The organism is Nocardia farcinica, assembly GCF_001182745.1.
GTDB classification, from domain to species: domain Bacteria; phylum Actinomycetota; class Actinomycetes; order Mycobacteriales; family Mycobacteriaceae; genus Nocardia; species Nocardia farcinica.
Map to the genome: position 1 here is coordinate 783,915 of NZ_LN868938.1, position 54,389 is coordinate 838,303.

Genomic DNA, 54,389 nt, shown 5'->3' on the forward strand with positions numbered 1-54,389 from the left:
GGGTGGAGGTGATCACCATCGTCGGCGCCGAACTCGGCCGCGGCCGGGGCGGCGGGCACTGCATGACCTGCCCGCTGGCGCGCGACCCGATCGACTGACTCATTCGCCGGGCGTCGTGCCGCGCAGGATCGCGGTGAGGCCGAATTCGAAACGCTCGTCGAAGGATTCGGCGTCGAGGTGGGGCAGGACCCGGTGCAGCGCGGGATGGGTGGTCGCGGAGACGGCCGCGGCGAGGCGGCCGGGCAGCGCGCCCGTGACGGCCTGCTCCTCCTGGGTGAGGCCGAGGGTGAAGTAGATGATCGTCCAGGTGGTCCACGCGGCGCCGCGTTCGGTGCGGCCGTCGTCGAGCAGGGCGGCGACCACGGCATCGGCGAAGCGCAGGGTGTTCGCCTCCGCGGCGTAGGTGCCGACGACGAGGGCGGCCCCGTCGCGGTGGGCGAGCATCGCCGCGCGCAAGCGGCGCGCCAGTTCGCGCACCCGCTCGGGTGCCGCGGTGGGCAGGTCGTCGTAGCCGATCTCGCCGACGATCGCGTCGGCCATGAGTTCGAGCAGCCCGGTCTTGGTCTTCACATGCCACAGCACGGTGTTCATGCGCACGCCGAGCCGCTCCGCGATCGCCCGGGTGGACACGGCCGCCAGGCCGCGCTCGTCGAGCACCGCGAGGCCGGTGGCGACCACGCGGTCGACGTCGAGGCGGTCGGCGCCGCGGCCATCCCCTTGCTTCTTGGTCACCGACCTAGTTTACTCGGATCCGCACTCTTGGTCACTGACCAAACAATCGAGAGAACAGGTGAACGATGGACAGGACAGGCGTTGTCATCGCCGGTGGGGGACCGGTGGGGTTGTGGTTGGCCGCGGAACTGCGGCTCGGCGGGGTGCCGGTCACGGTCGTGGAGGCGCGCGATCGGCGTGACGAGCGCTCCAAGGCGCTCACCGTGCACCCGCGCACCATCGAGATCCTGGCCTCGCGCGGCGTGCACGGACCGTTCCTGGCCGAGGGCGTCCCGATCCGGGGCGGCCATTTCGGCGTGCTGGACACCCGGCTGGATTTCGGGGTGCTGGACAGCCCGTTCCCCTACACCCTGGCGCTGCCGCAGGCGCGCACGGAGGAACTGCTCGAGGAGCGCGCCCGCGCGCTCGGCGCGCGGATCCTGCGCGGGCACCGGGTGGTCGGGTTCACCGAGGAGGCGGACCGGGTGACCGTGGCGATCGAAGGACCCGCCGGACCCGCCCGCATCGAGGCCGCGTACCTCGCCGGATGCGACGGCACCCGCAGTACGGTCCGCGCCGCGGCCGGGATCGGCTTCCCCGGCACGCCCGCGACGTTGGCCGGCTGGCTCGGCGACGTCGTGCTGGACAACCCGCCCGAGGGCGGCTTCGGCCACTTCGGCCCGGAGGGCACGCTGCTCGTCGTCGCGTTGCCCGGCGGGCTGCACCGCATCGTCGGCCTCACCCCGCAGGACGTGACGACCGAATGGCCGGGCGAGTTCACCCTGGCGGAATTGCGGGCCAAGACGGTGACGCTGGCGGGTCACGACTTCGGCATGCGCGCGCCGGTGTGGTTGTCCCGCTACGGCAATGCCACCCACCTGGCCGACCACTACCGCCGGGGCCGGGTCGTGCTCGCCGGTGATGCCGCGCACCAGCACTTCCCGGCGGGTGGCGTCGGAATGAACGTCGGCATCCAGGACGCGCACAACCTGGGCTGGAAACTGGCCGCGACGCTGACCGGCCGCGCCCGCCCGGAACTGCTGAACACCTACGAGACCGAGCGACGGCCGGTCGGCGCGGAACTGACCGACACCAGCCGCGCACAGGTCGCACTGATGTCGGCGTTCTCGCCGGAAGGACTGCGGTTGCGCGCGTTGCTCACCGAGATGCTGGCGAACAACCCGCAGCTGAACAAGGATCTGGCCGAACGCGTCAGCGGCCTGGCCGTGCGGTACCGGCCCGCGCCGGACGCGCACCCACTGACCGGTACGCGGGCGCCGGATCTGCGGTTCGGTGCCACCGGGCTGTTCGAGCTGCTGCACGGCGGCGAGCACGTCCTGCTCGACCTCACCGGCGCCGGCGACCCGGGCTCCCGCCCGGGGCTGCTCGCACACACCGCCCGGCCCGAACACCTGCCCGGGGACTGGTCCGGCGTCGGAGCCGCGCTGATCCGCCCCGACGGCCACATCGCCTGGGCCGCAGCCACTCTCGACCACCGATCCATCGACGCCGTACTCACCGGCGCGCACCTGTGAAGGAGACCCCCATGACTCGCCGACACCTCAATCCGACCGGGCTGCACGCACTCCCGGAGCTGATCACCCAGGTGGTCGCCGTGACCGGCGGCACCCTGGTGCACCTGTCCGGCCAGGTCGCCTGGGACGAGCACGGGACGGTCGTGGGCGCGGGCGACCACGCCGCCCAGGCCGCGCGGATCGCCTCCAACATCGATACCGCCTTGGCAGCGGTCGGCGCGAGCCGCGCGGACATCGTCAAGGAGACGATCTACGTCGTCGACTACCGCCCCGAGATACTGCCCGCCATCCTGAGCGCCCTGCGCGGGGAGTCGGGCCGCCCGCCCGCGAGTACGCTCGTCGGCGTCGCGGCACTGGCGTTTCCGGAGCTCCTGCTCGAAGTGGAGGTCGTCGCCGCCCTCGACAACTGAGGCACGCCGGTGGCGGTCTCCTGATCGAAGGGTCGGCGATGTACGCGCCCGATTCCGAGCCGCCGCCGGGGTCGGGCAGCCGCCGATCTCGACGACCCCGGTGCCGCCGGGTGCACCTCTTGCGCATCGCCCCGGACCGGCGAACGATTGACTGTGCGGTAGCTGCGGTGGTGGGCCGGGCGTAATGCGTTCAGGTGGACCGTCACATGTCGGCGCCGACGACGACAAGGAGGACGCCATGTCCACCATCATCCGCAAGAATTTCGACGCACCCGAGGAGACCAGGCCCTTCGAGCAGGGCAAGGGCAAGCTCGATCTGGTGGATCTCGACAGCGGCCCGGTGGGGCGGGCGGTGTTCGAGCCCGGCTGGCAGTGGTCGCTGCACGTCAAGCCGATCGCCGGGACCGACAGCTGCCAGGCACCCCACATGGGCTACTGCCTGTCGGGTCGGCTGGCGGTGCGGATGGACGACGGTGAGCAGGAGGAATTCGGGCCGGGCGACCTGATGGTGGTACCGCCCGGCCATGACGCGTGGGTCGTCGGCGACGAGGCCTGCGTCATGCTCGACTGGCAGGGCGTCGCCGACTACGCCAAGCGTTAGCCACTACCCCGCCACACCGCGGCGACGACCCGCCGACGTTCGCCGCCATCGAAGCCGTGCTGGTCGAAGCCGACGACGCTGGTCTGTCGTGTTCACCGTCCGGCGACGCGCGCGGCGAACGCGCTGGGGGTGAGTCCGAACCGGCTCTTGAACGCGCGGGAGAAGTGGGTGGGGTCGGCGAAGCCGCAACGGGCCGCGACCACCGACACCAGGACGGCGGGGTTGGCGGCGATCTCCGCGCGCGCCCGGTCCAACCGCCTGGCCTGGATCCAGCGGCCCGGCGTGGTCTCGCGCTCGGCGAACAGCTTGAACAGGTAGCGCGGCGAGACGTGCAGGGCACGGGCGAGGGCGGCGGCGTTGAGCGCGGGGTCGGCGAGGTGTTCCTCGGCGTAGGTCCGGGCGCGCCGCAGCAGATCCTCCTGCGCGGGGGAGTGCGGCGTGCTCGTGCCGGCCACGGTCCGCAGCAGGGCGGTGCCCAGTGCCGCGGCCTGCCAGCACAGGCTCTGGTGGGTGTCCTCGGTCAGGGTGTCGCGCTGCTCGGCGACGCTGGTGACGAACGCGCCGAACACCGCGCCGATGCCGCCCGCGCCGGGCAGTGCGCGGGCGGTCAGGTCACCGATCGCCTGCTCCACTTCGCGCAAGTGGGTGCGCGGCAGCAGCAGCACGCGGGTGACGAAGGGCGTGGGGAAGCGCAGCGTGTACGGGCGGGCGGGGTCGTAGACGACCAGGTCGCCGGGCCCGACGGCGGCCACCCGGCCGTCCTGTTCGACGAACCCGCGGCCGCGCGTCTGTAATCCGATCATCACCGAGTCGGTCGGGTTGCGGCGCACCAGGCCCGGCGAGCGCGCCACATCCTGGGGCGCCGCGTCGACGGTGGTCAGATGGCAGAGTTCGCCGTGTCCGACCTGGACGAGGGCGCCGCGGAAGGATGCCGGGTCGGGCGTGCTGGCGCGCAGCGCGACGAACGCCTCGCTGATCGAGGTCTCCCAGTGATCGAAGTCGCCCATGTTCGACGATGCCATCTCGCTGACGTGCTGCTGTCCTGCCCCGGCAACGCTCGGGCAACCAGGGTGGATGTCACCGTACCCGCGTCCGTCCACGGTGTCGACGGATGCGGCGGGTTGCCCGAGCGTGGCCGTCACTCCCGCTCGCGCGCGGCCCAGTGCGACCGCAGGTCCCGCAGCAACCAGGTGAGTTCCTCGGCGGGAATGAGGAACCCGCCGACCCCGGTGGTGAACAGGATGTCGTAGATCCGGCCGGTCACCTCCGCGAGGCGGGCGGCCGGGTCCTCGTGTTCGGCCGGCGGCGCGGGCAGCAGGATGGTGATGGTGTCGCTGCGCTGCTCGACGACCTCGAGCCGGTAGTCGCCGTCGGGCAGATACCCGAAGTGGCGCAGCAGTTCGGCGCGCGGGTCGGCGAGCAGCCGGGCGCGGGCCGCCGCATCGGTGGACAGCACCCGGTAGTGGTCGGTGAACACGTCGTGGGTCACGATGCGTTGCCTTCCTGCTCGGCGGCCCAGCGACGATGTGCCTGCCGCATCGCCAGCAGCGCGACCTTGGCGTGCTGCGGCAGGATCCAGCAGAACTGGTCGCCGCTGCGCCACAGGTCCATCTGGTTGACGATCTCGTCGCCCGATCCGCCGTCGTCGGCGGCGGGCGGGACGACGTAGTACAGCGTGTCGCGGCGCTGCACGCGGACGTCGATCCGCAGCCCCGGCGGCACCTCGACGCCCAGCCGGGCCAGCGCGGCGGCCGGATCGGTGCGCAGTTCGTCGGCGAAAGCCGGGTCGCGCCAGGCCCGTTCGGTCAGCGCCCGTTCGAGATCCTCGCTCATCGCGGTGCCTCCTGGGCGAGCTCGAGCAGGGTGGCGCTCACCTCGCCGGCGTGGGTGAGCAACGCCATGTGCCCGGCGTCGAGGGTGACGACCGCCAGGCCGTCGTCGGCGGCCCGGCGCGCGACGTCGTCGAAGTAGGCCGGGGCCGCGGTGCAGTGGATGTAGGTACCGGGCAGTGCGCCCGGGGCGGGCGCGTCCGGCACCGGCTGTTCGTGGGTGGCGATCGGCATCGGGGTCGGGCGGTTGTCGTCGAAGCCCTCGCCCAGTTCGGGGAAGAAGGCCGCGGCGTCGACCGGCCGCACCAGCCAGGGCCGGTCCGGCAGGCGCAGCTGCTGGAAGGCCTCGCGCTGCCACGGCAGCAGGTCCCAGGCCGCCTCGCCCGCCCGGGGCAGGAACGCGTCGAGGTAGACCACGTGGGCGATCCGCTCGGGCACCCGCGCGGCGGCGCCGGTGATCACCATGCCGCCGTAGCTGTGCCCGACCAGGATCACGTCGGTCAGCCGCTCCCATTCCAGCAGCCGGGCCACGTCGTCGATGTGGGTGTGCAGGCCGACGTGTTCGCCGGCCAGATGGTGCCGGTCGGCCATGCCGGTCAAGCTGGGCGCGTGGACGCGGTGGCCCGCCTGCTCCAGACGGGCCCGGATGTCCGCCCAGTGCCAACCGCCTGCCCAGGAGCCGTGGACCAGGACGAAAGTGCTCACGGCGTCACCGCACCGCGGGTTCGGCGTCGTCGGCGCTCTCGGCCGGGCTCGCCACACTGAGCGCGACCTGCCGGACCACACTGCGCGGCCGCGGATCCCACAGCAGTTGCAGCACATCCGGGCGGCTGTAGTGGCCGACCGGGTCGGCCGCGCTCTTGGCCACCGCCACGGCCGAGGACTCGAGGTCGGCGTAGACCAGGCCCTCCTCGGTCTCCGGCAACGCCGTGCCCAGCTCCCGCCCGTCCGGGCCGTAGATCTGGGCGAAGCCGCCGCCGGGCAGCAACAGTTCGCGCTTGGCCGGTGTGTCGCAGAACAATTCGACACCGGCCTCGTCGATCACCGCGCACGGCGAGAGCACGAAGCACTGGCCCTCGACCGCGTACTGGCGGGCCGCGCCGGTGTTGACCTCGGGGCCGAGCGCGTACGCGGCGCCCCGGTAGACCGAGAAGCTCGGCCAGGCCGCCACGTGGATCTGCTCGTGCTGGGAGTACATCGCGTACTTGGTCAGCGGCTGCAGATGCTCCCAGCAGCACAGCGCGCCGAGGCGGCCCAGCTCGGTGTCCACCACCGTCAGGTTCGAGCCGTCGCTCTCACCGAAGACGGTGCGCTCGACGTGGGTCGGCTTGAGCTTGCGGCGGGCGGCGAGCACTTCGCCGTCGGCTCCGATGATCGCCTGGCCCATGTACAGCGAACCGCCGTCGCGCTCGCTGTGCCCGGTCACCACCGTGATCGCGCTGCGGCGGGCCGCCTCGCGCAACCGGGCGAACAGCGGGCCGTCCAGCGCGAGCGAGTTGTCGAAGTAGCGGGCCACGAACTGCATGCCCCACGCCGGCGAATCCAGCCACAGCCACCACGGGTAGCCGGGCACGAACGTCTCCGGGAAGGCGATCAGCGCCGCCCCGTTGTCGGCCGCCTCCTCGATCAACGCGACGCACTTGTCCACCGTCGCGGCGCCGTCCAGCCACACCGGTGCCGCCTGCACCGCCGCGGCGCGGAAACTGTCTCGCTGACTCATCGTCGACTCCTCACTGTCGTTTCGTGTTCGGCCAAACCTAGGAACCGGCGACCCGGCGGATCCGACTGCGAGTGCACCGGCGTCCGACTCCGAGTGCACGAACGCCCGGCGGCCCCTCACCACCGCCGGGCGTTCGCGCACCACCACACCGGAGCACGGCCACGGCGGGCGGCGTGTCCGGCGCGGTGGTCACCGGGCGGGCAGGCCGAGCAGCGTTTCGGCTTCCTCGACCCCGGCGATGCCGCGATCGAGGTCCTCGGCGAGCCGGACCGCGCGGCGCACCAGCGGGAGATTGCCGGGGCTGAGTTCGCCCTTGCGCAGGTGCAGGGTGTCCTCCAGGCCCGCCCGCGCGTTGCCGCCGAGCGCCAGCCCCATCGCGGTGAGGGGCAGGTTGTTGCGGCCGATCGCGATCACCTGCCAGATCGAGCCCTCGGGCAGGCGGCGCACCATGGTGAGCAGGTTGTCGGCGGTGGCGGCCATACCGCCCGCGACACCGAGCACGATGGAGAACTGCAGCGGGCCGTCGCCGAGCAGGCCCTGGTCCCGCAGCCGCAGGCACGCCTCCAGGTGGCCGGTGTCGTAGATCTCCAGTTCCGGTTTGACGCCGAGTTCGAGCATGCGGGCGGCGAGTTCGCGTACCTGCTCGGGCGGGTTGCGGAATTCGCCCGCACCGAAGCTCATACTGCACGGATTCAGCGTCGCCATGCGCGGGCGCAACTCCACCAGGGCCGCGCGCTCGGCGAACGGCACCTGCAATCCCACGCCGGTGGAGAGCTGGATCAGGATCGGGCAGCGTTGCGCGATCAGGTCCATGGTGCGGCGGGCGATCGCGGGATCGGCGGTGGGCCGCTGGTCGGCGTCGCGCAGGTGGATGTGCGCGACCGCCGCGCCCGCCTCGTAGGCGGCGGCGACCGCGTCGGCGATCTCCTCCGGCTGGGTGGGCAGGTGCGGGTTGTCGGTGGTGGACGCGATCGGCCCGGTCGGGGCGACGGTGATGACAGCACTCATCGGGTGACTCCAGCGTGGTCGGAACGGTCGTCGAAGACGGCCACGGCGCGGGTCCACCCCGCCGAGGCCGCGTGGATCTTCACCGGGAAGCAGCAGATCTCGAATCCGCTGGCGGGCAGGGCTTCCAGGTTGTGCAGTTTCTCCAGGTGGCAGTAGCCGATGTCACGGCCGACCCGGTGCCCTTCCCAGATGATCGCCGGATCGCGCTCGCGCGCATAGCGTTTCGCGGTGTGGGTGAAGGGCGCGTCCCAACTCCAGGCGTCGGTGCCGGTCAACCGCACGCCGTGGTCGAGGAGATAGCGGGTGGCCTCGCGGCCCATGCCGCAGCCGGAGTTCACGTAGTCCGGGTCACCGTAGCGGGTACCGGCGGCGGTGTTGATCACGACGATCTCGAGCGGGCGCAGCCGGTGGCCGATGCGGTCCAGTTCGGCGGCGACGTCGTCGGCGGTGACCACGTAGCCGTCGGGGAAGTGCCGGAAGTCGAGTTTGACCGCCGGTTGCAGACACCACTCCAGCGGGATCCGGTCGATCGTGGCAGCGGGGCGGCCGCCGTCCATGACCGCGGAATAGTGGTAGGGGGCGTCGAGATGGGTGCCGTTGTGGGTGGTCAGGTGCAGGCGTTCGATCGCCCAGCCCTCCCCGTCGGGCAGGTCCCGCGCGGTGGCGCCGGGGAAGAAGGCGAGCAGGTCGGCGGCGGTGTCGGCGTGGGTGTGGTATTCGATCTCGGGAAGCAGGCCGGGCGGGTCGGAGGCGATGCCGGCCCGCAGCGGTACCGAGAGGTCGACGAATCTGCGCATGGTGAGCCTTGTCGTGGTCAGCGGGCGAGGGCGGCGCGGCTGGTCTCGCGCGTGCGGGTCAGCACGAGCAGACCCAGCACGGCGCAGGCGGTTCCCCACAATCCCGGGGCGGCGTGCCAGCCGGTGGCGGTGATCAGTTGGCCGCAGACGTAGGGGCCGAAGCCCGCCGCGACGATGGTGCCGAGGTTGAAGCCCAGCGAGGTGCCCGTGTAGCGGGTGCGGCCGGGGAACAGTTCGGCGAAGGTGGTGTAGACCGATGCGGAGACGAACGGCTCGATCGCGGTGAACAGCAACAGGATCGGCGCGATCAGCCACAGGTTCGTCGTGGCGTCGACGACGAGGAACAACGGCAGTGACAGCAGCGCCGAGGCGGCGAACCCGGCGCGGGCGATGGGCCTGCGCCCGAGCCGGTCGCTGAGCTGGCCCATCACCGGGAACAGCGCGGCGGTCACCAGCAGCAGCACCCCGAGCAGGGTGTAGACGTGCACCGGGTCGAGGTCGCTGATCTGGACGAGATGGATGCCCAGATACAGCTTGGCCAGAAAGCCGGGGCCGAGGACCGCGATGGTGAGTCCCGCGACGCGCAGCACGTCGGGCAGGTGGCCGCGCAACACGTCCCGCACCGGGGTGCGGGTCACCTCGGCGCCCGCGACGATGGCGGCGAACTCCGGCGAGTCCTCCAGCCGCAACCGCAGGAACAGGCAGCCCACGGTCATCGGCAGGCAGAGCAGGAACGGCAGGCGCCACCCCCAGTCGCTCATCTGCGCGCCGTCGAGCGCGGCATTGGTGGTGGCCACGACCAGGGCCGCGACCGCGAACCCCAGGCCGATCCCGAGGGCGGGCAGCGAGCCGTAGACCCCGCGGCGGCGGCTCGGCGCCATCTCCACGATGTAGGTCTGCGCGCCGGTGAATTCCCCACCGGCCGACAGCCCCTGCACCAGTCGCAGCACCAGCAGCAGGGCGGGGGCGAGCAGCCCGGCGGTGGCGTAGGTGGGCAGCAGGCCGATCGCGATCGATGCCCCGCCCATCAGGAAGATGGTGGCCATCAGCACGCTGCGGCGGCCGACCCGGTCGCCCCAGGCGCCGAACAGGATGCCGCCCAGCGGCCGGGCCAGGTAGCCGCCGCCGAAGACCGCGAGCGCGGCGAGGGTGGAGGCGGTGGGGTCGTCGGCAGGGAAGAACTGCGGGGCGAACACCACCGCGAGGAAGCCGTAGATGGTGAACTCGTAGAACTCGACCGCGCTGCCCACCGTGCTGGCGACCGCGGCGCGGCGCAACATGGTGGGGTCGACGGCGGTTGTCTTCAGGGGAACGGTCATGTGCCGTCCTTCCGCGTTGAAGGGGGCCGATAGTGGTGGTGGAGTAGGGGTTTCGTGGTCAGGGTCGGCAGACGTCCTGCGCCGGGGACCAGCGCGGGATCGGCGTGGTGCCCGAGGGCAGCCGCAGGCTCTTGCTGTAGCCGAACTCGTGCAGGGTCTCGAGCGCGTGCTCACGGCCGTAGCCGCTGTGCCCGACCCCGCCGAACGGGGTGCCGGTGAACGCGCGGTGGTAGTGGTTGACGAACACCATGCCCGCGCGCACGGCGCGGCTGACCCGCAGCGCGCGTTCGGCGTCGGCGGTGAACACCCCGGCGACCAGGCCGAAGTCGGTGTCGTCGGCGATGGCGAGCGCCTGCTGTTCGTCGCGGAACGGCAGCAGGCAGGTGACCGGGCCGAAGATCTCCTCGCGCGCGATCCGCATGTCCGGGCGCACGTCGGTGAACAGGGTGGGTGCGACGAAGTGGCCGCGCGCAAGCCGCGGATCGGTGGGCAGGGCGGCGCGGGCGAGGACGGTGGCGCCCTCCCGCACGCCGAGTTCCAGGTACTCCTCGACGCGCGCCTTGTGCGCGGCGGTGACCAGCGGGCCGACGTGCGTGCCGGGATCGGCGCCGTTGCCGACGCGCAACCGGCGCACCGCCGCGGCCATCCGCTCGGCGACCTCGTCGAAGCGGTCGACGTGCACCAGGATGCGGGAGGCGGCGGTGCATGCCTCGCCCTGGTTGAAGAACGCCGCTTCGATCGCCCACGGGATCGCCGAATCCAGGTCGGCGTCGTCGAAGATCAGCAGCGGGTTCTTGCCGCCCAGTTCCATCAGTGTCGGCGTGAGATTCGTGGCGGCGGTGCGCAGGACGGCCGACCCGGTGGACGGTGCGCCGGTGAAGGAGATCTTGCCGATGCCGGGATGCCCGGCCAGCGCCGCGCCCACCGGGCCGCCGCCGAGGACGGCGTGCACGATGTCGTCGGGCAGGATCTGCTGCACGATCTCCACCATCCGCAACACCGACAGCGGTGCCTGTTCCGGCGGTTTGATCACCACGGCGTTGCCCGCGGCCAGCGCGGGCGCCAGCTTGCCCGCGGTGTGCAGCGGCGGCCAGTTGAACGGCACGATCGCCGCCACCACCCCGTACGGTTCCAGGGTGGTGATGTCCAGGGTCGGTCCGGCGTCGCGGACCGCGCCGGGCATCGCCTCGCACAGGCCGGCGAACAGGTCGAAGATGGCGACGGCGGCTTCGAGATCGAATCCGCGGGCCTGCGTGAACGGTTTGCCGTTGTCGCTGGTTTCGAGCCGGGCGATCTCGTCGGCGTTGTCCCGGATGGCGTCGGCGATGCGGCGCAGCCAGCGGCCGCGCTCGCGAGGGCTGCGGGCGCGCCAGGCGGGTTGGGCGGCGTGGGCGGCGCGCACCGCCGCGTCCACCTGGTCGGGTCCGGAGCCGTGCAGGGTGGTGATGACGGCGCCGGTGGCGGGGTTCTCGACGGCGAGCCGGTCGGCGTCGTCGGTGGACGACCAGCGCAGGCGTTCGACGGTGGGGGCGGAAGTGGTCATGGTGTCTGTCCTGTCCGGGGTCACGGGCGGGGGGTGGAGGCGAGGGGGCGCAGACCGAGCCGGTGCGCGTTGTCGACGGTGATCGCGTCGAACTCGGCGGGGTCGAGCACCGCGGCGAGCCGGGCGATCGCGTCGGAGTCGCCCATGTCGAACGGGAAGTCGGTGCCGAGCAGCACCCGGTCGGGGCCGGCCGCGGTGATCAGCGCCCGCAGGGCGACGGGGGAGTGCACGAGCGAGTCGAACCAGAGCCTGCGCAGGTAGCTGCTCGGCGGTGCGGCGCAGCCGCGGGCCTCCGGCCGGTGCTGCCAGGCGTGATCGGCGCGGCCGATGAACGCGGGCAGGTATCCGCCGCCGTGCGCGGCGATCACGGTCAGATCGGGGAAACGGTCGAGCACGCCGCCGAAGACGAGATGCGACAGGGCGACCGCGTGTTCCACCGGCTGGCCCACCGAGTTCGACAGGTACCAGCGGTCCAGCCGCGCGTCCAGCGTGCAGCCCCACGGGTGCAGCAGCACGACCGCGCCGAGTTCGCCGGCCCGCGCCCACAGCGGGTCCAGGCGCCGGTCGGACAGTTCGATGGTGTCGGCGCCGACGGGCGCGTGCGAGGACACCTCGATACCGCGCAGCCCGTGGCCGAGCACGGCGTCCTCCAGTGCCGCCACCGCCAGGTCCGGATGCTGGAGCGGAACGACGCCGAGGCCGGTGAGCCGGTCCGGGGCGAGCGCGCAGTGCGCGGCCACCCCGGCGTTGGTGGCTTCGGCGACCTCCCTGGCCAGGCCGCGGTCGGACCAGTGGTGGTACTGGGTGGGCACGACCGAGACCAGCTGCGCGCCGATGCGGGCGGCGTCCATGGCGGCCAGGCGGGCGTCGATGTCGGTGAGCAGGGCGCGCCGCAGCGCGGCCTGCTCGGCGTTGGTGGCCGCGGACTCCGGTCCCAGCCGCCGGGCCTCGAGGGCGGCCGCCGCGGCGTACCCGGGCCGGCCGGACACCAGCTCCTCGACGGTGTCGAGCCAGACGTGCGCGTGCACGTCCAGCGCGAGGGGTGGCAGGGCAGCAGACATCGCGGAACCTCCGAAGAACGCGGACGGACGGGCGGATCGGCCCGAGGTGTCTTCGATTCTTCGAGGGTCACCAGCGCAAAGGAAGACAATTCTTCCGATGCGCGCTATAGACCGCGTCTATGCCTGGAGGTCGAGGTCGGCGAGGATGCCGCGCAGCCACGCGTGGCCGGGATCGCCGTCGTGCATCGGATGCCACCAGAACGCCTCGACCAGCGGTACCGCGTCGAACGGGCAATCCAGCACCCGGAAGTCCGGTCCACTCGCCACCAGCTTCGCCACCCGCTCCTGGAGCAGCGCGATCGCCTCCGTCCCGCGAATCAACTGCGGCAGGGCCAGAAACGACTCGGTGACCGCGCAGACGCGCGGCACCACCCCGAGCAGTTCCATCTGCCGCCACGCCGGGGCCCGGCCGAGCGGGTCGACGAAGGTCGCGACCCACGGCAGCGCGCGCAGGTCGGCCATCGTCAACCGCTCACCCACCCGCGCGTTGTCGGCCGCCACGACACACACCCAGCGGTCGGTGTAGAGGTCGATCGCGCGCGGCAGGTCGAGGTACCCGTGCGGCATGAAGACCCCGTCGATCGTCCGGTAGAAATCGTCCTCCCGGCTGATCGCCTCGGTGGTCACCGGGATGAACCGCACCCGGGCGTGCGGCGCCGCGCGGGTGAGCCGGGCCATCAGCGGCCCGCCCGCCACGCTGATGCCGTGATCGGAGGACACGATGGAGAACTCCCGATGGGTCCGGGAGGGGTCGAACTCGGCTTCCGCGCCGAACACCCGCTCGACGGCCGCCACCGCCACCGCCGCCAGCGGGTGCAGTTGCTCGGCGAAGGGCGTCAGCACGTAGCGATTGCCCGACCGGGTGAGCAGTTCGTCACGGAAGTGCCTGCGCAGCCGGGCGAGCGCGCTGGACAGGGTCGGCTGGCTGCGCTGCAGGCGGGCGGCCGCGCCGGTGACACTGCGTTCGGTCAGCAAGGCGTGCAGGGCGTGCAGTTGCGGCAGATCCAGGTGCGCGAGCCGGGGATCGACCCCGGACCGCCCCGGCGTGTCGGGCTCGGCCATGCGCCGGTGCTACCGCTCGCCGCCACGCCACCGCCGGGCTGCCGCTCCGTCGGGTGGGTGCGGGAGGTGGGGCGAGCGCATGGCGTCACCGTAGCAACCCCTCGGCGGGGCATGTCCCGATCCGGGGTTTTCCCGGCCCGTCGCGAGGGGCGCGGCCGGGTGTCGACGGGAAGACTGGGGACGGCGCCCGGGCATCGGCCCGGTCGGCGCCTCCACCCGGCGAAAGGGACCGACATGGCAGGCAATCCGCACAACCTTCCGCTCGAGGCGGCCGCGCAGGAATTCGTCGACGCGACCTCGCAGCCGCCGTTCCTGTACCAGCTGCCGCCGGAGGAGGGCCGCAAGGCGGTGGACGCGGTACAGGATTCGCCGATCGAGAAGCCCGCGATCGACGAGCAATGGATCACCGTGCCGGGCGGGCCGACCGGTTCGGTGCGGGCCAGGATCGTCAAGCCCCCGGCCGTCGAGGGCCCGCTGCCGGTGATCGTCTACACGCACGGGGCGGGCTGGGTGTTCGGCAACGCGCACACCCACGACCGGCTGGTGCGCGACCTGGCGATCGGCGCCCGGGCCGCGGTGGTCTTCCCCGAGTACGACCGCTCGCCCGAGGTGCACTACCCGGTCGCGAACGAACAGTCCTACCGGGTGGCGCAGTGGGTGGCGGCCGAGGGCGCGAGCAAGGGGCTCGACAGCACGCGGATCGCGGTGGCCGGGGACTCGGTGGGCGGCAACATGGCCATCGCGCTGACGCTGATGGCCAAGGAGCGCGGCGACCTGTCCTTCGTGCAGCAGGTGCTGTTCTACCCGGTGACCGACGCGAACTTCGACACCGGCTCCTACGAGCAGTTCGCCGAGGGCTACTTCCTGAGCCGGGAGGGCATGCGGTGGTTCTGGGATCAGTACACCACCAGCGAGTCCGACCGGGCCCAGATCACCGCCTCCCCGTTGCGGGCGAGCATCGAGCAGCTGGCCGGTCTGCCGCCCGCCCTGGTCATCACCGCGGAGGCCGATGTGCTGCGCGACGAGGGCGAGGCCTTCGCCGGCAAGCTGCGCGCCGCGGGCGTGCCGGTGATCCAGACCCGCTACGGCGGAATCATCCACGACTTCGTCATGGTGAACTCGATGCACGGCACCGAAGCGGCCCAAGCCGCGGTCGCCCAAGCGGTCTCGGTGCTCCGTGCGGCGCTCCACGGCGCCTGACGGTGCTGCCGGGTGCCCCGTGCCTGCGGGCGGCGAGCGCGCGCGCCACCGCCGAGAACCGTTCGGGTGGCCAGCGTTTCGCGCCGTAGCGGCCGCCGGGGTGGACCAGCGTCGCGCCCGGGCGCGGCGACGGGACGGCGGGCTCGACGAGCCACACCTCCTCCGGGTCGGCGGGGATGCCGTGTGCGCGGACCATGCGGCACCAGCGGTGGCGTTCGGGCAGATCGTCGTGCCAGTCCGGGCCGGACCAGCCGCCGCCGGCGTGGCCGATGCGGCGGCGCGGGGTCAGCGCGTCGAGGATGGTGGTGCTGGGTGGGCCCGCGCCGTGCAGGTTCACCGCGACGTCGGGTGGGGTGTCGAGGGTGAACGGCACGAGACCGGTGAGCGGGACGAAATCGTCGACGGCGTCGAGCAGCGGCACCATCGGCGCCAGCCAGCCGGTGGCGGCGAGGCTGATCCGATGTTCGGGCAGTGCGCGCCGCAGCGCGTGCAGTGCCGGGACCGCGACGAGCAGGTCACCGAGTTTGAGCGCACGTAACGCGACGGCGCGGGGGCGGTCCGGCGATGCGGGCATGCGGTCCTCCGTCGGCGTGGCGTGGCCGGTGACGGCCTCGTGGGTGCGGGGATACCCGGGAGCCCGCCCGGCGAACCGGTGTCCCTATCTGGCCGTCGCCCTGTGGGGCACCGACGAGGAACGCGCCGCCTATCGGGCCGCGACCGACAGTTCGCACCGGCACGTCCGCTCGGGTCCGGACCGGTTCTTCACCACCGGCTTTCTGCCGCAGCGGTTCCGCGACGAACTCGACCTGTCGTGGGGGCCGCGCCGACAGCGTGCCTTCGAGGTGATCATGCGGGCCATCGGTGAGGTGCTGCGCCGCGGACCGCAGCGGCGGCGCCGATACCCGTTGAGCAAGCACCTGGCGGACATGCGGCGGCGGCGCGCACTCGGCAAACCGCTGGTCTGAGGCGCTAACGGGGCAGGGGAGTAGGCGCGAGATCATTGCCGGGGCCGACCTCGGCGCAGTTGGTGCCGGGCGGCCTCCCGGCGAACCGATCGGTGAGGAAGCGGGCGGCCTCGGCTTGGAAGGGCGCGAACGCGGCCCCGTGATCGAGCCCGGCGAAACGGGTGTAGGTGACCGCGACACCGCGCGTGCAGTACTCGTGCGCCAGGCCCGCCACATCGGCGGTGACCATCACCGAATCGCCGACCGCGTCGGCCTGGCCGACCGCGAGCAGCAGCGGGATCGCCGGGGTGCCCGCCGTGCCCATGATGTTGTCGTCCACCGCGGCCACCACCGACGGCACATCCAGCAGCGAGGTGTAGGGCGCGCGCACCATGTCGGCGTCGGTGAGTCCGGGGTAGGCGGCGGCGAATTGGCCGATACAACCGGTCTCCACCTGCGCGACAACCTCGGCGCCGCGCGCGGACAGGAACGCGGCGGGATCGAGGCCGTAGGCGCGGGTGTAGGCCACCACCAGCGCGGGGATGACGCCGGCCCACTGCGCGCTGCCGCTGATGTAGGGCAGATTGTGGGCCAGATCGACGGGCAGGCCGCCGGCCGCGGCGCCGACGAGGTTCAGTTCCGGCGCGTACCGGGGGGCGACCTCGGCGGCCCACTGGGTGGGCACCGAGCCACCGGAGTAGCCGATCATCGCCACGGGTGTGGAGGCAGGCAGCGCCAACACGCCGAGTGCCGCGCGGATTCCGTCGAGCGCGGCGTATCCGGACTGCCTGCCGACGGTCCATTCCAGCCGCGGCCCTTCGTAATCGGGCACCACCACGGTGTATCCGGCGGCGAGATACCCGGCGATCACGGCCTGTTCGGCCAGCGCCACGCCGCTGTCGCCGTGGCCGGTGAGCGTGTAGGACGGATCGCATTGCGAGCCGAGCGCGTCGTAGGCCATGTGGTAGGACATCAGCCGCACCGGACCGGGCAGCAACGGCCGCAGCACCGTGGCCACGGTGGTCACCGGGCGGTCGAACTGGTCGGTGGTGCGGTAGAGCGCCTGGGTGCTCGACACCGGCGTGGTGAGATTCGGCGCGGCGAAGGGCACGGGCCGGGTGCGTAGCACGGTGCCCGGTGCCACTCCGGTCAGCGGCGCATCGTAGCTGTAGAAGGGGTCGTCCGCGGGCGGGGGCTGGGCGAAGGCGGCACCCGCGGAGACCAGCGCGGAGACCAGCACGAGGGCCAGCGCCGCGGCCGCCGAGCCCAACAGACGCGCGATCGGTGCCATCGCCGATCCTCCCTCGGCTGCCGCTCGAAGAAACCGCACCTCGACGGGCATCCGTCGGTGTGACGGCGACCTCGCCGAGGCCGCCGGACGGAACTGATTCCTGCCGTACTACGCCGAGAGAACGATAGCCGACGCGTATCGTTTCCGACAGGCCCGCGACGGCCGGGGCCACCAGCCGAGGGGAGACCCGGATGACCACCTCCACCCCACCCGCGCCGGTGGACCTCGCCCGCACCCCGTACCTGAGCGGTGTCTTCGCCCCGCAGCGCCGCGAGGTCGAGGCGGTGGACCTGCCGGTCACCGGCACCATTCCGCCCGACCTGCACGGCACCTACTTCCGCAACGGCCCGAACCCGCGCTTCGACCCCATCGGTACCTTCGTCTACCCGCTCGACGGTGACGCGATGGTGCACCGCGTCCGGATCGAGGACGGACGCGCGAGCTACCTCAACCGCTTCGTCCGCACCCCGATGGTGGTGGCCGAGGAGCGTGTCGGACACGCGCTCTGGGCGGGGATCACCGACCCCTACACGCCCGGCGCCGATCTGGTCGGTCCCGAACTCGCGGGCACCAGCAGGCACCTGCCCGACATCAACGTCGTCGCGCATTCGGGCAAGCTGCTGGCGATGGCCGAGAGCGACCTGCCCTACCGGATCGACCCGGCCGACCTGGCCACGCTCGGCCGCGACGACTGCGGTGGCGCGATGGCGCTGGGCAGCACCGCGCACCCCAAGATCGACCCGGGCACCGGCGAGTTGGTGCTGTTCACCTACCGGCTCGAGTCGCCCTACCTGGCGTGGTCGGTGGTGAGCCGGGCGGGCGACGTGCTGCGCGCGCCCACCCCGGTCGACGGCGTCACCGAGCCGATCATGATCCACGACATGGCGCTGACCGAGCGGTATCTGGTGCTGGTGCTCGCCCCGCTCGTCTTCGACATCCCCGCCCTGTTGAACGGCGGCTCGCTGCTGGACTGGCGCCCCGCCGCGGGCACCAGGATCGCGATGATCCCGCGCGACGGCGGTCCGGTGCGGTGGGCCGAGACCGACACCTTCTGGGTCTGGCACTTCGCCAACGCCTTCGACGACGACCGGGGCCGGATCGTGCTCGACTACGTCCAGTGGAACTACCCGAGCGGCCTGGCCCGGGTGAGCACACCCCAGCGCGGCGGCGTGGTCCGTGCCGTCGTCGATCCCGCCTCGGGAGCGGTGGCCCGCGACGAGATCGCCATGCACCCGGTGGAATTCCCCCGGATCGACGACCGCCGCATCGGCCGCCCGCACGGGGTCGTCGCCACGGCGGGCAGGCGCGACGGCTCCGGCGACCGCACCGCGCTGTTGTTCGTCGACACCGAACGGGGCACCGAAACCTGGTGGGATGCCGGCGATCACGCCGTCGGTGAGCCGATCCATCTGCCCGGCGCCGAGCACGCCTACTGGGGAACCCTCGCCACCGACCGACGCGACATGTCCTCGTGGTTCCATATCCTCGCCGCCGCCGACCCGGCGGCCGGACCGGTGGCCTCGGTACGGATGCCGATCCGGGTGCCCGCCGGATTGCACGGCACCTGGGTGCCCGCGGCGGGGTAGCCCCGTCAGCGGCGGATCACCTCCAGGAGGCGACGGCGCAGCCAGCTCAGCGCGGTGGTCTCGTCACGGCCGACTCGGTAGTGCGGATAGCTCTGGTGCACACCGGAATTGAGGAAGTCGTCCACCTGCCTTCTGCGCTCCTCGTAGGCCGCGGCGTTGAGCTGGTCGGCGAGCAAGCCGAGCCCGCCCGCCGCGAGGGCGTCGGTGATCAACTGGTCGGCCTGCCGCTGGTAGCTGTCGATCTTCGCGGGATCCGGATTCGACAGCTGGACGACGAATCCGGCGATCCGCCCGGCGAAATCCCCGTCGGGCATGGCGCAGTACAGATCGCCCGGCGCGCAGAAGGTGTAGGTGGTGCGGCTGAGCCGGCCGAACCCGCCGATGCGGGGACCGACCGCGCCCGCCCCCGGCACCGGGGGACCGATGAGGTTGTCGGTGGGGGAGCGGCGCGGATCGGCGATCAGCCCGACCAGTTCGACCCGGTGGGGGGCGACCACACCGAGCCCGGTGCCGATCTCGGCGGCCAGATCCCCGGCCGCGTCGGCGCCCTGACTGTAGCCGAGCAGCGCGAAACGGGTGGCGTCGCACGACTGCGCGACCGCCGCCACCGCCTGCCGCGCCTTGACGAACGCCTCGTTCTTCGAGCGGCCGTAGACCTCGCCCTCCCAGGGGAACGCGGTGGCCGGATAGTGCACGAACTCGACCGCCACGTCACCGGGCAGGTCGTCCACCACCGCGGCGAGCATGCCGCGCCCCGGCTCGGTCACGGAGGTCTCCCAGGTCCCCGGGATCGCCACGACGAAGAGATCCGGGCAGCGCGGCGGTGCCGCGTGCACGGCCGGGGCCAGGGTGAGCGGGAGGCCGCCGATCAGGGCTGCGGCCGCGCAGGTCGCGGCGATCGTCTGCCGGCGTGTGACCATGATGCACCCCCGTATCCCGCTTACCGGAGCGCGTCGCGCGCCCGGCTGCCGACGGGGGTGCGGTCGGTTGCCGTCCGGAGAACGTCGAGTCCATCCATGTCGTCGCTCCTCGTCGAGCCCGACCATCGCGATGCCCGGAGTCCCGGCGTGAGAGACGATGGTCACTGAACAGAATCACTATTAACTTACCATTTGTATCGCCCCGTGGGGAGAGGCTGGAAGTAGGCGTTATCCCCTTGATATCGGAGTTCTGATACCTGCCGTACCCGGGCTTCCGCGGTCATCGCAGCAAGAATTGCGAGTCACCTGGACGGCCGGGCTCGTACCGTGCAGAAGACTGCTCGGCATGGGTCCGGGCACGTGCGCGGGCCCGCGCGCCGCCGGCAGGTGGGTCAGTCCACCTGCTCGCCCGCGGTGACCGGCTCGCCGGACGGGCTCGGTTCGGCGAGCGCGTGCGGCCCGGAATGTCGCTCGGTCACCTCACCGCGGCGGGTCGCGTCGGTGGTCGAGCGGATTCGCGCGCTCGCGCTGGCGCTCAGGCTGGTGCCGCACATCAGGGGCTCCTCGCGGTAGGGGCCGATATCGACTCCTGAAAAATACCCGCCTGAGCTGGGCGGAAATCCCATCCCATCGGTCGGTTTCGGCCTCTCCCGACGGCGGGGTGCGCCGACGCGCCGCCGGTGTCCCACCGGCAAACAAGGCCGATCGGTCGGTTCAAGTTATCCTGCCACCGTGCAGGTGGGTGATCTGGTGAGGGTGACCGAATCCGGCATCTCGGTGTTCCGGATCGTGCAGATCGACGGTGAGCAGGCGTTCATCGAGGCGTCCGAACTCCCCGAGGACGCCCCCGGCCGCTATCCGTTCCCGGTCCCGCTGAGCCGTCTGGTTCCGGCCGACGCGGCCGAGCGACCCGGCTCGGGAGAGTGAGCGGCGTCGCCGCTACGGGTCAGCAATCGCGGTGGTCGACGGCGCCCGGCGGGAATCAGCACGGCGTGTCGCGCCCGGGCCGCCTGTCGTGTCGCCCGCGTGACCTGCGTGGACGCGCCGATCGGCGGTCGCCACGGGATTTCGAATCCCGCTGAGGACAACCCTGCCCGCCGACGCGCGCGGCTGATTCCATCGGTGTCGATCGTGAGGTTCGAGCGAAAGGCACTGCCATGTCCGTCGTTTCCCAATCCGCCGTGCGGGCGGTCAAGCTCGGAGCGCACATCGGCGCGGTGGTCGAGGGGGTGCGGCTCGGCGGCGACCTCGACCCGGAAACGGTGACGGCCGTGCGCGCGGCGCTGCACGAGCACAAGGTGATCTTCTTCCGCGGCCAGGACCACCTCACCGAGGACGGCCAGTACGAGTTCGCGCAGTTGCTCGGCACGCCGACCACCCCGCATCCGACGGTCACCTCCGCCGGGGTCAAGAGCCTGGCCATCGACTCCCGGCACGGGCGCGCCAACAGCTGGCACACCGACGTCACCTTCGTCGACCGCGTGCCCAAGGCCTCGATCCTGCGGGCCGAACGGCTGCCCAGCTACGGCGGCTCCACCACCTGGGCCTCCACCGTCGCCGCCTACAACTCGTTGCCCGATCCGCTCAAGCGGCTCGCCGAGGGTCTGCGGGCCCGCCACACCAACCTCTACGACTACGCCGCCGAGGCCGAGGACCGCCCGGACGAGAACGTGCGCGCCTACCGCCGCGAATTCGAATCCACCTACTACGAGACCGAGCACCCGGTGGTGGAGGTGCACCCCGACACCGGCGAGCGTGCCCTGCTGCTCGGGCATTTCGTGAAGCGGATCGTCGGCCTGCCCAGCACCGAATCGCACGCGCTGTTCCGGCTGTTCCAGGATCGGGTGACCCGGCTCGAGCACACCACCCGCTGGCACTGGGCCCCCGGCGACGTCGCGATCTGGGACAACCGCGCCACCCAGCACTACGCGATCGACGACTACGACGGCAGCGAGCACCGCAGGCTCACCCGCATCACGCTGGCCGGATCGGTGCCGGTGGGCGTGGACGGGCGGCCCAGCACCGTGATCGCCGGGAACGCCGATCACTACACCGCCGCCGAGACCGCGATCCGGGCCGCCTGACCACCGATCGAGCACTCCGAGGAATAGTCGGCCCGTTCCGGGGAAATCCCGCCGGCGATGTGCCGGTCGAAACGACGCGTGCGCCCGGTGATTCGGCGTTGTTCCGCGCCGATCACCGGGATGTCGTTTAGTATTCGACCGCTCGCGGAACCGGTACCGACACCGGTGTTCGGCTGACGATGGGAATCGCCGTGCAGTTGTGGAGCTATATCCGGGGACGGGGCGAGGTGCTGGCGTTCCTCACCTATCAGCATGCGTCCCTGGCCTTTCAGACGGTGCTGGTCGGCACCGTGATCGCGGTGCTCATCGCGGTGGCGGTCTACCGGTTGCCGCTGGCCTCGGCGCTGACGCTGACCTCGAGCCGAGTCGCGCTCACCATCCCTTCGCTGGCATTGCTGGCGTTGCTGCTGGTGCCGTTCGGACTCGGCGTGGTGCCCTCGTTTCTCATGCTGACGTTTTTCGCGGCGCTGCCGGTGATCGGCAACGCGATCGTCGGATTTCGTTCGGTGCCCGCCTCGGTGGTGGAATCCGCGCGCGGAATCGGCTTTTCACGCTGGCGCATTCTGCTGACCGTCGAATTGCCGATCGCCTGGCCGGTGATCCTCACCGGAATCCGGGTGTCCACCCAGATGATCGTCGGCGTGGCCGCCATCGTCGCCTATGTGCTCGGGCCGGGGCTCGGCTCGCTGATCTTCAACGGCCTGTCCCGGCTCGGCGGCGCCAACGCGCTGGAAATGGCACTCACCGGCACCATCCTCATCGTTGTCATCGCGTTGGTGTTCGACGCGCTGCTCGTCCTGCTCGGACGGCTCACGATCGCAAAGGGACTGTCATGACCGATGAGGCGACCACCGCGACCGCCCCGCCCACCCGCAACGTCACCGGCGCCGCCATCCGGCTCGACGGGGTGGTCAAGCGCTACAAGGGCCAGGACACGCCCGCGGTGCGGCGGCTGGATCTGGAGATCGAGGCGGGCCAGATGGTCGCCTTCGTCGGCCCGTCCGGCTGTGGCAAGACGACCACACTCAAGATGATCAACCGGCTGATCGAACCGACCGAGGGCCGGATCTTCATCGGCGACCGCGACGTGACCCGCGAGGACCCGGACAAGCTGCGCCAGTCCATCGGCTACGTCATCCAGTCCGGCGGGTTGTTCCCGCACTGGTCGGTCGCCAAGAACATCGGCGCGATCCCGCGCGTGCTCGGCTGGGACCGTAAGCGCATCGCCGAGCGCACCGAATACCTGCTGGACCTGGTCGGCCTCGACCCCGCCGAGTTCGCCGACCGGCTGCCCAAGGACATGTCCGGCGGCCAGCAGCAGCGCGTCGGCGTGGCCCGCGCGCTGGCCGCCGACCCGCCGGTGCTGCTCATGGACGAGCCGTTCGGCGCGGTCGACCCGATCACCCGGGCGCGGCTGCAGGACAGCCTGATCGCCATCCAGCACGAACTCGGCAAGACCATCGTCGTGGTCACCCACGATTTCGAAGAGGCCACCAAGCTCGGCGACAAGGTGCTCATCCTGTCCCAGGGCGGCCACATCGAGCAGTACGCGGCGCCCGAGGAGATCCTGACCAACCCGGCGACACCGTTCGTGGAGGAGTTCGTCGGGTCCGGCGCGAAACTGGCCTACCTCACGGTGTCCCGGGTGCGCGACGTCCCCTACGACGAGGTCGTCACCGCCCGGATCGGTGAGCCCGCCCAGGAGGTGATCCGGCGCGCCAGGGCCGCGGGCCAGACCTGGGTGGTGGTGGTCGATTCCGCGGGCAGGCCCCGGTCGTGGCCCTCGCTGAGCGAGCTGGCCAGCAAACCGGAGGTGTCGGACTATCTGGACCGGCGGCTGCCGGTGGTGGCCCGGTCCTCGACGCTGAACGACGCGCTCGACGCCATGCTGGCCACCAGCCAGGGCGCCACCCTGGTCACCGACGGGCGCGGTGCGGTGGTGGGATCGCTGAGCATCGACGCGGTCACCGAGGTGATCCGCGACAAGCTCGCCGAGAGCCGCGCCGTCGGCGAAGAGCCCTCCTACGCCACCTACGTCGACGGCAGCGATCCGGCGCCGACGCCGGTGGTGGCCGCCGACGACGAGTACGGGGCGGACGCGCCGTCGTGAGCCGGGTACGTCGCGTTCCGCTCGACGTCTGGTTCGAACCGGTCGTCATCCTCGTCATCGGCGTCGGCTACCTGCTGTGGTACCGGTCAGCGACGTTCAGCGCCACCGAGCAGGCCGCGCTGGGCTGGGACAACCTGCAGACCACGATCCTGTCCCACATCAAGCTGACCGTGGTGGCCACCGCGATCGTGGTGGCGGTGGCGATCCCGCTCGGCATCGCGCTCACCCGGCCCGCGCTGAAACGTCTCGAACCGCTCGCGGTCAACATCGCCAACATCGGCCAGGCCGCCCCGGCGGTGGGCCTGCTGGTGCTGTTCACGTTCTGGCTCGGCACCGGATTCCGCACCGCGGTGGTCGGCCTGGTCGTCTACGCGGTGCTGCCGATCCTGCAGAACACCATCGTGGGGCTGCGGCAGGTGGATCAGCGCACCATCGAGGCCTCGCGCGGCATCGGCTTTTCCGCCGCGCGCACGCTCGTGCAGGTGGAACTGCCGCTGGCGGTGCCGGTGATCCTCAACGGCGTGCGCACCGCGCTGGTGATCCTGGTCGGCACCGCCACCCTGAGCACCTTCATCGGCGCGACCAGCCTGGGCACCCTGATCACCACCGGTGTCACGCTGTTCCTGCCCAAACTGCTGGTCTCCGGCGCGATCCTGGTGGGGTTGCTGGCACTGATCATCGACTGGCTCGGCCGCCTCGTGGAGCTGGCCGCGACCCCGCGAGGTGTGGCATGACCAGGTGTGGCACCACAGGCCCCCGGCTCGCGCTGCTCGCCGCCGTGGTCGCGCTGCTGGCCGGCTGCGGCCTGGTCAGTTCCTCGGGCACCTTCCACGACGCGCGGCTGCCCGACGGCGCCCGGCCGCTGGCGGGGGCCGAACTTGTGGTGACGTCGAAGAGCTTCACCGAGGGCGTGCTGCTCGGCAAGATCACCGCCACCTATCTGGCGGCCGCGGGCGCCGACGTCGTCGACATGACCGGCGCGCCCGGCTCGGCCTCGTCGCGGCAGGCCCAGCTCAACGGCGACGCCGACGTGCTGTGGGAGTACACCGGCACCGGCTGGGTGAACTACCACAACCGCACCGAGACCATTTCCGATCCGCAGGAGCTGTGGCGGCAGGTGCACGACATCGAGAAGAGCGAATACGACCTCGAGTGGCTGCCACCGGCCAACTTCAACGACACCTACGCCTTCGGCGCCTCCCGCGCGACGGCCGAGCGGCTCGGCGTGCGGTCGCTGTCGGATGTCGCGGCGCTGCCGGTCGCCGACCGCACCTTCTGCGTGGACGACGAATTCTTCAGCCGCTCCGACGGTTTCCTGCCGATGTTGCAGACCTACGGCATCCCCTACAACGACCCGGCCGGGGTGCCGGTCGCCAACGTCACCCGGATGGACGCCGGTGTCGTCTACACCGCGACCGCCAAGGGCGCCCCCTGCCATTTCGGCATGATCTACACCACCGACGGGCGCGTGAAGAACCTCGACCTGGTCGTGCTCGACGACGACAAGAAGTTCTTCCTGCCCTACAGCGGCACCGCCGTGGTGCGCGCCGCGGTGCTCGAGCGGCACCCGGAACTGCGCACCCTGCTCGGCACCATCTCCGAACGCCTCACCGACGACCTGATGCAGGAACTCAACGGCCGCGTCGACATCGACGGCGAGGACCCCGCCGATGTCGCCTACGACTGGCTGCGCCAGGAGAAACTGATCGAGTAGTCAGGAGCGGTGCGGCAGCGCGGCCGACATCAGCCGGTTCGCGGTCGCCTTCACCGAGTCGGGCAGCACCTGGGTGACAGTGGCGATCGCACGGGTGGGCAGTGAGCCGCCGATCACCTTCTGTTTGTCGGCCAGCAGCGCCTCGATGCCCTGCCGGGCCACCTTGGCCGGATCTTCCTTGGGTCCGCGGCCCACGGGCGTGTCGAGCAGCCCGGCGCGGCGGAAGAAGTCGGTGTCGGTGGGGCCGGGCATCAGCGCGGTGACCGTCACGCCGGTGTCGCGGACCTCCTCGCGCAGCGCCTCGGCGAAGGACTGCACGAACGACTTCGAGGCGTTGTAGACCGCCTGCCGGGCGCCGGGCATCATCGAGGCCACCGAGGAGGTGAACAACAGGCCGCCGGCATCGCGGCGCACCATGTCGCCGAGCACCAGCTTGGCCAGGTGCACGGTCGAGCGCACGTTGAGGTCCACGATGGACAGTTCGTCGGCCAGGTCGGTCTCGGTGAAGGCGCCGCCGCGACCGACGCCCGCGTTGAGCGCGACCGCGTCGAGCGGGCGCTCGTCCTCGGTGGCCGCCGAATACAGCCGCTCGACGCCCTCGGAGGTGCGCAGGTCCACCTGGACCGCGCGCACCTCGTGGCCCGGCCGGCGGATGCGGTCGGCCGCCGCTTCGACGGCGGTGTCCTCGGCGGCCATGACCACGTCGTAGCCGCGGTCGGCGAATTCGCGCGCCAACTCGTAGCCGATACCACGGGCGGCGCCGGTGACGAGGGCGAGGGGATGTGTCGTAGTCATGCCGCTCGCCTACCCACCCCGGCGCCGCCCATGCCCGCCGGTCGCGGTTTCACCGGTCGTCACCGGATGCCCGCTCAGCAGAAGAAGACGTCGTCGGTGAGGCCGACGTGCAGGGCGCGGTAGCTGCCGGTGTAGAACAGCAGCGGGGCGCCGTCGCGGTGGTCGAGGTGTTCGACCTCGCCGATGAACAGCACGTGGTCGCCTGCCGGGTGCCGGTCGACGATGCGGCAGCCGATTTCGGCGAGTCCGCCCGGCACGAACGCGTACGGTCCGCGCCGGAGGAACTCGACCGACAGCCCGGGCTGGGCCCGCCCGCCGAAGTGCCGTGACAGTGTCTCCTGGTCCTCCGAGAGCAGGGTCACCCCGTAGCGTTCGCCGGTGCTCAGGTGCTCGGCCATGGTGCAGCGGCCCAGCGAGATCAGCACCAGCGCGGGGTCGAGAGACACCGACATGAACCCGTTGGCGGTCATGCCGTGGACCCCGGTTTCGGTTTCGGTGGTCACGACGGTGACGCCGGTGGCGAAGCGGCCGAGCGCGTCGCGGAAGGCGCGCGGGTCGGGGCCGACGGGCCGGACATCGGTGAGCGTGGCATTCACGGGCGGTCCTTTCAGTGCGCGGGCTCGACCGGCGCGTAGTGCACGACGTGCGCGCCGCCGGTCGCGTAGTTGGGCACGTCGTCGGCGACGGCGCGGCCCTGCGGCGAGCTCATCGCCTCGGCCATCGCCGCGGCGGAATCGAATTCGCCTTCCCAGATGGCGAAGTACGGGCTCGTTCCGTCGACGGCGGCCACGTCGAAGGCGTAACGCATGGTGCGCAGACCGGGCAGCTTCGCGGCCAGCGGCAGATGGTTCTCGACGTAGTAGGTCCGGAAGTGGTCCGGGTCGGCGGGCGGCGGGTACAGCACGGACAGTCGGTACACGATGGGTCTCCTCCGCTCAGACCGCGACCGGGGCGGGCTGCACGCCGTGGCGGGCGAGGAAGGCCTCGGTCCGCTCGGGGGTGGCCACGATCCGCCACTGCCGGTCCGGGTAGTCGAAGTTGTCGGTGAATTCGTCGGCGAGGGCCTTGTTCTCGTTCATCGCGCCGAACAGCCGCAGCAGGTGCGGGGCGGGCGGGGCGAGCATGAGGTTGGTCCACTGTGCGGCGCCGAAGACGACGTCGGCGCGCCGGGCCGCGACCCGCTGGCAGAACATCTCGTCGAATCCGAGATCCTCCAGAATGGCTTCTCCGGTGACCCAGGCCGAATGCGAGGCGGAATTGGCGCCCTGGCCGAGCAGCGGATCGACCACGGTGTGCACATCGCCGATCGCGAGCGCGAACTTTCCGCCGGGCAGTTTCGCGTAATCCTCGCGCACGGTCGGCACGAGCGCGCCCTGCAGGATGTCGATCGGCCGGTTCAGGCCGAATTCGGCGTGGTTCACACGCTCGAAAGTCTGCGGGTGATGCTTGGCCAGTTTGTCGAGCACGGTCTTCTCGAACGCGGCCGGATCGTCGTCGTACTTCATCGTGGACAGGATTTCCAGATCGCCGCCGGGGATGTTCTCGAACAGCAGCGCGGTGAGGAATCCGTCCTCGGCGTACATCGGGATCTCGAGCAGGTCGCCGTGCCCGGGGGAGGTGCTGATGGTGACGCCCTTGGGCGTGGACTCGGTGATGCCGCGGTAGAGGCCGACACACAGCTTGCGCTGCGGGGTGTCGTAGGGGCTCAGCTCCGGGCGGCGCGGGAACAGCGAGGCGAACGCGCCCCGGCCGGCGGCGACGACGATCAGGTCGTGGCGGGCGGCCAGCGGTTCGATGTCCTCGGCGGTGAGCATCCGGATCTGTAGGTCACCGCCGCGTTCCTCGAAGGCCTCGGTCAGCTTCGGCAGGTACAGGCGGTAGTCGACGGCGCTGGACCAGTGGGTGAAGTCGCCGCGGAACGACAGCGGATGCTCACCGCCGATGTAGTGGTGGTGGCTCGCGTAGCCGTACTGCTCCACCGGCCAGAAGTGCACGCCCAGTGCGCGTTCGCGCTCGAGGGTGGGGGCGTGGTGGGCGACGCTGTTGAGCAGGCGCCCGCCCGCGATCTGCTTGGCGGTCTTGTCGGTGTAGATGGTGACCGGAATGTCGTGCTGTCGCAGTTGCAGACCGAGTTGGAGACCGCCGATGCCGGCGCCGATGATCCCGATGTTCGGCATGTGATGCCCTTTCCAGGTCAATTGTTGTCCAACAATTGAATTCGTCGTGACGATGTCGACGATTCCACGTCCCCGTGGTGGCGGTCATGTCCTGGAGGGAACTGTGGTTGACGATTTCTGCACTCGCCGTGCGGCTGCGGCCTATCCGGTGTTCTCGACGCCGGTGGCCGAGCGCCGGAATTCGCCCGGGCTCATCCCGAATCGGGCTTTGAAGATCCGGGAGAAGTGTGCGGCATCGTGGAATCCGTACTTGCGGCCGACCGCGGCGACGGAGGCGATCGGTGCGGGTGCGGCCAGCTCGCGCCGGCACTGTTCGAGGCGGCGCCGCCGAATCCAGCCGGCGACCGGTTGTCCGTCGGCGGAGAACAGTTTCTGCAGATATCGGGTGGAGACGTGCACGGCGGCGGCGACCAGATCCGGGTTGAGGTCGGGGTCGGCGAGGTTGTCGTCGATGAACGCCTTCGCCTGGACCAGCAACGTCTGCTGCGACGGCGGTTGGGGGGTGCCGAAGTCGTCGGTGAGCAGGGCGGCCAGCAGGTCGACCACCGCGTCGGCGATGGTGAGCGCCGCGTGCGGCCGCTCGCCGCGGCACTGGTCGACCAGGCGCAGCAGCAGCGGGGTGAGGAGGGTGCCGATCTCGTCGTGCGCGCGGATGCGGCGGGCGAGCACCTCCCGGCGGATCTGGGCGGGCAGGTGCAGGCGCTCGCGGGGGAACATGAACACCGCGGTGTCGGTGGGTGTGCCGAAATCCAGGGTGTAGGGCAGGTCGGTGTCGTAGAGGGCAAGATCGCCCGGCCCGAGCACCACCTCGCGACCGTCCTGGATGAGCAGTCCCTCACCGCGCAGTTGCAGGCCCAGCTTGTAGTAGCCGCGCTCGCTGTGCGCGATCAGCGATCTGCTGCGCCGCACGGTGTGTGCCCCCGCGTCCACCCGGGAGACGATGGTCGAGCCGAGCGGGGTGATCCGCAGCCGCCCGGAGAACTCCGCGGCCTGGGTGGCGGAGGCGGCCAGCGGCACGAACGCGCGCGAGACGATGTCGCGCCAGTGCTCGAGCCGCTCGGCCGGGGCGACGGAATCGGTTCCTTGCAGGCGGGGAACCGGGGCCTGGGTCGTGGAGGTGATCATGATCGTCTCCGTGGTGATCAGGTGTTCAGGGCACGCAGGTCGTCGCGCAGGAAGCGCTCGGCCCGCCGGTCGGTCGCCAGCACCTCCCATTGCCGGTCGGGGTGGTCGAAGTTGTCGGTGAAGCGGTCGGCCAGCTGCGGGTCGCGGGCCGCCGCGCGCAGCACGCGCTCGATCCGGGGATGCTGGGCGAGGGTGAGATTGGTCCATTCCGAGGCGCCGACCAGTACCGCCTCGCGGGCGCGGGCGACCTCGCGGCAGAACAGTTCGTCGTAGACGACGTCCGGCCCGCAGTAGTGGGCGACGACGGCGGCACTGTAGGCGGCGATGTTGGCGCCCTGGCCGTTGACCGGGTCGACGACCACGTGCGCGTCGCCCAGGGCCAGCGCGTAGACGCCGTCCTCGATCTCGAACCAGTCGCGGCGCACCGCGGGGATCACCCCGCCCTGGAGCAGATCGCGCGGATCGGTGAGGGTGAACGCGGAGGTGTCCACGCGCTCGAAGGTCGCCGGATGGTGGGTGCGCAGCGTGTCCAGGACCGCCCGGGTGAACTCGGCGGTGCCGCCGGGTCGGTCCAGCAGTGCGGCGGGCGGGGTGCCGGGAATGTTCTCGAACAGCAGGGCGGTGACGCGGCCGTGTCTGCTGAGCAGCGGGATCTCCAGTAGTTCGCCGACGCCGGGCACGATGCTGACCCCGACGCCCTCCACGTCGGGCCGGGTGATGCCGGTGTAGAGGCCCGCGCAGATGCGGCGCTGCGGCCGGTCGAAGGGTGACAGCCGGGCCCGGCGCTCGAACAGCCCGCTCATCGAGCCGCGCCCGGAGGCGATGACGACGAGATCGTGCAGGGCGGCCAGCGCGGACAGGTCGCGCGGGCCGATCGCGCGCACGTGGATCGTGCCGCCCCGCGTCTGGTAATCCTCGGCCAGCGCGGGCAGGTAGAGGCGATGGTCGACCGCGCAGGACGGGTGGGTGAAATCGCCGGTGAAGCGCAGCGGGTCCGGGCCGCCGATGCTGTGGTGATGGCGGGCGTAGCCGTACTCGGCGGCGTCCCAGTGCGCGACCCCGAGCTGCCGCTCACGGGCGACGGTCGGGCTGTGGTGCACCACCGTGTTGAGCAGCGGGCCCGCGGCCATCTCGGCGTAGTCGCGGTCGACGTAGATCGTCGCGTCGACGTCGGCGGCGCGCAGGGCCAGGCCCAAGTGCACGGCGGCGATCCCGCCGCCCACGATCCCGATGCTCATCCCACTCCACGTCGTCGTGTGTCGCTGTCGTCGTGTGTCGCTGTCGTCGTGTGTCGCACGTCCCGCGCCAGGACGTTGCTCTACTATCGAGACAGCTTCTCTGATACAGAGCACACGGTACGCCCGCTGTGACCCCGGGCACAAGGCCGGGGTCGCCCGGCACAGGAGTGAGGATGTCCGAGACGGACAAGACGGGGGTGACCTCGCAGACCCTGGAACGCGGTCTCGCGGCGCTCGAGGTGATCGCGCACCGGGGGCCCTGCAGCGCGGCCGACGTCGCGCGGGAGCTGTCGCTGCACCGGTCGATCACCTACCGGTTGTTGACCACGCTCGAGCTGCGCGGCTACGTGGAGCGGGACGAGGCGGGCCGCTACCGGGTCGGTCCCGCCCCGGCGATGGTGGCGGCCGCGGTCCGCCGGGATCTGCGCGCGGTCGCCGAGCCGGAGCTGCGCCGTGTCGCCGAAAGCCTCGGCACCACGGCGTTTCTCGTCGTGCCCCAGCACGAGGAGGCGTTGACGCTGCTCTCGGTCGAGCCGGTCGACACCCCGGTGCACATCACCTACCGGCCGGGCCTGCGCCACGCGCTGACCCGCGGCGCCCCCGGCCTGGCGATTCTCGCCGCGTTGCCGCCGCGCCCCGACGAGCGCCCGGAGGTCACGCTGGCGCGTGACCTCGGCTACGTCCGCACCACCGGCGAGGTGGTGCCGGGCCTGAGCGCGGTGGCCGTGCCGGTGCGGTCGGCCTCCGGACGGGTCGCGGCGGTGTGCACGATGTTCGCCCCCGGCGCGGTGGACGAACGCGCGGCCGTCGCCGCGCTCACCACCGCCGCCGAGGTGTTGCGCGCCGTGTGAGGCTCAGCCGGCCAGACCCATGCCCTCGGCCAGCATCGGCCACGAATCGTGCAGGGCCTGTTCCCAGTACGGCCAGTAATGAGTGCCGACCGGGGTGAACTCGTAGGTGGCGGGGATGCCGAGCGAATCGAGGCGGTTCTTCAGGTTGGCCGTGCACTGGTTGACGGCGGCTTCGATGATCACGCCCAGGCCAAGGTTCACCGCGCCCATCGGGCCGGGTGCGGCGTTCAGGTAGTACTGCACGTCCTCGAGGACCGGGATGCCGCTGCCGGTGGAGATGTAGAGCTGGGTGCCGCGCAGTTTCTCCGCGTTGACGACCGGATCGTTCTCCCGCCACAGCGGGCTGTCGTCCGGGCCGTACATGTTCTCGGTGTCGCCGCCCGCCCAGGTCTCCACCGCCAGCTTCACGAACTGCCGACCGGTGGGGTCGGCGATCTGCGCGCAGCCGCTGTAGGCGGCCACCGACCGCCACAGGCCGGGCTTGGCCTCGGCCAGTTGCAGCACCGAGGTGCCGGAGGTGGACAGGCCGGTCAGGGCATTGCGGCCGGTGGATCGCAGGGTCGCGTCCAGCAGGGGCGGAAGTTCCTCGGTGAAGAAGGTCCGCCACTTGTTCATTCCGAGCTCGGGGTCGCGCCGCAGCCAGTCGGTGTAATAGCTGCCGCGGCCGCCGATCGGCTGGATCACGTTGACCGGCTTGTCGGCCAGCCAGTCCAGGGCGTGGGTGGCCGCGGCCCAGCTGGCCGTGCCCTCGCCCCCGTCGAGACCGTTGAGCATGTAGAGATTGGGCGCGGGGACGGAGTCGTCGGCGGGGCGCTGTACATCGACGGCGATCTCGGTGTCCATCGCCGCCGAGTAGACAGTCAGATGCCAGGTGCGGCCCTCCTTCACCACCGAGGTGACCGAGGACGCCTTCGCCGGCTCGGCCGTGCCCGCCCCGGCGAACGCGGTCACCGACAGGGCCGCGGCGAGCACGGCGGCCCCGGCGCGGCGCGCTCGCCGAGCATGTCTGCGCGTTCCGGTTGGTGCCGCACTCGTCGATCTCCGTGTCCCAGAACGCATTTCCTACCGCCTGCCTGATGTCGCTGCGCCGTGGGGCGTCAGCTGTGGTCTACCGAACCGCTACATCCTCGCCGACGGCGGCGTCGTTACGTCGACTTCGTCCCGGCGTTCCGCGCGGGCGGGCGGTGTGCCGTTGCGGCCCAGTTCCCACACGGGCCCGAACAGGAGCCAGAAGCCGACGATCACCCAGACCCGCGCGATCCACGCCAGCAGGACCGGGTCCTGGTCGGGCGAGGCGATCAGCACCACCAGGCCCAGCAGCACAACGGAACTGACGGCCGCGGCGGCGACCACGCGCAGCCACTCCTGCCACAGGCGGCGCCGGCGTTCCGGGCCCGAGCGCGGCATCCGCTGCGGCGGCGGGCCACCGGCGAACCGGTGTGCGAAGCGGGCATCCGCCCAGCGGATCACCGTCGGCCCGAACGCCACGGAGAAGCCGAGGTAGAGCCCGGCCAGTCCGTGGGTGTCGTCGGCGGGCGCGCCGCGATGCAGGTCGACGGCCGTGGCCACCACCAGGACCACGTCCAACAACGGAATCATCAGCAGCACAACGGTGCTCGCGGTGCGCAGGCGCGCCGGATAGCGCAGGGCCAGGCCGAGGCCGAGCAGCACCCACAGCCCGATCTCGCAGCCGAGGATGACGGCGGCGATCGGGTGTTCGCCCAGGAATTCGCTCATCGGACCACCTTGTTAGCTCAGTCGTGCTACAACGGACCTCAATCTAGCACAGTTGCGCTAATATCGGCGCATGCCGAAGACGATCGACCGGGAACAGCGCAGGGCCGAGATCGCGGCGGCGGTGTGGCGGTTGATCGACCAGTCCGGTGTGAGCGCGGTGTCGCTGCGCACGGTCGCCGCCGAAGCGGGGCTGGTGCTCGGCTCGCTGCGGCACACCTTCCCGACCAAGGCCGACCTGCTCGCCTACGCGATGGAACTGGTGTTCGTCCGCGCCGAGCAGCGAGTGTCCGCGCACGCCGCGATCGGTGATCCCCGCCGGCGCGCCCTGGCGATGCTGCTGGAACTGCTGCCGCTGGACGAGCAGCGGCGCATCGAAATGCGCGTCGACCTCGCCTTGGTCGCCGAGGCCCCGGCACATCCCCGCCTCGCCGAGCTGGCCGGGCGCGCCCACACCGCCGTCGCCGCGCTCTGCCACGATCTGTGCGCGGACCTCGCCGCGCACGGCCTGCTGCACACCGCTCGCGCGGTCGCCGTCGAGGCGCGGCGGCTGCACGCCCTCGTCGACGGCACCGCGCTGCACCTGCTCGTGGCTCCCGAGGAGGCCGCCACGGCCGAAACGCTGATCGCGGACTACCTGGCCGACCTCGGCGCGCCCCCGCCGCGCCGCCGCTGACCTCGGCGGCGGGTATCCGATCGCGGCGAGATCCGGCACCGCGACGGTGGCGACGGGCAGGATGGAGGGGTGGCGGACACACCAGCGGATCGAGACTTCACCTATCCGGAGGTCGGCGCGACGCGCGGCGCACTGCCCGCGGGCTACGACCACCTGCGGCTGCGCCGCGAGATCGGCCGCGGCCGCGCCGATTTCGAACGCCTCGGCGACGCGGTGCTGGCCTTCCGGATCCAACGCGGCCTGCGCATCCTCGACCACGCCGAGACTCCGGTCGCCGAACCGGGTGCGGCGGTGACCGTGCGGCTCGGCCTCGGCCCGCTCGGGCTGCGGGCCCCGTGCCGGGTGGTGTATGTGCTCGACGAGGAGAACCGGCGCGGCTTCGCCTACGGCACCCTGGCCGGGCACCCGGCGCGGGGCGAGGAGCTCTTCGCCGTCGACTACGATCCCGCGACCGGGACCGTGTACGGCGAAACCGTCGCCTTTTCCCGCCCCGCCACCTGGTACACCCGCCTGGGCGGCCCGCTCACCCGGCTGGCGCAGCGCCTGGCCGCCCGCGCCTACCTGGCCACCCTGCGCCGCACACCCCGCTGACCACCACGAGTCCGCCTCCCGCGGAACAGCGCGTCCCGCCGGCCGGGACACGGCGGTGCCGGGCCGCTCGACGGGTGGGGCAAGATCGAACGATGGGTACAGAGGTGGTTCCCCACGACATGGCCGCGTTCCGCGCGCTCGCGCGGGCCCGGCTGGCCGAGTTCCCCCGCATCGCGGTGCCCGACGCCCCGGGTATGCGCCGGGCGGCGGTCGCGCTGTGCGTGGTGGCCGAGCCGGGCGGGTCGCTGTCGGTGCTCGTCATCAAGCGCGCCTACCGCGGCCGCAACGCCGGACAGTGGGCGATTCCGGGCGGCAGGCTCGAGCCGGGGGAGACCGCCCAGCAGGCCGCGCTGCGCGAACTGCACGAGGAACTGGGCGTGCGCGTCGACCCGGCGGATGTGCTCGGACTGCTCGACGATTTCCCCGCCGCGTCGGGTTTCGCGATCACCCCGGTCGTCGCCACCCTGTCCGGCCCGGCCGACCTGCGCCCCAGCCCCGACGAGGTGCATTCGGTGCATCACGTCGACCTGGACCGGCTCGCCGCCGACGACGTCCCGCACTGGGTGCACCCCGAGGATGCGGCCCCGCACACCGTCCCCGGCGCACCGGACGTGCCCATCGGCCGCCCGGGCCTGCTGCAGATGCGGCTCGGTCCGCGCATGACCATCCACGCACCCACGGGCGCGCTGCTGTGGCAGTTCCGCGAAGTCGTCCTGCTCGGACGCACCGCCACCGACGCCAGGGTCGCCGACTTCCTCCAGCCCGATTGGACCCACCGCTGAACTGATCAGTTTTCGAGAAGCCCGCCGTCGGGTGCGCGTCCTACCGTGAAGTCACCGAACGAACCGACCGGGAAGGACGACGACATGACCGCCGCGAAGACCACCAGTTACGAGGGTTTCACCGAGGCCGAGCGCGAAGCGATGAAGGACCGCGCCCGGGAGCTGAAGGCCACCCGCCGCGGCAAGGGCGCCAAGAAGGACACCGAGCCCGAGGTGCTCGCCAAGATCGCCGAGATGTCCGAGGCCGATCGCGTCCTGGCCGAGCGCATCCACGCACTGGTCGAGCAGAACGCGCCGGAACTCACCGCCAAGCTCTGGTACGGCATGCCCGCCTACGCCAAGGACGGCAAGGTGCTGTGCTTCTTCCAGCCCGCCGCCAAGTTCGGCGCCCGCTACGCCACCTTCGGCTTCAACGACATCGCCACCCTCGACGAGGGCACCCTGTGGCCGACCAGCTTCGCGGTCACCGCGCTGAGCGCCGCCGACGAGGAACGCCTGGCGGCGTTGCTCCGTAAGGCTGTGGCGTAGTACCCGGTGGGCTCGGTCAGCGGTCGAAGCCGGCGCGCTTGTGGTCACCGAAGGGCTCGTCGCGTTCCCGCACGGCCTCGCGGAAACCGACGGTGGCCGAACGCATCTGGAAGGCGTAGCCCTCACGGGTGTGGCGGGCGATGCCGTCGAAGACCGTGCTGATCATGCCCGAGGTGGCCACGCCCTGGGCCAGCAGCGCGGAGTTCAGGGCGAGTTTGGCCATCATCAGCTGGTTCACCGGCATCCGGGCGATGCGCTGCACCAGCGCCTCGGTGCGTTCGTCGAGCTCGTCCGCCGGGCAGGACTCCACCGCGAGCCCCCATTCGGCGGCCTGCGCGCCGCTGAGGCAATCGCCGGTGAACAACAGGCGCTTGGCGCGCTGATCGCCGAGGCGGTGCGCCCACATGCCGCCCGCCGGGATGCCCCACACCCGGGCGGGCGGATAGCCGATCTTGGTGTCGTCGGCGCAGATGATCTGGTCGCAGTACAACGCGATGTCGGTGCCGCCCGCGACGGCGAAACCGTGCAGTTTGGCCACCGTCGGCTTGTTCGCGTGCAGCAGGCTGGCGAAGCCGCGGTTGAAGCGGCTCATCATGGCGTAGTCGAGCATCGGATCCCAGGTGCCCCACGGGTTGTGGTTGGCTGCGTGCACCATCGGGTCGGTGACGGTGCCGGCGGTGTCGTGGGTGCGGTCGTCGCTCGCGCCGCCCTGTTCGGCGAACAAGCCGAGGTCGTAGCCGCCGCAGAAGCCCTTGCCGCGGCCGGCGAGCAGGATGACGTGCACCCGCGGGTCCAGATCGGCCCGCTCGACGGCGTGCGCGAGGTCCAGCGGGGTGTCGGGGGTGATCGCGTTGCCGTGCTCGGGGCGGTTGAAGGTGATCCGGGCGACGCGCCCGTCGCGTTCGTAGGTGAGCGTGCGGTACTCGTGGGCGTCGGTGGGGTCCGGGCGCTGCGTCCACGGGGAGTCCGGGACTTCGGTCCAGTTCTCGTACCAGGCGGCGGCGCGCTGCCCGTCGTGGGTGGGGTTGTCGGACACGGGGTTTCCTCTCACGGGGAGTGTGCCCGCCCGGTTGCGCACGGTGCGGGCCTCGTGGGGGAGTGTGGCTCGAGCACCGATTGACAGTCAATGGTGACTGTGAAATCGTGATCGGCGTTCCGACACCCGAGAGAGCCGCCCATGACCACCCGTGCCGAGCAGAAACGGGCCACCCGGCAGCGGATCCTGGACGCGGCCGCGGCCCTGCTCGCCGACCGCGGCTACGCGGCCCTGTCGACGTTGGCCGTCCAGCAGGCCGCGGGCGTCAGCCGTGGCGCGCTGCTGCACCACTTCCCGACGAGCCACGACCTCACCGCCGCGCTCGTCGCCCACCTGGTGACCCTGAACGAGGCGGCCACCCGCGCGGAAGTCGCGGCACTCGGCCCCGCCGACCCGATCGAGCGCACCCTCACGGCCCTCTCGCGCACCTTCGCCCGCGCACCCGCGCGCGCCGAACAGGAACTGTGGTCCGCCGCGCGCACCGACCCCGCCCTGGCCGCCGTCCTCCGCGCCGCCGAGCGCGCCGCCGGCCGTGACCTCGTCCGCGTGGTCGACGACCTGTTCGGCCCCGACATCACCGCCCACCCCCGCTACCCGGCGATCCGCGACCTCACCATCACGATCCTGCGCGGCGTGTCGGCCGCCCGGCCGCTCCGCGAGAGCTCCCGCGCCGAAACGGCGACCCTGGCCCACTGGGCCGACACCATCCGCCTCCTGCTCGGGACGGTCGAGTAGACGGCTGTCCCACCGCAGCATCGGCGCGACCTGCCCGTGTCCGAGATGGATTACGGAGATCGGCCGAACCTTCCCCGGAGCCTGCGACGGTCGATACGATCCGCGTGTGCCCGCGCTGATCCGGACCCTGTTTCCCGTCGCGCTGCTGATCGCGGCGATCCTGGCGCCCGCCGCACCCGCGGGGGCCGAACCCGAGCCGACGACGTGGTTGTGCCGTCCGGGGCAGGCGGGGCCGTGCGGTGACCGGCAGGACGCGCCGGTCGACTGCTTCTACGTCTATCCGACGGTGTCGTTGCAGCAGACGACCAACGCCGACCGCAGCATCGGACCCGAGCAGCGGGCCGTCGCCGCGCTGCAGGCCGCGCCGTTCGCCGAAACCTGCACGGTGTGGGCGCCGGTCTACCGGCAGAGCACGCTGCTGAGCTTGCGCAACGCACCCGGCCCGGAGCGGTCGGCCGCGCTGGATCTGGCCTACGAGGACCTGCGCGCGGCGTGGGTCGACTATCTGGCCGACCACAACAACGGACGCGGCGTGGTGCTGATCGGGCACTCGCAGGGAACGGCCATGCTGCGCACGCTGATCCGGCAGGAGATCGAGGGCAGGCCGGTGCAGCGGCAGCTCGTCTCGGCGTTGCTGTTGGGCGGGAATGTGCTGGTGCGCAAGGGGGAGACGGCCAGGGGCGATTTCGCGACCGTGCCCGCCTGCGAGCGCGCCGACCAGATCGGTTGTGTGGTGGCGTTTTCCGCCTACGGCGAGCTGCCGCCGGACATCCGCTACGGGTTCGCCCCGACGGTGCCCAACACCTCCGGCACCCGCGGTGCCTTCCCCTACGGTCCCGACTACGAGGTGCTGTGCACCGACCCGGCGGCGTTGGTGGGCCGGGCCGGGCAGCCGCTGCGCGGCATCCTCGCCGGACGTGAGGTGCAGGGCTATCGCGGCCGCTGCCTGGACGGCGACGGACCGCACGTGCTGCTGCTCGAGGCCGACCCCGCCGCGGCGGTGCCACCCGCGAACGCGCTCCCGGCCGTGCCCGACCGCTCCTGGGGCCTGCACCTGCTGGACGTCAACGTCGCCCAGCGCGACCTGATCGACCTCACCGCCCGCCAGGTGCAGAGCTACCTCGCCGGGCACTGAGCCTCAGCGCAGCAGTTTCCCGCCCACCACGACGCCGACGCCGAGCAGGACCAACAGCAGCAACGCCACGAAGCCGTTGGTCAGCCACCAGACGACGCCGAGCACGACGACCACCGGTGCGAGCGCGATCGCGGTGATGACGGGACTTTCCTTGACCGTGGCCAGGGCCGAGCGGGCCCTGACGCGGTCGACATCCTTACCGGCCATGCCACCAGGGTAGGCCGGATGGGTGCTCAGCCCATGGACTTCTGGCCGTCTATCGCCTCGCGCAGGATGTCGGCGTGCCCGGCGTGCTGCGCGGTCTCGGCGATGATGTGCATCAGCACCCGCCGCGTCGACCAGCTGCTCTCCTCGAACCACGGCGCCTTGGGCAGCGGCCAGGCCTTGTCGAGGTCGACGGTCGCGACGATCTCGTCGGTGCGGGCGGCCACCGCTTCGTAGTCGGCCAGGACACCGGCGACGGTCTCGCCCGGCAGCATCCGGAACTCGTCGGCGCGGGCGGCGTAATCCGCCTCGGTCATGTCCTCGAAGTTCTTCATCGCCGAGGCGCCCTCGAGGATGAAATCGACCCAGCCGCGCTCGACCGAGGCGACGTGCTTGATCAGGCCGCCCAGGCACAGTTCGCTCACCGTGCTGCGCATCCCGGCCTGCTCGTCGGTGAGGCCGCGCAGCGTGTGGCGCAGGAAGAAACGGTGCTTGGTCAGCATGTCCAGCAGGTCGGCGCGCTCGCCGGAGAGCACGCGGTCGGCGGCGGCGGAGGTGGTGGCGTTCATGGTGGGTCCCTTCGGATGTCGGTGTCTGTTCTTCGACGCACAAACCACGCTAGGACCCTTTGCGGTCACTTTTCGTCCGCAATGTCGCGCAGAATGAAAAACATGGCGAACACGAGTACTCGGACCCTGCGGCTGCTGTCGTTGCTCCAGACGCACAAGTACTGGCCGGGCGGGGAACTCGCCGAGCGGCTGGGTGTCTCGGCGCGCACGTTGCGCCGCGACGTGGAGCGGCTGCGCGAGCTCGGCTATCCCGTGCAGGCGCAGCGCGGGGTCGACGGCGGGTACCAGCTCGCCCCGGGCGCGGCCCTGCCACCGCTGATGATCGACGACGACGAAGCGGTCGCGCTGGTGGTCGGCATGCAGGCGGCCGTGCACGGCAGTGTCGACGGCATCGCCGAATCCTCGGTGCGGGTGCTGGCCAAGGTGGTGCAGGTGCTGCCGCCGCGATTGCGCAAACGGGTGGATGCGCTGCGGGCGATGACGGTGCCCGCCTCCTGGGGCACCGCGGGCGGCGGTCCCGATCCCGGTGTGCTCACCGCCGTCGCGCTGGCCTGCCGCGACACCGAGCGCCTGCGGTTCACCTACACCGCCGCCGACGGTCGCCGCTCCGAGCGGCACGTCGAACCACACCGCCTGGTGTCCCTGGGCCGGCGCTGGTATCTGGTGGCCTACGACCTGACCCGCCACGACTGGCGCAGCTTCCGCCTGGACCGCCTGACCGCGCCCGCCGGCGACGGCGCCCGTTTCCGCCCGCGCGAGCTGCCCGCCGACGATGCCGCCGCCTTCGTCCGGGCGGGCCTGGATCAGGCGCCGCGCTCGTATCGGATCGAAGCGGTGGTCGAGGCGCCCGCCGCGGCGGTGCGCGAGCGGATCGGGCGGTGGAGCACGGTCGAGGAGATCGAGCCGGGACGCTGCCGGGTGCGCATGACCTCGGATTCGCTGGACTGGCCGATCATGGGGCTCGGCACGCTCGAGGCCGATTTCACCGTCGTCGAGCCGGAGATCATGCGCGAACAGCTCCGGGCCTGGGGTGCGCGATTCAGCCGGGCGTGAGGAACTTTCTCGCCGCCGGGCGGGTTGTACTGGGAGCTTGGAGTAACGGTTCCCGAGGAGGAGATGTGACCGACACGCGAAGGGCGATCCTGGCCGGTGGGTGTTTCTGGGGCATGCAGGACCTGATCCGCAGGCAGCCGGGCGTGGTGTCCACGCGCGTCGGCTACACCGGCGGCAGCAACGACCATCCCACCTACCGCAACCATCCCGGGCACGCGGAGGCGGTCGAGATCGTCTACGACCCCGAGCGCACCGACTACCGCGCGTTGCTGGAGTTCTTCTTCCAGATCCACGACCCCACCACCAAGGACCGGCAGGGTAACGACATCGGCACGAGCTACCGCTCGGCGATCTTCTACCTCGACGACGAGCAGCGCCGCGTCGCCGAGGACACCATCGCCGACGTCGACGCCTCGGGCCTGTGGCCGGGCAAGGTCGTCACCGAGGTGACCCCGGCGAGCGAGTTCTGGGAGGCCGAGCCCGAGCACCAGGACTACCTGCTGCGCTACCCCAACGGCTACACCTGCCACTACCCGCGCCCGGACTGGAAGCTGCCCAAGCGGCAGGCCACCGCCTGAGCGGGTCAGCGGCCGGAGGTGGTAGCGCAGTGTGACTACGGAGGCCGCCCCGCTCAGGCGAATTGAGCGCCGCCTGAGCGGGTCAGCGGCCGGAGGTGGTAGCGCAGTGTGACCATGGAGGCCGCCCCGCTCAGGCGAATTGAGCACCGCCTGAGCGGGTCAGCGGCCGGAGGTGTTAGCGCAGTGTGACCACGGAGGCCGCCCCGGTCGGGCGAACAGGCACCGCCTGAGCGCTGTGCTGTCCGTGCGGTGAGTGTTCGCGACCCGCGCGCCGGGGACCCGGTGCGCGGGTCGCGTCGCTGTGCTCTCCGTGCGCTGGACGCGCGGACCCGGGGCGTCCGGCTCTACTGTTTCGGCAGGACGGAGTGACGAGGAGGCCCGGCGGTGCTGGTACACGACAGCGATCTCATCGCGCCCGCCGACCGGGTCGCGGCGCTCAACGCGGTGTTCGAGGACAACGAGAACCCGCAGGCGGTGAGCTATGCCGCCGACGCCGAGGACGTGCGGCACCGGATGTATCTGCTCGACCTGGGCCCGGGCATCCACGTGTTGCGCAATGTCGGCACCGGTTTGCACATCGTGCGCAACGCCCGCCATGTCGCGCGCGGCGCACCCGACCAGTTCGCGATCTTCATGCCGGTGCGCGGGTCGGGCGCGCTGAGCACCGCCGAGGACGGTGGCGGGGTGATGGAGCCGGGCCGCATCACCCTGCTCGACACCTCCCGGCCGTACAGCTACCGGCAGTCGCGGCTGTCGGACAACAAGGTGGTGATCTTCGACCCCGTTCTGCTCGACCTGCCGATCGACGTGCTCCGCGCGGCCGCGCCCGGCTTGCCTGCCAGTCCGGTCTACCCGCTGGTGCGCGCCCATTTCGCCGAACTCGGCAACACCCCGACCGATCTGCCCGCGACCGCCGCGGCCGCCGTCGGTCAGGCCACCGTCCAGTTGGTGCGGGCGCTGGTCGCCACCGCCGCGGGTGATCGTCGCGGCCGGGACGCGCTGGCCGAGAGCCTGGTCGTGCGCGTGAGCCTCTACATCGACGCGCACCTGCACGATCCCGCGTTGACCCCGCGCCGGATCGCGGCCGCACACGAGGTGTCGTTGCGCCAGCTCTACACGCACTGGGCGGCGGCGGGCCGTGCCGTGGGCGTGGCGGAGTGGATCATCCGCCGCCGTCTGCGCCGGGCGGCCGCCGTGCTGGCCGGGGCGGTCGCCGACCCGGTGATCGGCGAGCTGGCCCACCGGGTCGGCTTCACCAACATCAGCCATTTCAACCGGCGATTCCGCCAGGAGTACGGCATGTCGCCGGGCGCCTGGCGGGAGGCCCACCGCGGGGAGGCGCCGCGATGATCCCGGTGCAGGTGTTGCGGCCCGGACCCGAACTCACCCGGCGCCGCCGGATCGGGGTGCTGGTGTTCGACGGGGTGAAGATGCTCGATTTCGCCGGTCCCGCCGAGGTTTTCGTGGAGGCCAACCAGTCGGTGCCGGGCTACGACGTGGTGATGCTGTCGCCGGACGGTGCGCCCGTGCACACCTCGATCGGAACCCAGGTGGGTGTGACCGGTTCGGCGCTGGCCGCGCACGACCTGGACACGGTGGTGATCCCCGGCAGCGAGCAACCGCCCGCCCGGTTCGTCACCCCCGAGGTGCTGGCCGCGACCGCGCACCTGGCCGCCCGCACCCGCCGGCTCGCCTCCATCTGCAGCGGCGCGTTCGTGCTGGCCGAACTCGGTGTGCTGGACGGCAGGCGCGCGACCACGCACTGGAAGTTCACCCGCGATCTTGCCGCCCGGTACCCGCGCGTCCGCGTCGAACCGGACGCGATCTTCGTACGCGACGGGCGGGTGTATTCCTCGGCGGGCGTGGCGGCCGGTATCGATCTCGCGCTCGCCCTCGTCGAGGAGGACCACGGCGCCGCGGTCGCCCGGCGGGTCGCGCAGTCGCTGCTGGTGTTCATGCAGCGTGCCGGGGGCCAATCGCAGTTCTCGGCGGCGTTGACCGGTCCCGTGCCGCGCAGTGCGCTGGTGCGCGAGCTGACCGATCTCATCTACGCCGACCCCGCCCGCCCGTACCCGGTGCAGATGCTGGCCGCGCACGCGCGGGTGAGCACCCGGCACCTGACCCGGCTGTTCCGGGAGGAGCTGGACAGCTCACCGGCCGAATACGTCGCGCACGTCCGGTTCGCCTTCGCGCGGGACAAACTCGACGCCGGGCACTCCGTGACCGAGGCGGCGCTGCTGGCCGGATACGGCAGCAGCGAGGCGATGCGGCGCGCGTTCGTCGCCCGCCTCGGGGTGTCGCCGAAGAAGTACCAACAGCGCTTCCGCACGACTGCGCCGGACCGGGACACCACGCGCGTCTGAAATGTAGGGGTTTGTGGCCGCACGGGCGGGGCGCCCCGGTGCCGGGGTCGCGAACACTGATATCGAACGCCCCCGCGGCCCGGCGCCGCACGATCGATCGGCCGAGATCATGCCCCAGACAGCACTGTTCCGCTCCCTCGCCCTGTGCGCGGTGCTCGCCGCGCCCGCACTGCTGCCCGCCACCGCCGCGGCCGAACCACCGACGGTGGTCCTCGTGCACGGCGCCTTCGCCGACCCCACGAGCTGGGACGGCGTGGCCGCCGACCTGCGCGCCGACGGGTTCCGCGTGGTCGTCCGGACAATCCGCTGCGCGGCCCGGCGTCCGACGCCGCCGCGATCGAGCGGGTGCTCGACGCCATCGACGGGCCGATCGTGCTGGTGGGCCACTCCTACGGCGGCGCCGTGGTGACCAATGTCGCCGACCCCGACGTGACCGCGCTCGTGTACGTCGCGGCGTTCGCCCCGCAGGAGGGTGAGCCCACCCAGCTGGCCCTCGACCCGATCCGCTATCCCGGCAGCCGCCTGCTGCCGCCGGCTCTGGCGGTCACCGCCCGCGACGGCGGACTCGAAGCCTACGTCGACCCCGCCCGTTTCCACGAAGTGTTCGCGCAGGACGTCGACGAGGCGACGGCGGCCGACATGATCACCCACCAGCGCACCCTGGCGCTCACCGCCAACCTCGAACCGTCCGGCCCGGCGTCCTGGACGACCACGCCCACCTGGTACGTGGTGGCCGCCGAGGATCGCGTCATACCGCCCGCGTCCCAGCGGGCGATGGCCGCGCGCATGGGTGCCGTGGTCAGCGAGGTCGCGGCCTCGCACGCCTGCCTGGTCTCGGCCCCCGGCGCGGTCGCCGACGTGATCGCGGAGGCGGCGCGACGATGAACCGGAACGACCTGGGGCACAGCATGAGTCAGCACACCCTCGACCAGATCGCGCGCGCGAACGACAGCGGCAACACCCCGGTGGTCTTCATCCACGGGTTGTGGCTGCTGGCCCGCAGCTGGGATCGCTGGGCCGAGTTGTTCGCCGCGGCCGGGTACGCGCCGGTGACCGCCGGATGGCCGGACGACCCCGACACCGTCGAGGCCGCCCGAGCGCACCCGGAGGTGTTCGCCGGCAAGACGGTCGGGCAGGTCGCCGACCACTTCGCCGCGGTGATCGAACGCCTCGACCGCACACCCGCCGTGGTCGGCCACTCCTTCGGCGGCCTGCTCGCCCAGATCGTCGCCGGCCGCGGGCTGTCGGCGGCCACCGTCGCCATCGACGCCGCCCCGTTCCGCGGGGTGCTGCCGTTGCCGATCAGTTCCTTGCGCGCCGCCGCGCCGGTGCTGGGCAACCCCGCCAACCGGCACCGCGCGGTCCCGCTGACCTATGAGCAGTTCCGTTACGCCTTCGCCAACGCCGTCGACGAGGCCGAAGCGAAGGAACTGTTCGAGAATTTCGCGGTGCCCGCGCCCGGCGCTCCGCTGTTCCAGGCCGCGGCCGCGAACCTGAATCCGTGGTCGGAGACCAAGGTCGACACCCACAATCCCGACCGCGGCCCGCTGTTGATCGTCTCCGGTGACCGCGATACCACCGTGCCGCACGCCATCTCGAAAGCCGCCTACGACAAGCAGCGTGCCAACCCGGGGATCACCGAGTTCGTCGAGATCCCCGGGCGCGGACATTCGCTCACCATCGACAGCGGGTGGCCGACGGTGGCCGAGACGGCGTTGGCGTTCATTCGCCGCTTCGCCTGACCGGATGTGCGCGGAGGTCGTTGCCGCCGAGGAGACACCCGCGCGCGATCTGCTCGAGCTTCTCGACCTGGCGAGCTGATCCGCGTTGGCCGAGCGGAAATCGGCAGGCGAGTGCCCTCACCGCAGGCGGCGCAGGGCTCGTTCGGCGGCGTTGGCTCCGCACATGCCGTGTGCTCCCGGGCCGGGTGGGGTGGCGGCCGAGCACAGGTAGTGGCCGGGGATGCCGAGGTCGTAGGGGTGCAGGGTGGGGCGGGGGCCGAAGACGAGCTGGCGGATGTCCTTGGCGCCGGTCATGATGTTGCCGCCGACGTAGTTGGGGTTGTAGTCGGCGAAGCCGGTGGTGGTGCGGGTCTCGGTGCCGAGGATGCGCTCGCGGAAGCCGGGGGCGAAGCGTTCGATCTGGGCGATGACGGCGGCGGTGGCGTCGCCGGTGTAGCCGTGCGGGACGTGCGCGTAGGCCCAGATCGGGTGGATGTCACCGACCGAGCGGTGCGGGTCGGCGAGGTACTGCTGCCCGACGAGCACGAACGGGCGGTCGGGCATGCGTCCGGCGTGCACGGCGCGCTCGCCGGCGGCGATCTCGGCGTAGTCGCCGCCGAGGTGCACGGTTCCGGCGCGGCGGGCGGCGGGGGCGGTCCACGGGATGCCCTCGGCCACCGCGAAGTCGACCTTGAAGGCGCCGGGTCCGTAGCGGAAGCGCCGGTAGGCCGTGGCGATCCGGTGGGGGAGGCGCTCGCCCATGATGTCGGCGACGGCGGTGGGGGCGAGGTCCCAGAGCACGATGTCGGCGGGCGGTAGGTCGGCGGCGCTGCGCACCGGTGTGCCGGTCTCGACGGTGCCGCCGAGCTTGTCGAGCAGGCTCGCCATCGCCTCGACGATGGATTGCGAGCCGCCTTCGGCGACCGCCCAGCCGTACGCGTGGCCCGCGGTGAGGATGCCGAGTCCGATGCTGGCGCTCAGGGGGCGGTGCAGCGGGTGGAAGGCGTGCGCGGCGACCCCGCCGAACAGGGCCCGTGCCTGCGGGGTGCGGAAGACCTTCGCGAGCAGGTCGGCGGGGGCGAGTGCGGGAATTCCGAAGCGGGCCAGGCGGATCGGGTGGTCGGGGAGGCGCAGCAGCGGTCCCATGACATCGGTGACGGTGTGTTCGAAGCCTGCCGCGGTCGCGCCGAACAGCGCGCGCCAGGCGCGGCCGTCGGTGCCGAGTCCGGCGGCGGTGGCGGCGACGTCGCGGTGCAGCACGCCCGCGCTGCCGTCGTCGAGCGGGTGCACGCAGTCGAGCTCGGGCCAGGCCCAGCGCAGCCCGTACCGGTCCAGCTCGAGGTCGCGCAGGAACGGAGAGCCGACGGCCATCGGGTGGATGGCCGAGCACTCGTCGTGCAGCAGGCCGGGCACGATCGCCTCCCGGGAGCGGGCGCCGCCGCCGAGGCGCGGCGCCGCTTCCAGCACGGTCACCGACAGTCCGGCGCGGGCCAGGACGATCGCTCCCGCCAGGCCGTTCGGGCCGCTGCCGACCACGACCGCTGTGCTCATCTCGACTCTCCGTTCCGTGTTCTGGTCAGCGCGCGGGCTGCGGGGTGGGCGTGCGGTCCGGCTGGGGGACAGTGCGTTCGGCGTCGTCCCTGCGCCAGCTCACCTCGGTCGGGATGGGCCCGTCCGGCAGCCACGGCTGGGCGTCGACCGCGTCGGCCACCCGCCAGCTGCCCCGCTCGATGACACCCAGCGCCGCATCGATCACCTGGTAGCGCTGGACGCCGCGGTGGATCGGCTGCGACTCCACCCAGACGATGATCCACTCGCCCGGCTCGAATCCCACCCGCGACTGCACGGCCTGGACGAAGGTGTGGTCGTGCAGGTGGCCGTCACCGAAGTTGAACCCGATGATCGAGTTGCAGCCGAACTCGGCCTCGCGCACCGTCCAGCGGTCCAGATCCGGGATGTGGCGGTAGAGCACCGAGAACAGGCCGCGGCCCTGGCTGTGCATGGAGCGCCAGGCGATGGTCTGCTGGAGGGTGATCTCGGCGACGGCGGGGTCGTAGCCCATCGCCCGCAACTGCTCGAGCTGGTTGACGGTCGGCCGGTGCGGGAGCGTGTTCAGCTTCGCCTCCGCGCCCGGGGCGAAGGCCCACAGCGCCGAGGCCCAGTTGCCCGCGTACTGCCGCATCGAGGGCAGGAACGACACCAGGTCCGGGCGCAGGTTGCCCAGCACCGGGAAGAACGCCAGCGCCGCGACGATTCCGAGCGTCAACCACGGCGAGGACATGTCGCCCACCCCGTAGCCCGCGGTGACGGGGAAGCCCAGGAACAGGAACACCGTGAGGTAGGCGAACAGGATGTTCCACTCCAGCGGCACGGCCAGCGGGAAGGTGGAGGTGATGAAGAAGTGGAACACCACCATCAGCACCACCCCGGCGAGGGTGAGGGCGTGGTTCGTCGAGAACAGCAGCACCAGCGGCGTGATGATCTCCACCGTCGTGCCGCCCACGTGCGCCAAGAACGCGGCCACCCGCGAGGGGCGCAGGTCGCGCGGGAAATCCCGGTAGTTCAGGCGCTTGGCCCACTTGGAGGGGATGCTCGGGCTGTTGGACACCATCGGCGGTACCACGTTGGCGAAATGCCTGCCGAACTTGGAGACCCCCGCGCCGATCCACACCGCGCAGATGAGCAGCTTGGCGGCGACGATCATGTCCACGAAGGGCAGGGTGGCGAAGAACAGCAGCGCGGGCAGGTACTGTTCGCCGCGCGCGGCCAGGAAGATCGTCTTGTCCCGCAGGCCGCACAGCACGTACAGCACGATCGGCGCGATCAGCAGCCGCGGGTCGATCAGCCCGGAGGTGTTGTCGGGCAGGGCGGCGCTCAGCGACGCGCTCGGCGCGCCGGGTGCGAGGATCGCGACCAGCAGGCCGGCCAGGAACGCCACATACAGCGCCACGTCGCCGATCGTCCTGGTGTCTCCGGCGGTGCCGGGCAGCCACCGCCACGGCCGCAGCCGGATGGTGCCCGGCCGGGCCCAGAACAGGATGCCGCCGGTCATCGGCTTGAACTTGCCGGCCAGCGGACCCCAGGACCCGGCGACCCCGACGGCCTCGAGCAGTACCGTCCACAGCACGAGTTTCTGGTAGACGATCGGCTCGTTCCACCAGTCGCCCACCGCCCAGAACGGGCCGACGCCGGAGGTGACCGTCGCGACCACCACACCGCCGAGCGCGTAGAGCACCAGCAGTTTGACGATGTAGACGGTGTGGATCATGCGCGGACTGCCGAACCCGTATTCCACCCAGTGCAGCGCGAGCGTTTTCATGCGCTCCGCGAGCGGCCGGTCGAGAAATGTGTCCACGTCGACGGGCGGGAAATCGCCTGTTTTGAATCCCACGGGACGCACCCCTTTCTGAGGTGAATTCGGGCGCGCGGGAGCCGCACCCGTAAGCGGAGGAAATGGAAAGGAATTGTCGGTCAGGCGGCCGCGGAAATCGCGCGCAGCGCCTTCTTGTCGATTTTTCCGACCGCGTTGCGCGGCAGCGCGTCGGTGATGCGTACCGCGACCGGGACCTTGTCGCGGGCCAGGCTGTGGCGGCAGTGCGCGACCAGCTCGGCCTCGCTCACGTCGGTCCCGGGCATGGTCACCACGTGGGCGACGGGTACCTCGCCGAGCACCGGGTCCGGTGCGCCGACGACCGCCGACTCCAGCACCGCCGGATGGCTGTGCAGGACGTTCTCGATCTCCTTGGGGTAGATGTTCTCCCCGCCGCGGATGATCATGTCCTTGATCCGGTCCACCAGCACGAGATAGCCGTCGGGGTCGAAGTAGCCGACGTCGCCGGTGTGCAGCCAGCCGTCGACCACCGTCGCGGCGGTGGCTTCCGGTTTGCCGAGGTAGCCGCGCATCACGTTGGCGCCGCGGATCACCACCTCGCCGCGTGCGCCGGGCGCGAGCAGCGCGCCGTCGGCACCCATGATCGCCACCGTCTGCCCCGGCAGCGGCACGCCGACGGTGCCGGGCTTGCGCGGGCCGGCGGGCGGGTTGATGGTCGAGGCGCAGGTGCCCTCGGACAGGCCGTATCCCTCGACGATCGGCACGCCGAAGCGGGTCTCGAACCGGGCGATGAGTTCGGCGGGCATGGGCGCGGCGCCGCAGATCGCGCGTCGCAGCGAGGAGGTGTCGGGCCGCACCTCGGCCGGCTGGGCGACCAGCATGGCGTAGATGGCGGGTACCGCCGAGAAATAGGTCGGCCGCACCCGTTCGACCAGCGGGAAGAACGCCGAGGCGGAGAAGCGGCCCGCGATGGTCGCGCGCCCGCCGGTGAGCAGCGGCGACAGGATGCTCACCACGATGCCGTTGACGTGGAACAGCGGCAGCACCAGCAGGCTGTGGTCGGTCTCGTCCAGGCCGAGCGCGTCCACGATCATCGCGCACATGGCCGCGATGTTGGCGTGGTCGAGCACGACGCCCTTGGGCCTGCCGGTCGTGCCGCTGGTGTAGATGATCAGGGCGGTGGCGTGCGGGTCGGCGGCCGCCGAGGGCGCCGGGACGTCGGCGTCGGCGTCCGGTCCGGCCACCCGCGCCACATCGAGGAAGCCGGGGTCGCGCCCGTCCTCGGCGACGACCACGCGGGCGCCGGCATCGAGGATCTGGTAGCGCAGTTCGTCCTCGGTCGCGTCGGGCCGCACCGGGGTCACCGCGGCGCCCAGCCGCCACGCCGCGAACAACAGCACGACCAATTCGACGCGATTGGGCAGCACGACGGCGACCACGTCGCCTTTCCGGATTCCCCGCGAATGCAGCACGGCGGCGGCGGTGTCGACGCGACGCGCGAATTCCGCGTTGTCGAGTTCTTCGCGTTCGTCGCTCACGCACGGTCCGCAGGGATTGGTCCGCGCGCGCTCGGCGGGAATGTCGATGACGTTTCGCACTGGTTCCTCACCATTCGGGAAAGGCGTTGTGATGTGGATTACAGTGCAAAGGTAGGGAATGGGAGCAGTGGCGGCTACGGGCCGCCGCCCCAGAAAATCGGGCCGCCGCTGTGCCACCGGCACAAAAGCCCGCCGGACCGGCGGGAAGCGGCCCGCGGCCGGGGTATGGTCCCCGGCATGACAGTCGAGGTCGAACCGCTCGTGCGCGCGGTCGCCGAGCGCGTGCACGCCGATTACCCCCGGCTGCTCGACGAGATGACCGGCATGTTCGTCGAGATGATCCCGGAATTCCGCCACGACGACGAGGTGCGCAGGCTGATGGTGGCCAGCACCGGCGGAAACCTCTCGGCCATCATGGATCTGCTGGCGCTGAGCATCTCCTTCGACGAGGTGTCCGTGCCGCCGGCGGCCGCCGAATACGCGCGCCGCTTCGCCCAGCACGGCATGTCCTTGGAGGCGCTGGTGCGGGCGTATCGCCTGGGCGAGCACATGTTTCTGCAACGGGCGATCACCGCGCTCGGCGAGCTGGGGCCCTCCGCCGAACTGGCCCTGGCGACCACGAGCCACATCGCCGAGATGGTCAACCGCTACATCGACCGGGTGCTCGAGGGCGTCATCGACATCTACGAGAACGAACGGCAGCGCTGGGACGCCCGCTCCGACGCCACCCGCGCCGCGCAGGTCCGGGCCGTCCTCGACGGCGAGGGCCTGGACCTGGCCTCGGCCGAGCAGATGCTCGGAACCTCGCTGCGCGGTTGGCATCTGGCCGCCATCATCTGGACCCCGCCGGGCACCGCGGCCTCCGACACCCTGCTGCGCGCCGGGGTGGAACTGCTGTCCGCCGCGACCGGCAAACGCCCGCTGACGATCCTGGTCGACGAGCACAACTGCTGGGCCTGGATCTCCTCGGCGGGCAAACCGGTGCTCGACGTCGACGCACTGGAAGCGAGCCTGCGCAGACATCCCGGACTGCGCATGGCGGTGGGGGAGCGCGATTCGGGGCTGGCGGGCTTCCGCCGCACCTTCCTCGACGCGAGCGCCGCCCGGGCGGTCGCGGTGGCGGCGCCGCGCGCGCGAGAACTGACGTTGTACTCGCGGGTCTCGGTGGCCTCGCTGTTGCTCGACCGGCTGCCGGAGGTGAAGGCGTGGGCGCAGCGCGTGCTCGGCGATCTCATGCGCGACGACGAATCCACCGCGCGGCTGCGCGACACCGCGCAGGTCTACCTGGACGCGCGCGGCTCGCTCACCGACGCCGCCGCCCGCATGCACGTGCACAAGAACACCGTGCACTACCGGGTCCGCAAAGCCGAAGAGCTGCTGGGACATTCGCTCACGGTCAATCGGCTCGAACTCGAACTCGCGCTGTTGGTGTGCGCGCAGTTCGGGCTCGCGGAGGCCGCGCGGCCCTGAGCGCGGTCAGCCGGAGCGGCGCTGGGTGCCGCGCAGCGGGTTCGCCACCGGTGATTTGATCGCGGGCAGCGTCACCGACATGCGGACGCGGGTGCCCGGGCCGGAATGGTCGATGTCGAGTTCCTCGGTGAGCGCGCGCATCATGTCCAGACCGCGGCCGCGGTAGCCGGGGTCGGGGGAGCGGGGCTGCCAGGTGCCGGTGTCGACGACCTCGATGACGAGACGTTCGGTGTCACCGTCGGGGTCGAGTTCGATCCGGGCCGCCAGATCGACCACCTCGCCGCTGTCGGCGGCGGCGCGGTAGGCGTGTTCGATGCTGTTGCTGCACGCCTCGTTCGCCGCGGCCACCAGGTCGGCGGCCAGGTCGTGCGGGACGGCGGCGGCGGAGAACCACGCCTGGAGGGTGCGGCGCAGCGCCGAGAGCCGGGTGGCCTCGGCGGGCACCCGCAGGTGCAGTGGCGCGGGCGGTTGCCGGTAGACCACCATGGCGACGTCGTCGTCGTATCCGGCGGCCGGGCTGAGTTCCCGCAGCACCGCGTCGGCGACCTCGCGCGGCAGCCTGCCGCCGGTGTCGGCCAGCACCGCGCAGATCTTGGCGAAGCCCTCGTCGATGTCGACGCCGCGCTGTTCGACCAGGCCGTCGGTGAACAACACCAGCGTCGAGCCCGGCGCCAGGGCGGTGGTGGCCTCGGGGCGGCGCGGCATCTCGAAGGTCGCCAGCGGCACCGAACGGCCGCCTTCGAGCAACCTGCCGGGCTTGCCCACCTCGGCCAGGATCGGCGGCATGTGCCCGGCGCTGCTGTAGCGGACGATGCCGCGCACCGGATCCAACACGGCCACACAGGCGGTCGTGCACATGGCCCCCGGAATACGCGCGGCGACGGTGTCGAGTTCGGCCAGCAGTTGGGCGGGCCCGGCCCCGCGCAGCAGCAGAGCACGGCCCGCGGTGCGCAGCTGGCCCATCACCACCGCCGCCGACAGCCCGCGCCCGACACAGTCGCCGACGACCACGCCGATGGTGCCGTCGCGCAACGGCACCACGTCGTACCAGTCGCCGCCGATCTCGAGCGGCGGCAGCGCGGGCTCGTAGTGCACCGAGAACCGGGGCGGCAGCTCGATCGGGCCGAGCATCGCCCGCTGGAGTGTCAGCGAGGTGGCGCGGGCCTGATCGAAGTTGCGTGCCCGCTGCACCGCGACGCTGAGATGACCGATCAGCAGGGAGAACAACGTCCAGTCCGCGCTGCTGATCGCGCGCGGCGCGGCGAAACGCAACCACAGTGCGGCATCGCCGGTTTCGCCCAGCGGCGCCACGATCCCCTCGGAGCTGTCGGCCTGTTCGGGGATGGCCGACAGGCTGCGCGGTGGTCGGCGGCGGGCACGGTCGAGCAACCGACGGGTGGTGTCGTCGGCGGCGTCGGCACCCGCCTCCCCGGAGACATACACCTCGGGCGCCCCGTTGCGGGTGGGCCAGACCATCACGACGGCGGCTTCCGCGCCGACGGTGCCGCGCAGTTCGTCCAGCCCGACCGAGAGCACCTCCACCACCGTGGTCGCCGCGCCGACCGCGGTCGCCAGCCGGGAGGCGGCCTGGTCCCGGGCCTGCGCGTCGTGTTCGGCGGTGACGTCGCGGATGGTGCCGACGTAGACCAGCTCGTTGTTCTCCGGCTTGACCAGCGCGCTGGTGCTCACCGCCAGCCACAGCCTGCGTCCGTCGCGGTGCCGGATCGGCAGCACGAACCGGGAGGCCTCGGTGCCCAGGTCGGGGTAGCGCGGCCCGTCCGGCAGCGACCACGGGTGCGGCAGTGGATAGGGCAGCCCGGCGGCCCCGTAGCCGGTGAGCGCGCCGAAGGCCGAGTTCACTTCGATGATGGCGCCGGTGGCGTCGGCGACGAAGAAGCCGTCCTGCAACGACTCGACCAGGGCGGTGCGGAAGGCGTCGCGGCCGGCCAGGTCGTCGGCGCGGGAGCGCTGCTGTTCGTAGCGGCGGGTGCCGTCGAGGTAGCCGCGGGTGGCGATGTCGAGCGCGGCCAGCGTCTGCAGCAGGAACTCCAGTGCGGTCTCGGCGACGCGCGGATCGGCGGCGGCGCGTTCGGCCTCGGCGGCCAGCCGGAAGTGGTGTTCGGTGAGGTCGAGCAGGCTGATGCCCTCCACCAGCGCCCGCCTGCCCAGGTCGTAGCCCTCGGTGAGGGTGTCGTGGGTGGGCGAATCCAGGTGCCGCCGAAGCGCTTCGGTGTAGTCGTCGAGAAAGCCGGGCAGCGCCTCGCTCATCGGAAGCCACCGCCGCCGTTGCTGCTGCCGCGACTGCGCGCGGCCAGCACGAGCGCGTCGTCGGTGTCCTTGGCGTAGCGGGCCAGCAGGTCGCCGGTGATGTCGGCGGTGGACTTGGCCAGGTCGATGCCCTCGGCCGCCTCGGCCACGATGCCGTCGGTGGCCATCAGCAACAGATCACCCGCCCGCACCCGCACGGTCTGCGGTTGCAGCGTGGGCGGCAGTCGATAGCCGACGATGCCGCCGGTCAGCAGCGCGGTCGCGCGCACCGCCAGCCCGGCCGGACCCGCGGTGAGCACCCGGGATTCGACATTGCCGACGCCGAGCCAGTGGATCGCGTCCTCGTCGAAGAGCGCCAGCGACACCGCCGCGCCCCGGGTATCCGACATCGCCCGATGGCACAGCACCATGAGCACATCCAGTGGCTCGCCGCGGTTCTCGGTGAG

The 54,389-nt window shown here is 71.6% G+C and carries 58 protein-coding genes and 1 pseudogene (2 of these 59 cut by a window edge); 27 read left to right on the plus strand and 32 right to left on the minus strand.

Annotation, left to right across the window (positions count from 1 at the left end; all coding sequences use genetic code 11):
- Nucleotides 1–98 carry the end of an arginine deiminase gene (locus AMO33_RS03865; RefSeq protein WP_011209810.1) on the plus strand. 1,150 nt of this gene lie to the left of the window's left edge, so only the last 98 of its 1,248 coding nucleotides appear in the window; the start codon falls outside the window, past its left edge; it ends in the stop codon at nt 96–98.
- Between the two features lies 1 nt (nt 99).
- Here AMO33_RS03865 and AMO33_RS03870 read toward each other — a convergent pair whose 3' ends face one another.
- Nucleotides 100–732: a TetR/AcrR family transcriptional regulator C-terminal domain-containing protein gene (locus tag AMO33_RS03870; protein WP_060590579.1), complete on the minus strand. Its 633-nt coding sequence runs from the start codon at nt 730–732 to the stop codon at nt 100–102.
- 65 nt (nt 733–797) lie between these two features.
- Between AMO33_RS03870 and AMO33_RS03875 the strand changes: the two genes are divergently transcribed.
- The 3 genes from AMO33_RS03875 (at nt 798) to AMO33_RS03885 (ending at nt 3,257) form a co-directional block, all read left to right on the plus strand.
- A complete protein-coding gene (locus tag AMO33_RS03875; RefSeq protein WP_060590581.1) occupies nt 798–2,246 on the plus strand; it encodes an FAD-dependent monooxygenase in 1,449 nt (482 codons plus the stop codon).
- Between the two features lie 11 nt (nt 2,247–2,257).
- Nucleotides 2,258–2,656 (plus strand): RidA family protein, encoded by a 399-nt coding sequence (locus AMO33_RS03880; RefSeq protein WP_060593276.1) that lies wholly within the window; start codon nt 2,258–2,260, stop codon nt 2,654–2,656.
- Between the two features lie 238 nt (nt 2,657–2,894).
- Nucleotides 2,895–3,257 (plus strand): cupin domain-containing protein, encoded by a 363-nt coding sequence (locus AMO33_RS03885; RefSeq protein ID WP_011209806.1) that lies wholly within the window; start codon nt 2,895–2,897, stop codon nt 3,255–3,257.
- Nucleotides 3,258–3,349: 92 nt separating this feature from the next.
- Here the strand turns inward: AMO33_RS03885 and AMO33_RS03890 are convergent, their stop codons facing one another.
- From AMO33_RS03890 to AMO33_RS03940, 11 genes are all read right to left on the minus strand, one after another.
- Nucleotides 3,350–4,264 carry a helix-turn-helix domain-containing protein gene (locus AMO33_RS03890; RefSeq protein WP_041560207.1) on the minus strand — a complete coding sequence of 305 codons (915 nt, stop codon included), beginning with the start codon at nt 4,262–4,264 and terminating at the stop codon, nt 3,350–3,352.
- Nucleotides 4,265–4,395: 131 nt separating this feature from the next.
- A complete protein-coding gene (locus tag AMO33_RS03895) occupies nt 4,396–4,746 on the minus strand; it encodes a hypothetical protein (RefSeq protein WP_011209804.1) in 351 nt (116 codons plus the stop codon).
- The gene (locus tag AMO33_RS03900) at nt 4,743–5,090 is read right to left on the minus strand and encodes a nitrile hydratase (RefSeq protein ID WP_060590583.1); all 348 of its coding nucleotides are present in this window, start codon (nt 5,088–5,090) and stop codon (nt 4,743–4,745) included. The genes AMO33_RS03895 and AMO33_RS03900 overlap by 4 nt, the downstream gene beginning before the upstream one ends.
- Nucleotides 5,087–5,791 (minus strand): alpha/beta fold hydrolase, encoded by a 705-nt coding sequence (locus tag AMO33_RS03905; RefSeq protein ID WP_060590585.1) that lies wholly within the window; start codon nt 5,789–5,791, stop codon nt 5,087–5,089. The genes AMO33_RS03900 and AMO33_RS03905 overlap by 4 nt, the downstream gene beginning before the upstream one ends.
- A gap of 4 nt (nt 5,792–5,795) precedes the next feature.
- Nucleotides 5,796–6,806 carry a carbon-nitrogen hydrolase family protein gene (locus AMO33_RS03910; protein WP_060590587.1) on the minus strand — a complete coding sequence of 337 codons (1,011 nt, stop codon included), beginning with the start codon at nt 6,804–6,806 and terminating at the stop codon, nt 5,796–5,798.
- Between the two features lie 189 nt (nt 6,807–6,995).
- The gene (locus AMO33_RS03915; RefSeq protein ID WP_060590588.1) at nt 6,996–7,814 is read right to left on the minus strand and encodes a BKACE family enzyme; all 819 of its coding nucleotides are present in this window, start codon (nt 7,812–7,814) and stop codon (nt 6,996–6,998) included.
- A complete protein-coding gene (locus tag AMO33_RS03920; protein WP_060590591.1) occupies nt 7,811–8,611 on the minus strand; it encodes a cyclase family protein in 801 nt (266 codons plus the stop codon). Before AMO33_RS03920 ends, AMO33_RS03915 begins: the two co-directional genes overlap by 4 nt.
- A gap of 17 nt (nt 8,612–8,628) precedes the next feature.
- On the minus strand, nt 8,629–9,930 hold the full coding sequence (locus AMO33_RS03925; RefSeq protein ID WP_060590593.1) for an MFS transporter: 1,302 nt from the start codon (nt 9,928–9,930) through the stop codon (nt 8,629–8,631).
- 58 nt (nt 9,931–9,988) lie between these two features.
- Nucleotides 9,989–11,473 carry an aldehyde dehydrogenase family protein gene (locus AMO33_RS03930; RefSeq protein WP_060590595.1) on the minus strand — a complete coding sequence of 495 codons (1,485 nt, stop codon included), beginning with the start codon at nt 11,471–11,473 and terminating at the stop codon, nt 9,989–9,991.
- Nucleotides 11,474–11,493: 20 nt separating this feature from the next.
- Entirely contained in the window at nt 11,494–12,534 is a 1,041-nt protein-coding gene (locus AMO33_RS03935) for an amidohydrolase family protein (RefSeq protein WP_060590597.1), read from the minus strand.
- Nucleotides 12,535–12,651: 117 nt separating this feature from the next.
- Nucleotides 12,652–13,596 (minus strand): LysR family transcriptional regulator, encoded by a 945-nt coding sequence (locus AMO33_RS03940; RefSeq protein WP_060590599.1) that lies wholly within the window; start codon nt 13,594–13,596, stop codon nt 12,652–12,654.
- A gap of 234 nt (nt 13,597–13,830) precedes the next feature.
- On the opposite strand from AMO33_RS03940, the gene AMO33_RS03945 reads away from it, so the two are divergent.
- On the plus strand, nt 13,831–14,796 hold the full coding sequence (locus AMO33_RS03945) for an alpha/beta hydrolase (protein ID WP_060590601.1): 966 nt from the start codon (nt 13,831–13,833) through the stop codon (nt 14,794–14,796).
- Here AMO33_RS03945 and AMO33_RS30910 read toward each other — a convergent pair.
- Nucleotides 14,705–15,370, minus strand: a complete 666-nt coding sequence (locus tag AMO33_RS30910; RefSeq protein ID WP_062954127.1) for a glycosyltransferase family 9 protein — start codon at nt 15,368–15,370, stop codon at nt 14,705–14,707. The two genes, AMO33_RS03945 and AMO33_RS30910, sit on opposite strands and share 92 nt — an antisense overlap.
- Here AMO33_RS30910 and AMO33_RS03955 point away from each other — a divergent pair.
- Nucleotides 15,369–15,761: an oxygenase MpaB family protein gene (locus AMO33_RS03955; protein ID WP_060590604.1), complete on the plus strand. Its 393-nt coding sequence runs from the start codon at nt 15,369–15,371 to the stop codon at nt 15,759–15,761. The genes AMO33_RS30910 and AMO33_RS03955 overlap by 2 nt on opposite strands.
- Before the next feature lie 4 nt (nt 15,762–15,765).
- Here the strand turns inward: AMO33_RS03955 and AMO33_RS03960 are convergent, their stop codons facing one another.
- Nucleotides 15,766–17,031 carry a lipase family protein gene (locus AMO33_RS03960; RefSeq protein ID WP_060590606.1) on the minus strand — a complete coding sequence of 422 codons (1,266 nt, stop codon included), beginning with the start codon at nt 17,029–17,031 and terminating at the stop codon, nt 15,766–15,768.
- A 191-nt stretch (nt 17,032–17,222) separates the two neighbouring features.
- Between AMO33_RS03960 and AMO33_RS03965 the strand changes: the two genes are divergently transcribed.
- A complete protein-coding gene (locus AMO33_RS03965) occupies nt 17,223–18,617 on the plus strand; it encodes a carotenoid oxygenase family protein (protein WP_060590608.1) in 1,395 nt (464 codons plus the stop codon).
- 5 nt (nt 18,618–18,622) lie between these two features.
- Here the strand turns inward: AMO33_RS03965 and AMO33_RS03970 are convergent, their stop codons facing one another.
- Nucleotides 18,623–19,537: a cutinase family protein gene (locus AMO33_RS03970; RefSeq protein ID WP_060590610.1), complete on the minus strand. Its 915-nt coding sequence runs from the start codon at nt 19,535–19,537 to the stop codon at nt 18,623–18,625.
- 392 nt (nt 19,538–19,929) lie between these two features.
- Entirely contained in the window at nt 19,930–20,091 is a 162-nt protein-coding gene (locus AMO33_RS31285) for a hypothetical protein (protein WP_159005442.1), read from the minus strand.
- 178 nt (nt 20,092–20,269) lie between these two features.
- Between AMO33_RS31285 and AMO33_RS03975 the strand changes: the two genes are divergently transcribed.
- The 6 genes from AMO33_RS03975 (at nt 20,270) to AMO33_RS04000 (ending at nt 25,445) form a co-directional block, all read left to right on the plus strand.
- A complete protein-coding gene (locus AMO33_RS03975) occupies nt 20,270–20,464 on the plus strand; it encodes a hypothetical protein (RefSeq protein ID WP_060590612.1) in 195 nt (64 codons plus the stop codon).
- Between the two features lie 230 nt (nt 20,465–20,694).
- Complete coding sequence (locus AMO33_RS03980; RefSeq protein WP_060590614.1) at nt 20,695–21,621, plus strand: TauD/TfdA dioxygenase family protein; 927 nt, start codon at nt 20,695–20,697, stop codon at nt 21,619–21,621.
- Between the two features lie 179 nt (nt 21,622–21,800).
- Complete coding sequence (locus AMO33_RS03985; protein ID WP_220275836.1) at nt 21,801–22,457, plus strand: ABC transporter permease; 657 nt, start codon at nt 21,801–21,803, stop codon at nt 22,455–22,457.
- The gene (locus tag AMO33_RS03990; RefSeq protein WP_060590616.1) at nt 22,454–23,731 is read left to right on the plus strand and encodes an ABC transporter ATP-binding protein; all 1,278 of its coding nucleotides are present in this window, start codon (nt 22,454–22,456) and stop codon (nt 23,729–23,731) included. Before AMO33_RS03985 ends, AMO33_RS03990 begins: the two co-directional genes overlap by 4 nt.
- Nucleotides 23,728–24,465 carry an ABC transporter permease gene (locus AMO33_RS03995; protein ID WP_011209783.1) on the plus strand — a complete coding sequence of 246 codons (738 nt, stop codon included), beginning with the start codon at nt 23,728–23,730 and terminating at the stop codon, nt 24,463–24,465. Before AMO33_RS03990 ends, AMO33_RS03995 begins: the two co-directional genes overlap by 4 nt.
- Nucleotides 24,462–25,445 carry a glycine betaine ABC transporter substrate-binding protein gene (locus AMO33_RS04000; RefSeq protein WP_011209782.1) on the plus strand — a complete coding sequence of 328 codons (984 nt, stop codon included), beginning with the start codon at nt 24,462–24,464 and terminating at the stop codon, nt 25,443–25,445. Before AMO33_RS03995 ends, AMO33_RS04000 begins: the two co-directional genes overlap by 4 nt.
- Here the strand turns inward: AMO33_RS04000 and AMO33_RS04005 are convergent, their stop codons facing one another.
- The 6 genes from AMO33_RS04005 to AMO33_RS04030 all read right to left on the minus strand — a co-directional run bounded on the left by AMO33_RS04005 (nt 25,446) and on the right by AMO33_RS04030 (nt 30,780).
- On the minus strand, nt 25,446–26,240 hold the full coding sequence (locus AMO33_RS04005) for an SDR family NAD(P)-dependent oxidoreductase (RefSeq protein WP_060590618.1): 795 nt from the start codon (nt 26,238–26,240) through the stop codon (nt 25,446–25,448). It lies immediately after the preceding gene.
- Between the two features lie 74 nt (nt 26,241–26,314).
- The gene (locus AMO33_RS04010) at nt 26,315–26,836 is read right to left on the minus strand and encodes a flavin reductase family protein (protein ID WP_011209780.1); all 522 of its coding nucleotides are present in this window, start codon (nt 26,834–26,836) and stop codon (nt 26,315–26,317) included.
- A gap of 11 nt (nt 26,837–26,847) precedes the next feature.
- Nucleotides 26,848–27,159, minus strand: a complete 312-nt coding sequence (locus AMO33_RS04015) for an EthD family reductase (RefSeq protein ID WP_011209779.1) — start codon at nt 27,157–27,159, stop codon at nt 26,848–26,850.
- A gap of 16 nt (nt 27,160–27,175) precedes the next feature.
- Entirely contained in the window at nt 27,176–28,417 is a 1,242-nt protein-coding gene (styA, locus tag AMO33_RS04020; RefSeq protein WP_060590620.1) for a styrene monooxygenase subunit StyA, read from the minus strand.
- Between the two features lie 141 nt (nt 28,418–28,558).
- Nucleotides 28,559–29,542: an AraC-like ligand-binding domain-containing protein gene (locus AMO33_RS04025; RefSeq protein WP_011209777.1), complete on the minus strand. Its 984-nt coding sequence runs from the start codon at nt 29,540–29,542 to the stop codon at nt 28,559–28,561.
- A 17-nt stretch (nt 29,543–29,559) separates the two neighbouring features.
- The gene (locus AMO33_RS04030; protein ID WP_060590622.1) at nt 29,560–30,780 is read right to left on the minus strand and encodes a styrene monooxygenase/indole monooxygenase family protein; all 1,221 of its coding nucleotides are present in this window, start codon (nt 30,778–30,780) and stop codon (nt 29,560–29,562) included.
- A 173-nt stretch (nt 30,781–30,953) separates the two neighbouring features.
- Here AMO33_RS04030 and AMO33_RS04035 point away from each other — a divergent pair, with 173 nt between their 5' ends.
- Entirely contained in the window at nt 30,954–31,631 is a 678-nt protein-coding gene (locus tag AMO33_RS04035) for an IclR family transcriptional regulator (protein WP_011209775.1), read from the plus strand.
- A gap of 3 nt (nt 31,632–31,634) precedes the next feature.
- Here the strand turns inward: AMO33_RS04035 and AMO33_RS04040 are convergent, their stop codons facing one another.
- Nucleotides 31,635–32,690, minus strand: a complete 1,056-nt coding sequence (locus AMO33_RS04040) for an alpha/beta hydrolase (protein ID WP_228787048.1) — start codon at nt 32,688–32,690, stop codon at nt 31,635–31,637.
- A gap of 60 nt (nt 32,691–32,750) precedes the next feature.
- The gene (locus AMO33_RS04045; RefSeq protein ID WP_060590626.1) at nt 32,751–33,368 is read right to left on the minus strand and encodes a hypothetical protein; all 618 of its coding nucleotides are present in this window, start codon (nt 33,366–33,368) and stop codon (nt 32,751–32,753) included.
- Between the two features lie 70 nt (nt 33,369–33,438).
- Here AMO33_RS04045 and AMO33_RS04050 point away from each other — a divergent pair, with 70 nt between their 5' ends.
- The 4 genes from AMO33_RS04050 to AMO33_RS04065 all read left to right on the plus strand — a co-directional run bounded on the left by AMO33_RS04050 (nt 33,439) and on the right by AMO33_RS04065 (nt 35,942).
- Nucleotides 33,439–34,041 (plus strand): TetR/AcrR family transcriptional regulator, encoded by a 603-nt coding sequence (locus AMO33_RS04050; RefSeq protein WP_011209772.1) that lies wholly within the window; start codon nt 33,439–33,441, stop codon nt 34,039–34,041.
- 69 nt (nt 34,042–34,110) lie between these two features.
- On the plus strand, nt 34,111–34,632 hold the full coding sequence (locus AMO33_RS04055) for a DUF1990 family protein (protein WP_011209771.1): 522 nt from the start codon (nt 34,111–34,113) through the stop codon (nt 34,630–34,632).
- A 92-nt stretch (nt 34,633–34,724) separates the two neighbouring features.
- Entirely contained in the window at nt 34,725–35,414 is a 690-nt protein-coding gene (locus AMO33_RS04060; protein WP_060590628.1) for an NUDIX hydrolase, read from the plus strand.
- A gap of 84 nt (nt 35,415–35,498) precedes the next feature.
- On the plus strand, nt 35,499–35,942 hold the full coding sequence (locus AMO33_RS04065; protein ID WP_060593278.1) for an iron chaperone: 444 nt from the start codon (nt 35,499–35,501) through the stop codon (nt 35,940–35,942).
- 16 nt (nt 35,943–35,958) lie between these two features.
- Here AMO33_RS04065 and AMO33_RS04070 read toward each other — a convergent pair whose 3' ends face one another.
- Nucleotides 35,959–36,978: a crotonase/enoyl-CoA hydratase family protein gene (locus AMO33_RS04070; protein ID WP_060590630.1), complete on the minus strand. Its 1,020-nt coding sequence runs from the start codon at nt 36,976–36,978 to the stop codon at nt 35,959–35,961.
- 141 nt (nt 36,979–37,119) lie between these two features.
- Between AMO33_RS04070 and AMO33_RS04075 the strand changes: the two genes are divergently transcribed.
- Both AMO33_RS04075 and AMO33_RS04080 read left to right on the plus strand, forming a co-directional pair.
- The gene (locus AMO33_RS04075; protein ID WP_060590632.1) at nt 37,120–37,713 is read left to right on the plus strand and encodes a TetR/AcrR family transcriptional regulator; all 594 of its coding nucleotides are present in this window, start codon (nt 37,120–37,122) and stop codon (nt 37,711–37,713) included.
- Nucleotides 37,714–37,819: 106 nt separating this feature from the next.
- Entirely contained in the window at nt 37,820–38,848 is a 1,029-nt protein-coding gene (locus AMO33_RS04080) for a DUF3089 domain-containing protein (RefSeq protein ID WP_060590635.1), read from the plus strand.
- Between the two features lie 3 nt (nt 38,849–38,851).
- Here AMO33_RS04080 and AMO33_RS04085 read toward each other — a convergent pair whose 3' ends face one another.
- On the minus strand, nt 38,852–39,055 hold the full coding sequence (locus tag AMO33_RS04085; RefSeq protein WP_011209759.1) for a hypothetical protein: 204 nt from the start codon (nt 39,053–39,055) through the stop codon (nt 38,852–38,854).
- A gap of 26 nt (nt 39,056–39,081) precedes the next feature.
- Nucleotides 39,082–39,621, minus strand: a complete 540-nt coding sequence (locus tag AMO33_RS04090) for a DinB family protein (RefSeq protein WP_060590637.1) — start codon at nt 39,619–39,621, stop codon at nt 39,082–39,084.
- Between the two features lie 102 nt (nt 39,622–39,723).
- Here AMO33_RS04090 and AMO33_RS04095 point away from each other — a divergent pair, with 102 nt between their 5' ends.
- The 6 genes and pseudogenes from AMO33_RS04095 to AMO33_RS04120 all read left to right on the plus strand — a co-directional run bounded on the left by AMO33_RS04095 (nt 39,724) and on the right by AMO33_RS04120 (nt 45,357).
- Nucleotides 39,724–40,674 carry a helix-turn-helix transcriptional regulator gene (locus AMO33_RS04095; RefSeq protein ID WP_041560200.1) on the plus strand — a complete coding sequence of 317 codons (951 nt, stop codon included), beginning with the start codon at nt 39,724–39,726 and terminating at the stop codon, nt 40,672–40,674.
- A 65-nt stretch (nt 40,675–40,739) separates the two neighbouring features.
- Nucleotides 40,740–41,252, plus strand: a complete 513-nt coding sequence (gene msrA / locus AMO33_RS04100; protein ID WP_060590639.1) for a peptide-methionine (S)-S-oxide reductase MsrA — start codon at nt 40,740–40,742, stop codon at nt 41,250–41,252.
- 384 nt (nt 41,253–41,636) lie between these two features.
- Nucleotides 41,637–42,602, plus strand: coding sequence for a helix-turn-helix domain-containing protein (locus tag AMO33_RS04105; protein ID WP_060590641.1), 966 nt, complete (start codon nt 41,637–41,639; stop codon nt 42,600–42,602).
- Nucleotides 42,599–43,615 carry a GlxA family transcriptional regulator gene (locus AMO33_RS04110; RefSeq protein WP_060590643.1) on the plus strand — a complete coding sequence of 339 codons (1,017 nt, stop codon included), beginning with the start codon at nt 42,599–42,601 and terminating at the stop codon, nt 43,613–43,615. The genes AMO33_RS04105 and AMO33_RS04110 overlap by 4 nt, the downstream gene beginning before the upstream one ends.
- Before the next feature lie 109 nt (nt 43,616–43,724).
- Nucleotides 43,725–44,500, plus strand: a pseudogene (locus AMO33_RS04115) (alpha/beta fold hydrolase).
- Nucleotides 44,497–45,357, plus strand: a complete 861-nt coding sequence (locus tag AMO33_RS04120; protein ID WP_060590644.1) for an alpha/beta hydrolase — start codon at nt 44,497–44,499, stop codon at nt 45,355–45,357. The pseudogene AMO33_RS04115 and the gene AMO33_RS04120 overlap by 4 nt, the downstream one beginning before the upstream one ends.
- Nucleotides 45,358–45,474: 117 nt before the next feature.
- On the opposite strand, the gene AMO33_RS04125 is transcribed toward AMO33_RS04120, so the two are convergent.
- The 3 genes from AMO33_RS04125 to AMO33_RS04135 all read right to left on the minus strand — a co-directional run bounded on the left by AMO33_RS04125 (nt 45,475) and on the right by AMO33_RS04135 (nt 50,265).
- Nucleotides 45,475–46,887, minus strand: coding sequence for a phytoene desaturase family protein (locus AMO33_RS04125; RefSeq protein ID WP_060590647.1), 1,413 nt, complete (start codon nt 46,885–46,887; stop codon nt 45,475–45,477).
- A gap of 25 nt (nt 46,888–46,912) precedes the next feature.
- Nucleotides 46,913–48,727, minus strand: coding sequence for a DUF3556 domain-containing protein (locus tag AMO33_RS04130; protein WP_060590649.1), 1,815 nt, complete (start codon nt 48,725–48,727; stop codon nt 46,913–46,915).
- A gap of 80 nt (nt 48,728–48,807) precedes the next feature.
- Entirely contained in the window at nt 48,808–50,265 is a 1,458-nt protein-coding gene (locus AMO33_RS04135; protein WP_060590651.1) for a class I adenylate-forming enzyme family protein, read from the minus strand.
- Between the two features lie 177 nt (nt 50,266–50,442).
- Here AMO33_RS04135 and AMO33_RS04140 point away from each other — a divergent pair, with 177 nt between their 5' ends.
- Complete coding sequence (locus tag AMO33_RS04140) at nt 50,443–51,675, plus strand: PucR family transcriptional regulator (RefSeq protein WP_060593279.1); 1,233 nt, start codon at nt 50,443–50,445, stop codon at nt 51,673–51,675.
- A gap of 6 nt (nt 51,676–51,681) precedes the next feature.
- Here AMO33_RS04140 and AMO33_RS04145 read toward each other — a convergent pair whose 3' ends face one another.
- Nucleotides 51,682–53,943, minus strand: coding sequence for a SpoIIE family protein phosphatase (locus AMO33_RS04145; protein WP_011209747.1), 2,262 nt, complete (start codon nt 53,941–53,943; stop codon nt 51,682–51,684).
- A protein-coding gene (locus tag AMO33_RS04150; RefSeq protein ID WP_011209746.1) for a SpoIIE family protein phosphatase crosses the window boundary here: on the minus strand, nt 53,940–54,389 show its 3' portion. Its footprint extends 189 nt past the window's final position; the window shows 450 of its 639 coding nt (coding positions 190–639); the start codon falls outside the window, past its right edge; the stop codon is at nt 53,940–53,942. The genes AMO33_RS04145 and AMO33_RS04150 overlap by 4 nt, the downstream gene beginning before the upstream one ends.

What these genes read in the sequence shown, in the direction of transcription:
- AMO33_RS03955 (WP_060590604.1), top strand. Translation starts at nt 15,369, where the DNA reads ATGCGGTCCTCCGTCGGCGTGGCGTGGCCGGTGACGGCCTCGTGGGTG.
- AMO33_RS04145 (WP_011209747.1), bottom strand. Translation starts at nt 53,943, where the DNA reads ATGAGCGAGGCGCTGCCCGGCTTTCTCGACGACTACACCGAAGCGCTT.
- AMO33_RS04120 (WP_060590644.1), top strand. Translation starts at nt 44,497, where the DNA reads ATGAACCGGAACGACCTGGGGCACAGCATGAGTCAGCACACCCTCGAC.
- AMO33_RS04000 (WP_011209782.1), top strand. Translation starts at nt 24,462, where the DNA reads ATGACCAGGTGTGGCACCACAGGCCCCCGGCTCGCGCTGCTCGCCGCC.
- AMO33_RS04090 (WP_060590637.1), bottom strand. Translation starts at nt 39,621, where the DNA reads ATGAACGCCACCACCTCCGCCGCCGCCGACCGCGTGCTCTCCGGCGAG.
- AMO33_RS03965 (WP_060590608.1), top strand. Translation starts at nt 17,223, where the DNA reads ATGACCACCTCCACCCCACCCGCGCCGGTGGACCTCGCCCGCACCCCG.
- AMO33_RS03910 (WP_060590587.1), bottom strand. Translation starts at nt 6,806, where the DNA reads ATGAGTCAGCGAGACAGTTTCCGCGCCGCGGCGGTGCAGGCGGCACCG.
- AMO33_RS31285 (WP_159005442.1), bottom strand. Translation starts at nt 20,091, where the DNA reads ATGTGCGGCACCAGCCTGAGCGCCAGCGCGAGCGCGCGAATCCGCTCG.
- AMO33_RS03930 (WP_060590595.1), bottom strand. Translation starts at nt 11,473, where the DNA reads ATGACCACTTCCGCCCCCACCGTCGAACGCCTGCGCTGGTCGTCCACC.
- AMO33_RS30910 (WP_062954127.1), bottom strand. Translation starts at nt 15,370, where the DNA reads ATGCCCGCATCGCCGGACCGCCCCCGCGCCGTCGCGTTACGTGCGCTC.
- AMO33_RS04075 (WP_060590632.1), top strand. Translation starts at nt 37,120, where the DNA reads ATGACCACCCGTGCCGAGCAGAAACGGGCCACCCGGCAGCGGATCCTG.
- AMO33_RS03920 (WP_060590591.1), bottom strand. Translation starts at nt 8,611, where the DNA reads ATGCGCAGATTCGTCGACCTCTCGGTACCGCTGCGGGCCGGCATCGCC.
- AMO33_RS03985 (WP_220275836.1), top strand. Translation starts at nt 21,801, where the DNA reads ATGGGAATCGCCGTGCAGTTGTGGAGCTATATCCGGGGACGGGGCGAG.
- AMO33_RS03945 (WP_060590601.1), top strand. Translation starts at nt 13,831, where the DNA reads ATGGCAGGCAATCCGCACAACCTTCCGCTCGAGGCGGCCGCGCAGGAA.
- AMO33_RS03900 (WP_060590583.1), bottom strand. Translation starts at nt 5,090, where the DNA reads ATGAGCGAGGATCTCGAACGGGCGCTGACCGAACGGGCCTGGCGCGAC.
- AMO33_RS03940 (WP_060590599.1), bottom strand. Translation starts at nt 13,596, where the DNA reads ATGGCCGAGCCCGACACGCCGGGGCGGTCCGGGGTCGATCCCCGGCTC.
- AMO33_RS04045 (WP_060590626.1), bottom strand. Translation starts at nt 33,368, where the DNA reads ATGAGCGAATTCCTGGGCGAACACCCGATCGCCGCCGTCATCCTCGGC.
- AMO33_RS03960 (WP_060590606.1), bottom strand. Translation starts at nt 17,031, where the DNA reads ATGGCACCGATCGCGCGTCTGTTGGGCTCGGCGGCCGCGGCGCTGGCC.
- AMO33_RS04095 (WP_041560200.1), top strand. Translation starts at nt 39,724, where the DNA reads ATGGCGAACACGAGTACTCGGACCCTGCGGCTGCTGTCGTTGCTCCAG.
- AMO33_RS03915 (WP_060590588.1), bottom strand. Translation starts at nt 7,814, where the DNA reads ATGAGTGCTGTCATCACCGTCGCCCCGACCGGGCCGATCGCGTCCACC.
- AMO33_RS04085 (WP_011209759.1), bottom strand. Translation starts at nt 39,055, where the DNA reads ATGGCCGGTAAGGATGTCGACCGCGTCAGGGCCCGCTCGGCCCTGGCC.
- AMO33_RS03885 (WP_011209806.1), top strand. Translation starts at nt 2,895, where the DNA reads ATGTCCACCATCATCCGCAAGAATTTCGACGCACCCGAGGAGACCAGG.
- styA (WP_060590620.1), bottom strand. Translation starts at nt 28,417, where the DNA reads ATGCCGAACATCGGGATCATCGGCGCCGGCATCGGCGGTCTCCAACTC.
- AMO33_RS04060 (WP_060590628.1), top strand. Translation starts at nt 34,725, where the DNA reads ATGGGTACAGAGGTGGTTCCCCACGACATGGCCGCGTTCCGCGCGCTC.
- AMO33_RS03875 (WP_060590581.1), top strand. Translation starts at nt 798, where the DNA reads ATGGACAGGACAGGCGTTGTCATCGCCGGTGGGGGACCGGTGGGGTTG.
- AMO33_RS04125 (WP_060590647.1), bottom strand. Translation starts at nt 46,887, where the DNA reads ATGAGCACAGCGGTCGTGGTCGGCAGCGGCCCGAACGGCCTGGCGGGA.
- AMO33_RS03990 (WP_060590616.1), top strand. Translation starts at nt 22,454, where the DNA reads ATGACCGATGAGGCGACCACCGCGACCGCCCCGCCCACCCGCAACGTC.
- AMO33_RS03890 (WP_041560207.1), bottom strand. Translation starts at nt 4,264, where the DNA reads ATGGGCGACTTCGATCACTGGGAGACCTCGATCAGCGAGGCGTTCGTC.
- AMO33_RS04040 (WP_228787048.1), bottom strand. Translation starts at nt 32,690, where the DNA reads ATGCGTTCTGGGACACGGAGATCGACGAGTGCGGCACCAACCGGAACG.
- AMO33_RS03980 (WP_060590614.1), top strand. Translation starts at nt 20,695, where the DNA reads ATGTCCGTCGTTTCCCAATCCGCCGTGCGGGCGGTCAAGCTCGGAGCG.
- AMO33_RS03935 (WP_060590597.1), bottom strand. Translation starts at nt 12,534, where the DNA reads ATGTCTGCTGCCCTGCCACCCCTCGCGCTGGACGTGCACGCGCACGTC.
- AMO33_RS04110 (WP_060590643.1), top strand. Translation starts at nt 42,599, where the DNA reads ATGATCCCGGTGCAGGTGTTGCGGCCCGGACCCGAACTCACCCGGCGC.
- AMO33_RS04005 (WP_060590618.1), bottom strand. Translation starts at nt 26,240, where the DNA reads ATGACTACGACACATCCCCTCGCCCTCGTCACCGGCGCCGCCCGTGGT.
- AMO33_RS04140 (WP_060593279.1), top strand. Translation starts at nt 50,443, where the DNA reads ATGACAGTCGAGGTCGAACCGCTCGTGCGCGCGGTCGCCGAGCGCGTG.
- AMO33_RS04035 (WP_011209775.1), top strand. Translation starts at nt 30,954, where the DNA reads ATGTCCGAGACGGACAAGACGGGGGTGACCTCGCAGACCCTGGAACGC.
- AMO33_RS03925 (WP_060590593.1), bottom strand. Translation starts at nt 9,930, where the DNA reads ATGACCGTTCCCCTGAAGACAACCGCCGTCGACCCCACCATGTTGCGC.
- AMO33_RS04025 (WP_011209777.1), bottom strand. Translation starts at nt 29,542, where the DNA reads ATGATCACCTCCACGACCCAGGCCCCGGTTCCCCGCCTGCAAGGAACC.
- AMO33_RS04050 (WP_011209772.1), top strand. Translation starts at nt 33,439, where the DNA reads ATGCCGAAGACGATCGACCGGGAACAGCGCAGGGCCGAGATCGCGGCG.
- AMO33_RS04065 (WP_060593278.1), top strand. Translation starts at nt 35,499, where the DNA reads ATGACCGCCGCGAAGACCACCAGTTACGAGGGTTTCACCGAGGCCGAG.
- AMO33_RS03880 (WP_060593276.1), top strand. Translation starts at nt 2,258, where the DNA reads ATGACTCGCCGACACCTCAATCCGACCGGGCTGCACGCACTCCCGGAG.
- AMO33_RS03970 (WP_060590610.1), bottom strand. Translation starts at nt 19,537, where the DNA reads ATGGTCACACGCCGGCAGACGATCGCCGCGACCTGCGCGGCCGCAGCC.
- AMO33_RS04030 (WP_060590622.1), bottom strand. Translation starts at nt 30,780, where the DNA reads ATGAGCATCGGGATCGTGGGCGGCGGGATCGCCGCCGTGCACTTGGGC.